This is a genomic window from Lysinibacillus sp. G1-3 (genome assembly GCF_056322905.1).
The window spans coordinates 113,098-170,768 of the sequence record NZ_JBWHYQ010000011.1; the positions used below are offsets into that span (position 1 = coordinate 113,098).

59 protein-coding genes, 3 pseudogenes and 1 riboswitch (1 of these 63 running past the window's edge) are annotated in these 57,671 nt (G+C 35.2%); of the genes and pseudogenes, 47 read left to right on the forward strand and 15 right to left on the reverse strand.

The genetic code is table 11. The annotated features are described in order from the left end of the window. Positions 1-150 precede the first annotated feature (150 nt). Positions 151-813 (forward strand): hypothetical protein, encoded by a 663-nt coding sequence (locus tag ACVYAD_RS13485; RefSeq protein ID WP_476426787.1) that lies wholly within the window; start codon positions 151-153, stop codon positions 811-813. 458 nt (positions 814-1,271) lie between these two features. Here ACVYAD_RS13485 and ACVYAD_RS13490 read toward each other — a convergent pair whose 3' ends face one another. Next, on the reverse strand, positions 1,272-1,973 hold the full coding sequence (locus tag ACVYAD_RS13490; RefSeq protein WP_476426788.1) for a YwqG family protein: 702 nt from the start codon (positions 1,971-1,973) through the stop codon (positions 1,272-1,274). Positions 1,974-2,089: 116 nt separating this feature from the next. Continuing rightward, the gene (locus ACVYAD_RS13495; protein ID WP_476426842.1) at positions 2,090-2,296 is read right to left on the reverse strand and encodes an IS66 family transposase; all 207 of its coding nucleotides are present in this window, start codon (positions 2,294-2,296) and stop codon (positions 2,090-2,092) included. A 64-nt stretch (positions 2,297-2,360) separates the two neighbouring features. On the opposite strand from ACVYAD_RS13495, the gene ACVYAD_RS13500 reads away from it, so the two are divergent. The 5 genes from ACVYAD_RS13500 to ACVYAD_RS13520 all read left to right on the forward strand — a co-directional run bounded on the left by ACVYAD_RS13500 (position 2,361) and on the right by ACVYAD_RS13520 (position 6,198). After that, positions 2,361-2,714: a hypothetical protein gene (locus ACVYAD_RS13500; RefSeq protein ID WP_476426789.1), complete on the forward strand. Its 354-nt coding sequence runs from the start codon at positions 2,361-2,363 to the stop codon at positions 2,712-2,714. A 183-nt stretch (positions 2,715-2,897) separates the two neighbouring features. Next, positions 2,898-3,758: a hypothetical protein gene (locus tag ACVYAD_RS13505; protein ID WP_476426790.1), complete on the forward strand. Its 861-nt coding sequence runs from the start codon at positions 2,898-2,900 to the stop codon at positions 3,756-3,758. A 184-nt stretch (positions 3,759-3,942) separates the two neighbouring features. Next, positions 3,943-4,386: a hypothetical protein gene (locus ACVYAD_RS13510; protein WP_476426791.1), complete on the forward strand. Its 444-nt coding sequence runs from the start codon at positions 3,943-3,945 to the stop codon at positions 4,384-4,386. A gap of 208 nt (positions 4,387-4,594) precedes the next feature. Further along, positions 4,595-4,951 (forward strand): hypothetical protein, encoded by a 357-nt coding sequence (locus ACVYAD_RS13515; protein ID WP_476426792.1) that lies wholly within the window; start codon positions 4,595-4,597, stop codon positions 4,949-4,951. A gap of 707 nt (positions 4,952-5,658) precedes the next feature. Next, a complete protein-coding gene (locus ACVYAD_RS13520; RefSeq protein ID WP_476426793.1) occupies positions 5,659-6,198 on the forward strand; it encodes a DUF2247 family protein in 540 nt (179 codons plus the stop codon). A 210-nt stretch (positions 6,199-6,408) separates the two neighbouring features. Here the strand turns inward: ACVYAD_RS13520 and ACVYAD_RS13525 are convergent, their stop codons facing one another. The 3 genes from ACVYAD_RS13525 to ACVYAD_RS13535 all read right to left on the reverse strand — a co-directional run bounded on the left by ACVYAD_RS13525 (position 6,409) and on the right by ACVYAD_RS13535 (position 9,006). Continuing rightward, the gene (locus tag ACVYAD_RS13525) at positions 6,409-7,641 is read right to left on the reverse strand and encodes a DUF418 domain-containing protein (RefSeq protein WP_476426794.1); all 1,233 of its coding nucleotides are present in this window, start codon (positions 7,639-7,641) and stop codon (positions 6,409-6,411) included. 501 nt (positions 7,642-8,142) lie between these two features. Then, positions 8,143-8,442, reverse strand: coding sequence for a hypothetical protein (locus tag ACVYAD_RS13530; RefSeq protein WP_476426795.1), 300 nt, complete (start codon positions 8,440-8,442; stop codon positions 8,143-8,145). 81 nt (positions 8,443-8,523) lie between these two features. After that, positions 8,524-9,006, reverse strand: a complete 483-nt coding sequence (locus ACVYAD_RS13535) for a hypothetical protein (protein ID WP_476426796.1) — start codon at positions 9,004-9,006, stop codon at positions 8,524-8,526. 459 nt (positions 9,007-9,465) lie between these two features. On the opposite strand from ACVYAD_RS13535, the gene comX reads away from it, so the two are divergent. The 7 genes from comX (at position 9,466) to ACVYAD_RS13570 (ending at position 21,477) form a co-directional block, all read left to right on the forward strand. After that, positions 9,466-9,627, forward strand: coding sequence for a competence pheromone ComX (gene comX / locus ACVYAD_RS13540; protein ID WP_476426797.1), 162 nt, complete (start codon positions 9,466-9,468; stop codon positions 9,625-9,627). Positions 9,628-9,719: 92 nt separating this feature from the next. Next, complete coding sequence (locus ACVYAD_RS13545; protein WP_476426798.1) at positions 9,720-11,948, forward strand: sensor histidine kinase; 2,229 nt, start codon at positions 9,720-9,722, stop codon at positions 11,946-11,948. A 456-nt stretch (positions 11,949-12,404) separates the two neighbouring features. Next, a complete protein-coding gene (locus ACVYAD_RS13550; RefSeq protein WP_476426799.1) occupies positions 12,405-15,263 on the forward strand; it encodes a hypothetical protein in 2,859 nt (952 codons plus the stop codon). A 539-nt stretch (positions 15,264-15,802) separates the two neighbouring features. Then, positions 15,803-17,107, forward strand: a complete 1,305-nt coding sequence (locus ACVYAD_RS13555) for a hypothetical protein (protein ID WP_476426800.1) — start codon at positions 15,803-15,805, stop codon at positions 17,105-17,107. 459 nt (positions 17,108-17,566) lie between these two features. Beyond that, positions 17,567-18,793: an MFS transporter gene (locus ACVYAD_RS13560; protein ID WP_476426801.1), complete on the forward strand. Its 1,227-nt coding sequence runs from the start codon at positions 17,567-17,569 to the stop codon at positions 18,791-18,793. 16 nt (positions 18,794-18,809) lie between these two features. Continuing rightward, positions 18,810-20,225 carry a M20 family metallopeptidase gene (locus ACVYAD_RS13565; protein WP_476426802.1) on the forward strand — a complete coding sequence of 472 codons (1,416 nt, stop codon included), beginning with the start codon at positions 18,810-18,812 and terminating at the stop codon, positions 20,223-20,225. Positions 20,226-20,505: 280 nt separating this feature from the next. Beyond that, positions 20,506-21,477 (forward strand): glutaminase, encoded by a 972-nt coding sequence (locus ACVYAD_RS13570; protein ID WP_476426803.1) that lies wholly within the window; start codon positions 20,506-20,508, stop codon positions 21,475-21,477. Between the two features lie 170 nt (positions 21,478-21,647). Here the strand turns inward: ACVYAD_RS13570 and ACVYAD_RS13575 are convergent, their stop codons facing one another. The 3 genes from ACVYAD_RS13575 to ACVYAD_RS13585 form a co-directional block, all read right to left on the reverse strand. Beyond that, on the reverse strand, positions 21,648-22,988 hold the full coding sequence (locus ACVYAD_RS13575; protein ID WP_476426804.1) for an amino acid permease: 1,341 nt from the start codon (positions 22,986-22,988) through the stop codon (positions 21,648-21,650). Positions 22,989-23,149: 161 nt separating this feature from the next. After that, a riboswitch (glycine riboswitch) is annotated at positions 23,150-23,226 on the reverse strand. A gap of 532 nt (positions 23,227-23,758) precedes the next feature. After that, positions 23,759-24,145 (reverse strand): rhodanese-like domain-containing protein, encoded by a 387-nt coding sequence (locus ACVYAD_RS13580; RefSeq protein WP_079562970.1) that lies wholly within the window; start codon positions 24,143-24,145, stop codon positions 23,759-23,761. A 195-nt stretch (positions 24,146-24,340) separates the two neighbouring features. After that, on the reverse strand, positions 24,341-24,619 hold the full coding sequence (locus ACVYAD_RS13585; protein WP_476426805.1) for a hypothetical protein: 279 nt from the start codon (positions 24,617-24,619) through the stop codon (positions 24,341-24,343). 331 nt (positions 24,620-24,950) lie between these two features. On the opposite strand from ACVYAD_RS13585, the gene ACVYAD_RS13590 reads away from it, so the two are divergent. The 3 genes and pseudogenes from ACVYAD_RS13590 to ACVYAD_RS13600 all read left to right on the forward strand — a co-directional run. Further along, positions 24,951-25,781, forward strand: coding sequence for a lipoate--protein ligase family protein (locus tag ACVYAD_RS13590; RefSeq protein ID WP_349662110.1), 831 nt, complete (start codon positions 24,951-24,953; stop codon positions 25,779-25,781). A 202-nt stretch (positions 25,782-25,983) separates the two neighbouring features. Continuing rightward, positions 25,984-26,775, forward strand: a pseudogene (locus ACVYAD_RS13595) (ribonucleotide reductase N-terminal alpha domain-containing protein); the annotation flags it as partial. Positions 26,776-27,126: 351 nt separating this feature from the next. Beyond that, a pseudogene (locus ACVYAD_RS13600) lies at positions 27,127-28,902 on the forward strand (vitamin B12-dependent ribonucleotide reductase); the annotation flags it as partial. A 157-nt stretch (positions 28,903-29,059) separates the two neighbouring features. On the opposite strand, the gene ACVYAD_RS13605 reads toward ACVYAD_RS13600, so the two are convergent. Continuing rightward, positions 29,060-29,971, reverse strand: coding sequence for a DNA glycosylase (locus ACVYAD_RS13605; protein ID WP_476426806.1), 912 nt, complete (start codon positions 29,969-29,971; stop codon positions 29,060-29,062). 169 nt (positions 29,972-30,140) lie between these two features. On the opposite strand from ACVYAD_RS13605, the gene ACVYAD_RS13610 reads away from it, so the two are divergent. The 10 genes from ACVYAD_RS13610 to ACVYAD_RS13655 all read left to right on the forward strand — a co-directional run bounded on the left by ACVYAD_RS13610 (position 30,141) and on the right by ACVYAD_RS13655 (position 39,743). After that, on the forward strand, positions 30,141-30,854 hold the full coding sequence (locus tag ACVYAD_RS13610) for a 2OG-Fe(II) oxygenase (protein ID WP_476426807.1): 714 nt from the start codon (positions 30,141-30,143) through the stop codon (positions 30,852-30,854). 240 nt (positions 30,855-31,094) lie between these two features. Continuing rightward, entirely contained in the window at positions 31,095-31,715 is a 621-nt protein-coding gene (locus ACVYAD_RS13615; protein ID WP_476426808.1) for a bifunctional transcriptional activator/DNA repair enzyme AdaA, read from the forward strand. Next, complete coding sequence (adaB, locus tag ACVYAD_RS13620) at positions 31,699-32,232, forward strand: methylated-DNA--[protein]-cysteine S-methyltransferase (RefSeq protein WP_476426809.1); 534 nt, start codon at positions 31,699-31,701, stop codon at positions 32,230-32,232. The genes ACVYAD_RS13615 and adaB overlap by 17 nt, the downstream gene beginning before the upstream one ends. A 31-nt stretch (positions 32,233-32,263) precedes the next feature. After that, a complete protein-coding gene (locus ACVYAD_RS13625; protein WP_476426810.1) occupies positions 32,264-33,082 on the forward strand; it encodes an SPL family radical SAM protein in 819 nt (272 codons plus the stop codon). A 151-nt stretch (positions 33,083-33,233) separates the two neighbouring features. Continuing rightward, positions 33,234-33,464, forward strand: coding sequence for a hypothetical protein (locus ACVYAD_RS13630; RefSeq protein ID WP_476426811.1), 231 nt, complete (start codon positions 33,234-33,236; stop codon positions 33,462-33,464). 388 nt (positions 33,465-33,852) lie between these two features. After that, positions 33,853-34,578, forward strand: coding sequence for an ABC transporter ATP-binding protein (locus ACVYAD_RS13635; RefSeq protein WP_349662102.1), 726 nt, complete (start codon positions 33,853-33,855; stop codon positions 34,576-34,578). Positions 34,579-34,590: 12 nt separating this feature from the next. Next, positions 34,591-35,328 carry an ABC transporter permease gene (locus ACVYAD_RS13640; RefSeq protein ID WP_476426812.1) on the forward strand — a complete coding sequence of 246 codons (738 nt, stop codon included), beginning with the start codon at positions 34,591-34,593 and terminating at the stop codon, positions 35,326-35,328. A 255-nt stretch (positions 35,329-35,583) separates the two neighbouring features. Further along, complete coding sequence (locus ACVYAD_RS13645; RefSeq protein ID WP_476426813.1) at positions 35,584-36,885, forward strand: sensor histidine kinase; 1,302 nt, start codon at positions 35,584-35,586, stop codon at positions 36,883-36,885. Between the two features lie 9 nt (positions 36,886-36,894). Beyond that, positions 36,895-37,638: a LytR/AlgR family response regulator transcription factor gene (locus ACVYAD_RS13650; RefSeq protein WP_349662099.1), complete on the forward strand. Its 744-nt coding sequence runs from the start codon at positions 36,895-36,897 to the stop codon at positions 37,636-37,638. A gap of 650 nt (positions 37,639-38,288) precedes the next feature. Next, entirely contained in the window at positions 38,289-39,743 is a 1,455-nt protein-coding gene (locus ACVYAD_RS13655) for an Msr family ABC-F type ribosomal protection protein (protein ID WP_476426814.1), read from the forward strand. Positions 39,744-39,783: 40 nt separating this feature from the next. Here ACVYAD_RS13655 and ACVYAD_RS13660 read toward each other — a convergent pair. Together ACVYAD_RS13660 and ACVYAD_RS13665 are read right to left on the reverse strand one after the other, a co-directional pair. Beyond that, positions 39,784-39,885 (reverse strand): annotated as a pseudogene (locus ACVYAD_RS13660) (ABC transporter permease); the annotation flags it as partial. 84 nt (positions 39,886-39,969) lie between these two features. Beyond that, positions 39,970-40,224 (reverse strand): ATP-binding cassette domain-containing protein, encoded by a 255-nt coding sequence (locus ACVYAD_RS13665; protein WP_476426815.1) that lies wholly within the window; start codon positions 40,222-40,224, stop codon positions 39,970-39,972. A 118-nt stretch (positions 40,225-40,342) separates the two neighbouring features. Here ACVYAD_RS13665 and ACVYAD_RS13670 point away from each other — a divergent pair, with 118 nt between their 5' ends. Next, positions 40,343-41,167, forward strand: a complete 825-nt coding sequence (locus tag ACVYAD_RS13670) for an NAD(P)H-dependent flavin oxidoreductase (RefSeq protein WP_476426843.1) — start codon at positions 40,343-40,345, stop codon at positions 41,165-41,167. A gap of 61 nt (positions 41,168-41,228) precedes the next feature. Here the strand turns inward: ACVYAD_RS13670 and ACVYAD_RS13675 are convergent, their stop codons facing one another. Next, the gene (locus tag ACVYAD_RS13675; protein ID WP_476426816.1) at positions 41,229-42,200 is read right to left on the reverse strand and encodes a DUF1385 domain-containing protein; all 972 of its coding nucleotides are present in this window, start codon (positions 42,198-42,200) and stop codon (positions 41,229-41,231) included. Positions 42,201-42,331: 131 nt separating this feature from the next. On the opposite strand from ACVYAD_RS13675, the gene ACVYAD_RS13680 reads away from it, so the two are divergent. The 15 genes from ACVYAD_RS13680 to ACVYAD_RS13750 all read left to right on the forward strand — a co-directional run bounded on the left by ACVYAD_RS13680 (position 42,332) and on the right by ACVYAD_RS13750 (position 52,002). Continuing rightward, positions 42,332-42,757 (forward strand): hypothetical protein, encoded by a 426-nt coding sequence (locus ACVYAD_RS13680; protein ID WP_349662092.1) that lies wholly within the window; start codon positions 42,332-42,334, stop codon positions 42,755-42,757. A gap of 60 nt (positions 42,758-42,817) precedes the next feature. Then, entirely contained in the window at positions 42,818-43,252 is a 435-nt protein-coding gene (gene aroQ, locus ACVYAD_RS13685) for a type II 3-dehydroquinate dehydratase (protein ID WP_323655051.1), read from the forward strand. Positions 43,253-43,254: 2 nt separating this feature from the next. After that, complete coding sequence (locus ACVYAD_RS13690; protein ID WP_349662091.1) at positions 43,255-44,316, forward strand: M24 family metallopeptidase; 1,062 nt, start codon at positions 43,255-43,257, stop codon at positions 44,314-44,316. Between the two features lie 17 nt (positions 44,317-44,333). Next, positions 44,334-44,891, forward strand: a complete 558-nt coding sequence (efp, locus tag ACVYAD_RS13695; RefSeq protein WP_197141081.1) for an elongation factor P — start codon at positions 44,334-44,336, stop codon at positions 44,889-44,891. Positions 44,892-45,058: 167 nt separating this feature from the next. After that, the gene (locus ACVYAD_RS13700) at positions 45,059-46,066 is read left to right on the forward strand and encodes an NAD(P)H-dependent flavin oxidoreductase (protein WP_476426817.1); all 1,008 of its coding nucleotides are present in this window, start codon (positions 45,059-45,061) and stop codon (positions 46,064-46,066) included. 287 nt (positions 46,067-46,353) lie between these two features. Then, positions 46,354-46,563, forward strand: a complete 210-nt coding sequence (locus ACVYAD_RS13705; protein ID WP_012295089.1) for a hypothetical protein — start codon at positions 46,354-46,356, stop codon at positions 46,561-46,563. A 4-nt stretch (positions 46,564-46,567) separates the two neighbouring features. Further along, a complete protein-coding gene (locus ACVYAD_RS13710) occupies positions 46,568-46,945 on the forward strand; it encodes a hypothetical protein (protein ID WP_079561815.1) in 378 nt (125 codons plus the stop codon). Between the two features lie 12 nt (positions 46,946-46,957). Then, positions 46,958-47,869, forward strand: coding sequence for a stage III sporulation protein AE (locus ACVYAD_RS13715; RefSeq protein ID WP_349662089.1), 912 nt, complete (start codon positions 46,958-46,960; stop codon positions 47,867-47,869). 1 nt (position 47,870) lies between these two features. After that, positions 47,871-48,014 carry a hypothetical protein gene (locus ACVYAD_RS13720; RefSeq protein ID WP_349662088.1) on the forward strand — a complete coding sequence of 48 codons (144 nt, stop codon included), beginning with the start codon at positions 47,871-47,873 and terminating at the stop codon, positions 48,012-48,014. A gap of 64 nt (positions 48,015-48,078) precedes the next feature. After that, positions 48,079-48,498, forward strand: a complete 420-nt coding sequence (locus ACVYAD_RS13725) for a hypothetical protein (RefSeq protein WP_079561813.1) — start codon at positions 48,079-48,081, stop codon at positions 48,496-48,498. Next, a complete protein-coding gene (locus tag ACVYAD_RS13730) occupies positions 48,499-49,059 on the forward strand; it encodes a SpoIIIAH-like family protein (RefSeq protein ID WP_349662087.1) in 561 nt (186 codons plus the stop codon). It abuts the gene before it with no gap. Between the two features lie 202 nt (positions 49,060-49,261). Then, complete coding sequence (gene accB, locus ACVYAD_RS13735; RefSeq protein WP_476426818.1) at positions 49,262-49,768, forward strand: acetyl-CoA carboxylase biotin carboxyl carrier protein; 507 nt, start codon at positions 49,262-49,264, stop codon at positions 49,766-49,768. Between the two features lie 12 nt (positions 49,769-49,780). After that, positions 49,781-51,139, forward strand: coding sequence for an acetyl-CoA carboxylase biotin carboxylase subunit (gene accC, locus ACVYAD_RS13740; protein WP_349662085.1), 1,359 nt, complete (start codon positions 49,781-49,783; stop codon positions 51,137-51,139). Positions 51,140-51,307: 168 nt separating this feature from the next. Then, positions 51,308-51,742: a hypothetical protein gene (locus ACVYAD_RS13745; RefSeq protein ID WP_476426819.1), complete on the forward strand. Its 435-nt coding sequence runs from the start codon at positions 51,308-51,310 to the stop codon at positions 51,740-51,742. A gap of 131 nt (positions 51,743-51,873) precedes the next feature. Further along, complete coding sequence (locus ACVYAD_RS13750) at positions 51,874-52,002, forward strand: hypothetical protein (RefSeq protein WP_476426820.1); 129 nt, start codon at positions 51,874-51,876, stop codon at positions 52,000-52,002. Between the two features lie 254 nt (positions 52,003-52,256). On the opposite strand, the gene ACVYAD_RS13755 is transcribed toward ACVYAD_RS13750, so the two are convergent. After that, complete coding sequence (locus ACVYAD_RS13755) at positions 52,257-52,592, reverse strand: hypothetical protein (protein WP_476426821.1); 336 nt, start codon at positions 52,590-52,592, stop codon at positions 52,257-52,259. 1,102 nt (positions 52,593-53,694) lie between these two features. Here ACVYAD_RS13755 and ACVYAD_RS13760 point away from each other — a divergent pair. From ACVYAD_RS13760 to ACVYAD_RS13775, 4 genes are all read left to right on the forward strand, one after another. Next, on the forward strand, positions 53,695-53,853 hold the full coding sequence (locus ACVYAD_RS13760; RefSeq protein WP_386827318.1) for a hypothetical protein: 159 nt from the start codon (positions 53,695-53,697) through the stop codon (positions 53,851-53,853). Between the two features lie 373 nt (positions 53,854-54,226). After that, a complete protein-coding gene (locus ACVYAD_RS13765; RefSeq protein ID WP_476426822.1) occupies positions 54,227-54,613 on the forward strand; it encodes a putative periplasmic lipoprotein in 387 nt (128 codons plus the stop codon). Between the two features lie 65 nt (positions 54,614-54,678). Continuing rightward, complete coding sequence (locus ACVYAD_RS13770; protein WP_476426823.1) at positions 54,679-54,879, forward strand: hypothetical protein; 201 nt, start codon at positions 54,679-54,681, stop codon at positions 54,877-54,879. A gap of 185 nt (positions 54,880-55,064) precedes the next feature. Then, the gene (locus ACVYAD_RS13775) at positions 55,065-55,475 is read left to right on the forward strand and encodes an Asp23/Gls24 family envelope stress response protein (protein WP_349662080.1); all 411 of its coding nucleotides are present in this window, start codon (positions 55,065-55,067) and stop codon (positions 55,473-55,475) included. A gap of 86 nt (positions 55,476-55,561) precedes the next feature. On the opposite strand, the gene ACVYAD_RS13780 is transcribed toward ACVYAD_RS13775, so the two are convergent. Both ACVYAD_RS13780 and ACVYAD_RS13785 read right to left on the reverse strand, forming a co-directional pair. Next, positions 55,562-56,731, reverse strand: a complete 1,170-nt coding sequence (locus ACVYAD_RS13780; RefSeq protein ID WP_476426824.1) for an MFS transporter — start codon at positions 56,729-56,731, stop codon at positions 55,562-55,564. Positions 56,732-57,003: 272 nt separating this feature from the next. Continuing rightward, entirely contained in the window at positions 57,004-57,171 is a 168-nt protein-coding gene (locus ACVYAD_RS13785; protein ID WP_476426825.1) for a DUF2197 domain-containing protein, read from the reverse strand. A gap of 241 nt (positions 57,172-57,412) precedes the next feature. Here ACVYAD_RS13785 and nusB point away from each other — a divergent pair, with 241 nt between their 5' ends. Beyond that, positions 57,413-57,671, forward strand: partial view of a transcription antitermination factor NusB gene (gene nusB / locus ACVYAD_RS13790; RefSeq protein WP_053483714.1) — the 5' portion only. It continues 122 nt past the right edge of the window; the window shows 259 of its 381 coding nt (coding positions 1-259); the start codon lies at positions 57,413-57,415; the stop codon falls past the right edge of the window.

The following is a 57,671-nucleotide window of genomic DNA, read 5'->3' on the forward strand; positions in this document are numbered from 1 at the left end:
ACATAAAAAAGATTGCAAATACGAACTATTCGATAGATTAGATAATAAAGAAAAGGTTGAAAATGAACTGAAGAACAATAAAGAAGAAACTAAATAAAGGACGGACTTGGGAAACAAAAAAATAACTAAAGAATTAGGGGAGTGTATAAGATGATAGAAAAAGATTACGAGATGATTGTAAAGATTTTCGAGCAATATAGTTCCTCATATAATATGTTGTACCATCAAGTTGAAGAAGTTGATAATGAAACCGTTATTTGGAGCGATTCATATCTCGAATTATATCCATATCAATATGAATTAAATCAATTACCAAAGCCGAAAATATTTAAAAATGAGCCGAAATGTAAGGAAGGAATTATTGTGAATAGGCTAAAAAACAATGAACTGTATTTTTCTTATCGTGCTGAAAATAAGGGCTGGGGAAGTTCTTTCATTATAAGTGAAGTTGAAAAGAAAATTTGTCTTAGATTCCTAAATAACGATGATGACGAAATGGTTTTAAGTCAAGTATATTGTGTAATATATAAAGGATCCATGATAGAAAAAGTATTATTCTATACAAGAGACGATGATTTAGGCGAAGAAACGTTTAGGACTGACAGATATTTATATAATGATAACAACACTATTCAAACTATTATTAGAAACGGTTTCTTTGAAGAAAAAATAAATGTTTTACACACAAGGACATTTAGATTTGAGTATGTAAATGGAGATGTACTTATTTACTCGAAACAATTGAAAAAAAATCTAAAAGTTGTTGAAGATCTATTGTATACCTCTAGAAAGGCAAAAAAAAATAAACAGTGAAATCAGAGACAGGTAATGCGAAACGAAAATAGGGTATTAAGATTAGAGTGTAAGGAATTGTAATTAGTGGATGAAGTACGATGTGATTCCAAAACTCCATGTAGAGAAGAATAAACTTTCTTTTCTACATGGTTTTTTTGTTAGAAATGGAACTAGTTTAATTCATGTATTTTGTGAACACCACACTATCATTCGGAGAGTAAGTATATAACCCGAATTAACGGAACTAGCGGGTGGAAATCATACGCTTGCTTTATGCTAATGTTGAAGATTCGAATAGTTTGGTTGATTCGTTATTTGAGAAAGTGATAAAAATGTATATTTTCGGTATTTGGATTGCGATAGAATAAGAGAAGTGTTGGAATACGCAGGAGGCAATGGAAATATAACCAGGTGGCGCTATTTGACTCTTACGATTGAGGCATATTTACACCACTGCCTTAGTTATACGATTTCTATTACAAACTGTAAAGATAATAATAAAGTTTAGAAAAATCCTTTGCGATTAGAGAATCTCGCTCTATAAAAAATTGTAATGTGCCAGAGTCTGCTATCATGGCATATGTCTTTTGTGCATCACCCTCCATATCTAATTGAAAAAGCAGCTCAGCCTTACCATTATTCTCATCAAAACTATTTTTATCCATAAATGCATAGCCACCTATTTTCGTGCCACTACCATCTGTTTGATCAAAATACTTTGAATATGCAGGGTTCTCCATTGGTAAGTCATAATGAACGGAGCGAGGATCGGTGTACGGTACTAACTCTTCTCGTAATGTTGCTTTAAATGCATAAGGGCCACCAAAGATAATTGGTTCACATAGCTCATACTCCATTTCCTCGTCAGAAAAAGGCTCTAAATCATGAGAGGGCTCAAAGTCCGCATAATAGCGACAATAATAACCATCCTCGTAAACACCATAATCCTCATCTGCCAACACAAAAAACTGTAGAAGCCCTTGCTGTGGATAATCTTCCAGCGAAGGTAGTTGAGAAAAATTAAGCTGTGCCAAAAACATATAAGGTGTGCCACTTCTATGTACAGGAAAGCTATCACCTAACTTACAATAAGGTCGTCCGCCTAATTTACTATCCGTATAAGTAACTGACTCCTCTACGGCTTGTAAAGCTATCGTCTGTTTTAATGATTGCTTCATTTTTTATCAATCCTTTCTTGTTACAATAAATGATCTTTCTAAATATACAAACTATGAAAATTCCTGTTAATCCCTATTAAATGGAATGAAAAGATAGTCTTGGTTGAACGTTCGCCTCAATTATTATCTAACTCCAAATGACCATCTTGTAAAAATAGGAAAAGCTTCGGCCGTTGATTCAAGCAATACTTAACCGCTTCTCCTAATTTTTTCGTTGGCGAAGAGATTGAAGATGAAGAAGAAAGTACCGGTAGATCATAGAGTATATTATAAGTGAAGAAGAGCCGTTTTACTAAAGCTTTAACAGGGTGAGAAGTACAAATGGTTTAGTTGATAGTCGTGGTAATTTAGTAACAGTGACACCTAGGTAATGAAGGGATTGAAAAAGTGAAACTAATTGGTAGTAAGACGGAACAAGATATAAGAAAGCAACTTATAGAATCTAATAAATCACTTTTCAAGAGTGAAGAGAATATAAGGTTACTTGAAGTGATCAGAAGTTTATATCCAGATTTGAAAGTAGCTTATATTATTGATTGGATACCTGAGCAAGGTGAGGATATTTATAAGTTATTAATTAATGAAAACATCATCTTGGAGATTGAATTAGATCGATATAACACAGAAATTGAATCTAAATTTATTACTCAATATCTACAAGGTCTAAGTAAGCGGAATCAAATTAAATTAGGAGTTGCCCTTGATTTAGCGAACAAAAATTTGAATACTATTAATTGTTGATCCCCTGATGGACTTAATTCCTTTAAAGGTTAAGCAGATATCGTGCAACCTTCTGCTATTGAAAGTTGTGGATTGCGAGTAAAAAAGATGAATGAATATATTATGGTCAGAAGAAGGGAGGAAATGGAGTAATAGTTGAAAGCTAAGGCATTTTAATAGGAAATGTAACAAATTATGGTCCAGATGGAGAAAGTGGTTCTACAATCTTTAATGTTAAATCCAATGACCCGGGAATACCCGTCTCACATAATTGTAAATAGAACTATTCCAACTAAAAGTGGGGGACCATGCCACCTGCTACGCAAATATTACCATGAAAATATGAAAATAAATATTAATAATATACAAATTATAAGTAATACTGATGTAAGATGGTACTTATCGAGTCAAATTATATGGATTGGTAAAGAGAAAAATTACGACGAAATTGAAGAATTAATAAATAAAAGTTATGGAAGTTATAAATGGCTGTGGTCTGATTCAGATACTATATTATTTAATAAGGAAGATTTGAATTTTATAGGAGCAGTAATAAAGTTAAACGAACCAATAATAGTAAAAAGTGGGAAAATGGATAAAGTCTTATTAGAAGAGAGAGAGGGTAACATCAAAATAAGTGAGGAAAGGAATTTCGAATGTAATTTATCGGATTTTACCGAGTACTATATTGAAGAGGATAATTTACTATCCTATTCTGAAAAATGGGACAGAGCAAACCTCTCCATTGAAGTAAAGATAACCTCAGACTTTTCTGTTCTTTTACAGAATAATGAGATGGTGGGAATTTTGATTTATAAGGCGAGTAACCATTTATTACCTGAATTAGTTTACCAAGTTGATGCAAATGAAAATATTGAATCAACCTTACGTTTAAAGTTAGGTAGATTTTTTGAATTAATTGAGAAAATTGATAACGCTGCTCAACATGAAGAATCAGATTTGAAAAACGCATTTTTTGAAATTTACGAACAAGTATTGCCCCATAATGAACTAAATTATATTGCCCTAAAAGACACTATATTAAATGTAGTTGACTATATGTAATCTTGAAAGCAGAGTAGGGGTGTACAGTAAGCATCTTATTACACTGGTGACCAATGTCAAATTTCCCTTTACAGGTAAAAACATCTTCATTAAATGTAGCTCAGCAGTATTTTTGGTAGTTTTGGTAAATCAGATAGAACCATGAACACTACTTTCAAATATTTGAGATAGGAGTTGTTAAATAGTGCGATTAGTTAATACATACCTCTCGGAACAAGAATTTAAGAAACAAGAAATTGAAGTGATTTGTAATTTATTTAAGAAGCAATATACTGAAGAAATTGAGGTGAATAGCTATAAATATGATGATCGTAAATATTATGAAACTGATTTTGATTTAATTGACATAGAATTTCATAAGGATAATATTTATAAAGAAATTGATAAGTTGATTAAAGTTCATAAAAAAACTATTCAGTCAATTAATCAAAATGTAGAAATTATTGTTGCTAATGATGACACCGATACAGAAATCCAAGTATTTAAAAATGATTGTAACGAAGTATCTGGATTTGGATTGTTTATTACTAAGAGAAAAATCCAAGAACTTGAACCCTATTATATTTCCGATATTTGCAATGCATATTTGAATTTTGACAATGTTAGTTTTGGTGTTATATACGAATAGCACTGAACTTTATGCACTTGATGATAGGGAGAGAGTGAATAAAAAAGAGGTAGGAAAAGGTATCAATTTGAGATTTAACCCTCATGTAGGTTATGCCATCATGAAGTGTTAGTGTTTTAGCGATTAGACCAAGATGACATCCCTAGTTTGGATTATTTATGTAGAAAAATCTAGATAATCGTATATCTATAAAAAGTGAGGGATTATTTTGAAAGCGCAGCATATTCAAAGTGAAATAGAAGCTATGCATTACTGGGATGCAAGGGTATTGCAAATGGACACTAATTATTTTGGTGACGAGATTACCATAATATTTGAGGACACAAATTATAATGTGAAATTACTATTCACGGGTTGTTCAAAATTTCTATTTATTACAAGTGCGGAGGATAGGTTAAAACCTCTAAAAGAATTAACTAAACTTCAGATCCCTTATTTTATTCAGGATATTGAAGTTAGTGAGCTGGAGATTAAGGATAGAAAAAACTTATTAAAGTGTAATATTTTGATGCCACCATTAAATATGGAAGTTGTCTGCTCTAGTATTTTTATTGATAAAGTATAATTAAAAGACTTTGATAGGCGATATGGCACGTATTGCCGGCATGGAAGGGGCGGCTAAGAATGATAGAAAAAAATTCCGCTATTAAAAGGGATAAAATTATGGAAAAAGAACATTGGATGAGTTTCCTAATAAAATTTGGCTAGAAAGTCTTTTGAAAGACAGGAACGGATAAAAAAACACTTTGAAAGTGAAAATGACAAAAAATTGATGTTATTTTTGGATTTACAGCTTTATCATGTAGAATGACGGATGAAGGGGATATGTTACAATCTCTTAATTATTGGTCAGGGAATATGAGATGACTTTTTTACATGTTATACATCAAATAATTCTTCATTTGTAAAATGGTTTAATGAAGAGAGCTGTGAGAAATTTGCTGATAAGCATTTAGAACATTATGTATTTATTACCGACGATGATATCCTAGAAGTAATTTCAACAACTACACCACAAATAATTATTTACTAGAAATAAACCGCTTTATTTACATAATAGAGATAACCTATAATCCAAATGATTTATTACATACAACAACCTTTACACTTTCATACAATTGAAGATGAACTTCTTTGTCATATACTTCCGATTTTTTATTAACAACAACTTTTATTTTCTCCCTGCATTATAAACTTTTTCACCATTTTCCTTCTGTAATCAAATACTATCTGTATGAGAGTGAGTCATGCTAATGGATTAAAAAAGACCAGGTGATTAATATAGATATTTTTGTAGATATTTTTAAGCAAAACAAAATAAGGCACGATTGGACAACATTATATGTAGGATTAGAACTTAATCTAATAAAACATAGTGACATAATGAATTATGCAGTTGGATTCTTGACAAACTATCCAGAAACAAGTAATCAAAATATTATTCTACTAGCTTGGGGTGGAGATGATATTGATTACAAAAGTTTACTAAAAAGCATATTAAAAGAGTCAGAGATTAATGATTTCAAGCTAGATTCTAATCTTTGGCAATTTGAAAAAAGAAAATGGAGATTTGGTATATTGGCTTATATAAGAATGAAACATCTAGATAATTATGAGGAGTTATTAAACAAGGTTACTGAAGTATATGCTGATTTTAAGTATCCAGAAGACATGGAAAGCTTTATTAATTATCTCCCTCCAAAAGACGGTCATGATTCTTCACAATACTCAAAAGATGAGAATGTAGCTAGATTAATAAACTTATTTAATGATTTTCTAAACAAGGAACACCAATATTTACAAAATCGCTAATACCTTTAGTTTGTTTTTATGTTATGGAAGAAAATTTTCAAAACTTGAAGAATGGCCTTGAATCGTAAGCATTGAAGCAAAGGTTAATATAGGCTTGGATGTTGAATATGAGGGGCAACGACAGCTAAAGGAAGAAGAGGGGCTGGCAGCCCCGTAGTTCATTTTATCAAAAAGAATCCTAAATTTATCGAAAACTCACGAGCACCTAAGCTATGCATTTTTAGATTCTTTGTTAATACCTAAATAAGTGAACGACCTCCAAACATATTCTAACGGCCCGAAGCGGAATTTGGATAACCAAAGCTTACTAAAAATCACTTGGAAAACAAAAATGACAATGGCGATGATGATAGCTGTCGTTAAGTGGAGTTTCCCATAAACGCCAAATGCAAATGGTCCAAATAAAAATGTACATATAATAGATTGGCCGATATAGTTTGTGAATGCCATTCTTCCTGGGAACGCTAACCACTGTAAAATTTTCTTTCCTTTCACCGTGTGATAAATAAAGATTAAGCTAATGGCATAAAAGATTGTTAGTAGTGGCGAGCTAATATATTGAACAATAGAAAAATTTTCTGAAAGGAAAGGTAATATCCAGCCTAATGTCCCACCAAAAATCAATGTTAGTAACCACGTGATGAAAAAGCCTTTTCGATATTCTTCAAAACGATGAAGCCATTTTTTCTTCGCGACAGCTGCTCCAAATAAGAACATTAGTAAGAATGGAAGATTTGAAAATAAATAAAATATAGGGTTACCTAGAAATAGAACATATAGCCCATTACGCATTGTATAAAAAGTTCTTTCCATAAAATTAACATCTATTAATTCTTGAATATTTCCGTTTTGATGGGCATCGATCGTAACTTGCATGAGCTGACGACTTTCCTCCGACATGGACATTGTCAATGTCGTAGTAGAATCAGAGGATAGAGCTCCAAACGTAAATGATCCCAAAAGTAAGCTATATAAAGTTAAGCTAATAATTAACATAGCTTTTGGTTTTAACTTATGCATGAGAAGGAGTAAAAATCCTAAAATAGCATAGTCAGTTAGAATATCCCCAAACCAAATGAAATAGGCGTGGATAGAACCGAAAATAAATAACGCAATTAGTCGTCTAGAATAAATTCCCCAAAAGTTTAGTTGCTTTGCGGTAGCTCGTTCCTGCATAATAACCATTCCAAAACCGAACAGCATGGAGAAGAGCATGACAAATTTTCCCTCGACAAACATAGTAAGAATAGTTTTAACTGTATAATCGGCATCATTCCAAAAAGAAGTCCATTCATTGTTAAAACTTAAATCTTCCTGCATATAGGCAGGGTAAAGGAACCAAACAATATTAGCTAATATGATTCCTAATAATGCGAACCCCCTTAATACATCGAGTGTTTCAATCCGCTCTTTGGCAGAAATGGGTAAAAGCTTTTGTTTCATATAATCATCCTTTACATTGTTGTTCTGTTCTTTCAACAAGTGGCTATTAGTTGAAAAAACTAAGTTAATGAAACTTTAAATGATAATTATCAGGATTTTATAAGGAAATAAAAGGATTGTAAATTGTGAAACGAAGAGTTAGATGGGAAGAGCGATTTATCAATAAATAAAATAAGAAGATAGAAGAGGAAAGGTTTTTGGAGAACTCTTAATTATTATTGGATTGGAGTGAAATTAAATAAGAAGAAATAGGATATTCATTTATGATAAGTGTCGAAGAGAAAGGAAAGTTTGCTGAAGTACAATAACGTATTTCGAAGTCAATCTTATTTTATTACAAGTCAAGAGATATGAGCTTGGTAATAATGTTTGATTTAATAAATTTATCTTAATATTGGACTGACAAATAAACTCATAAGATAACTTTAATCGGGATTATTGTTCCAAGCTCCATGCTATTTAAAAACTCTAAAAATCCTCTCCTTCAATTTCTGGTTAGATCTAGTCGGAATAGTTACCACTAAAATATGCTTGGGGGTCAGTTATTTTTTTACTAATAAATAGTTCTGCCCATTCTCTGATTACATCAATATAAAAATCTTCATCTTCACTAGGAGAAATCTGTAATATTTCATCCATGCTACCCACTTTTTGCACATCACCAGTGTCGGTGTTTATAGTTACAGTTAGTTTTATATCGTCTTCGTGACAAATAGTGGCTGTAACTTGATTTTTATCTAAATCAACATGTGTATAATTTATTATTATACCTGTTCTTTTGAAGTAGCTGCTACCTGTCAATTTTCATCACCTTTTTCGTATGTTTTTTTTACTATTTCAATAAGTTATTTGAAAAATACTATATAACTAAAATTTTTATTATTATTTGACTGTAAAGTAAAACGGACCATTGGCTACTACATTATATATACGATTTTTAGCGGTTGTAAAGCTTCCACTGAGCTTTACTCTATAACTTCCAGGTGCTAATCTAAAGCTTGCTTCATTTCTGATTGTTTTGGTTGGGATATTTACACTATGTTTAAAGGAAAAAGTAGAATAATCTTTCCAACCTTGAAATAGCCCATATTGTTTTTCTAGAAACACAATTACATTACTATATGTAATTACATCTCCACCAACTTCAATAGTCCATGGACAATATACATCTGAGCCCATCACCATACATGAAATGATACCTCTAGCAAAACTCAGACCACGGGGCTGGTTTTGATCATCAGCCGATTTAGGAGCAAATAAAGTAGTTACAGAATCTTGTAATGTGTTTACATCTATAGATGGATCCTTTTCTTCTGCAATAATGACTTCTGAACCTTCAACAGTAAGTGCAATTTCTTCATCCATAGATTGAGTTGGAACTACGATAAAGAATGATAATAGAAATAAAAAAACTGCATATTTTTTCTGAATTTCCCCTTCGTAGAATATTCTTTTTAAATATCTGAAAATTAAAACTTTTTATCGTATCCTATCATTTTGACGAATCCAAAACAATAGTTTTAATTGGAATTAATTAAGCTCTTTTATTTTTGAAATGATATTAAGTTATGGAAGGTTAAAATAGTATCGAAACTAAATATTTAGAAAATTAGTACATTGTGTGAAAATGATACATAATCTATCGTTTATTTAGCGAATTGTAGAAAATATTGTTGATTAAAAGTAAAGAGGTAGTATAATGGAAAAGTGGTTACATTTATGGTTATTAATTCCTTGTTAATTAATTGGTAAAACTGTTGAGCTCAAGGTGATGGATATTCCAGAAAGTGTAACTATAAAAAACTAATGAAATGAGGAGATTTTATGATTAACATGATTCAATATTTGGAGCAAAATCCGTCGATGGTAACTTTGTTGAAAGAAAAAAAAGCTTCTCTAGTTGGTGTTACAGAACTTGAACTAAATGCGATTATCGAATCCTTTGATGAAGAGGTACGTTTAGAAAGTACTGGCTTTTGGTTCTAAAAACTTTTAAAAATAACTGGCTTTGGCTTGCTATAAGTACTTATCTCATATTGGGATGCTATTTACTTTATGTTACTTATAGCACGCCTTTTTTGGGAATTAAGTTAAAAGAAGCGAATGGACAATGGTTAGTAAATGAACCATATTCTAAGGGATGGGCAGATTCGCAAGGAATTTCAACAGGGGATATTATAGTAGAAGTTGATGGCGAAAATATTGATGAAAATATAATATATGATCCTATTATTAGGGTCGCTAAAGGGTTAACGTTGGTAAATCAAGACGGGCAGTTACTCCATATACAAATAAACGCATTGGACATTCCTGAACAGGTTTTATATATATTGATTTTACCGGCATGTTTTTACGTATTAAGTCTAATTATTTCTATCTTCTTATATTATAAGCAAAAGAAATCGAGTTTGATAAATTTACTGATTTTGTTTATTCTTACAGTATCTTTGGCTTATGTTAGTATTGGTGCATCTGGAATGCTAGATAGTGCTGGAACTGTCGTAAATCGAAGTAGCATGATTCTTTGTCTTGTTCTATTAATTCACTTTTTAAGAAATTATTTTTTATTCTTACATTTAAAATGGCTATTTATTTACAACTTAAAAACAATATATTTAGTACCTTTAATGATAGCTTTTCTTAGCATTTTTAGTATTTTTTATCCCTCTATGAATCCTTTATTCTCTGAATTTACTCTGTTGTTATTTTTTATTTTATTAATTATTATTTTAGGTATTTTAGGGATAGGCTATTTAAAATATAAAACCCCTCAATTGAAAGTGTTTTTATTAAGCATTATTATCCCATTCGTACCATTTCTTTTTTTATTTGCTATACCGGAAATTATTTTCAAAATGCACATACTCCCTGGTGAAGCATGCTCTTTATTCTTAATGCTGATCCCATACGGCTTTATATGTACACAACTCACTGAACGTATATTTGATATGGAGTACTTTATTACCCGTTTACGCCATTACTTTAATTTTTCATTTGTTTTTACTAGTTGGCTGCTAATGGGTCTTTATTGGCTTACTGATTTGTCTATTTCAAGAATGACGGAAATTTTCTTTTTTACGTTCTTTTCTTTAATAGCACTTTTCTACATTAAAGAGAAAATAGATTATCATAAGCGAAAAATTCTTTTTTCAACAAAAGGGGATTATATCCATCGATTGTATACGACAGTTGATAGTATCGGAAGGGTCGTAAAGATTGAAGACTTGCTTGAGAAATTTGTTCGAGAAATTGCATTACACCTTGAGATTAAACATGTTTACATACTAACCTACAATTTGCAAACACATCAAATTACTTCCACAAGCACATCCAAAGAATATACTCAAAATCAAATGAACGAAATAGAGTTTGAGCAACTCCGCTTGGGAGAAATAAAGAAGACAGAGCATTTTTATATTGCTTTTATCCACCAAGATATGAATTATAAAAGAATACTAGTCGTAGACCACTATAAATCTATTCATCTAAAGGATGAGGAATTATTATGGCTTGAATTATTGCTTTTATATGTAAATAATTTTATTGAAAATACGAAAATGGTGGAAGATCTATTAGAGCAGTTAAAGCATATGAAAGAGGCTGATAAAAGTCAGTTACCGTGGCTTAATAAACTACTTTGGCTACGGTTTGAACAAGAAAAATATCAATTAGCACAAGAGCTTCATGATACGGTTTTACAAGAGCAACTCCATATTGCTAGGGAGATGGATGTATTTATCCACGCGAAGAAAAAGGCGGATATTCAATCGGGACTTGCTAAGATTCATGAACATATGATTACATCTTTAAATGATTTAAGAGGCTACTGTGAAAATCTGAAGCCGCCATTATTAGATACATTAGGCTTAAATGCTGCGCTTGAGAAGCTTATACAAAAAGTTCATAAGCGTGCTGATTTTGTTTTAATTTACACAATTGATCGTCTATATTTAGAGGATGAGCGTTTAAACTTAATGATTTATCGACTTTTCCAGGAATTATTAAACAATGCATTAAAACATTCTCATGCCAATACTGTAGAAATTCACCTATTAGAAACAGAAGATGGTTTTGAAATCAATTATTCTGATGATGGTGTAGGATGTAAAATAGAAGAAATCATTCTTGCTGATTCAATGGGAATTAGGGGAATGCAAGATAGAGTACAAGCATTTAATGGTCAGTTTTCTATCAATACTGATGTAGGAGAAGGAATGTCCATTCGAATTAAAGTAATTGAAGGGAATCAACCACATTCCTATGACTACGAGACTTATCATAGAAGGCCGGCTCAGAGTAGAGGATAATCGATGAATAGAAAGAAAGAGATGAACTTTTTTCATACCTCCTAATCTTTTCGTATTGTGTAGAATTCACAGTACGAAAAGATTAGGAGGTTTTTGCTTTGAGGTACAACATTTCCATTAACAAATACCCCGTTTTTTGTATGTCGTTATAGTTTGTGGAAATCTCCTCTTTGCAAGATGATAAAGCAGTCATTATTCACTTAATTCTCAGTAATATTTGATGACGTCTTTTATTTAGTCGTATTTAGCTCATGAATTCAAGTGAATGTCGTTTTGTGTAAAAATATATATAGAGCGAGATAAATAGTGTAAAAATCAATTTAAAATCAAAATAGTATTATTTTCTGTTTTGGAATAGGGAGGAAGTACACTTTTTAGAATTAATCTTTAAAATAAAGAAAATTATTAAGAATGTAGCCGATATAATCCAATAGATGATAGAGGAGGTATGGAAATTTGAATAAAAAATTACTTTTCACAGCAGCCGCTATTCCGGCAGCTCTATTTGTACCAACAGTCGCAGGGGCTGCGGGAGCTGATACAGTTACAGTCACAGGGAAGAATACAGTAAATGAAACGTTAAAAGCATCTATCGAAAACTTACCAGCAAACTCAATTGTAAAAGGTTATCAATGGTACTATGTAGATAGTTCTAAGGATTCAACGAATAAACCAATCTCAGGTGCCACAACAGCGTCATTTACAGTACCAGTAGAAGCGGCAGGCAAAGCAGTTTTCGTGGAAGCGACTACAACAAAAGACGATAAGTATAAGAGTGAACCCCTTTCGATTAATGAACTAAAACTTTCAATAACTAAACCAAGAATTGATAGTAGTTCAAATTATGCAGTACCTGGTGAATCGGTACAAGTAGGAGGAGCAATTGTAACCGATGATGCTGGGGCGAAATTACAAAGCAATCAAATTACATACAGCTATCAATGGTTTTATAAAGTTGGTGAATCCTTCACAATAATTGATGGTGCTACTAAGGACACATATAAAATTCCTAATAATGCTTTAACAGATGGCATTACAGATATCATGGTCAAAGTACAGGCAAAGGTAGGAACTTCTTTGGTAGAATCTGTTGAGTCTGATGTGATAACAATATCTAATGAACCATCCGATTCAATGATTGAAGAAATTAAAACTTTATTAATAAATGACAACAAATATAATGTAACAAGTTTAGAATCTTTTAAGGCAAAAGTAACGGAATTAGAAAGTAAATATCAGGGACTATCTGCTGCAGCAAAGGCGAATGTGAAAAATTATGATGTATTAAAGAGAGCGACTGCAGATGTAGATTTAATAAGCAAGTTAAATGAGAAAGTAGATAAGGTTAATGAAGTTAATGAAAAAGATCTGTCAAAATATTTAAAAGAAATTGAAGAGGCCTATGATAAGTTTGATTTATTACAACGTAGCTTAGATTTAAATGATGCCTTATACAATAGCATTAAAAACATTTTGAAAGATCCGACAGATATCGATGAATTTAAAGAAGTTAGAAGACTAAATCAGGCAATTGTAGCATTATTAGACTATAAAAGTTCTTTTGTTACGTATGTACCTACTAGCATAGAATCTTTACAATCAGCAATAGAAACAATTGAAAAGGATATAGCAAAATTATCTCAAAATTACCGAGCAACAGTTCAAAATCAATCGATTTTAAGTGATGCTAAGTCGGATATTAAAAAGGTTGAACAATTTATTAAACTTTTCGATAAGTTGTCAGAAAAAGATTCACCTAGCAAACAGGTGACTACAGCAAAATCTATACGTACGGCTTTTGAAAAGTTAACTTATAAACAACTTAAGCTTGTACCAGAAAAATATATGAATACATTACTTAAAGCTGAAAACGCAGAAAACAGTCAAATAGACAGCTTAAATAGAGAGATTGATAGTTATGTCGGCGATGTGGATGACAGTTACCCGATAGATCCATCAAAAGATTCTTGGCAAGGACATGTCAATAATGTAAACCGTATTATTAATGAATATAAGGGTTTAACGAAAAATTCAGCGGCTAAAATTGTCGGATATAATAGCTTGATAACTTTACAAAAGGATTTTAAAGCAGCTGAAAAAATTATTAAGGACATGGACGCTTATCAAAAGCTTTCAGAAACGCCAGGGGTTGCTGAGAGTAAGTTAAAAACGAACTACACAAATGTATTGAAAGCTTATAATAAGTTAACTAGTTTACAACAGTCACTTGTTTATAACGCAAACGATTTTTTATTAAATACACCGACTATTACAGTTGATTTAAATGGTAAGGAACCTGCTGATAAAGCGGCTGCATTGGCTTTAAAAGCCGAAGTTGAGAAGCTTGCTAATGTAACGAAATATACATTTACACAATTCGAAAGTGCTGTAAATGCAGCAACAACAAAATATAAAAACCTATCTTCAGGTGGGCGAAAGTATGTTACAAACTATTATTTATTAACAGCTGCGAGTAAAGATCTTTCTGGTGTTAAGTCATTCCATAAAAAAGTACAAACTGCACGACAAGAAACCGATGCAACGAAACAAGCAAAAAAAATTCAAACCGTACAAACTGCATATGCAAAGCTACCAGCAAATCAACAGCATTTAGCCAAACAGCAATATGAAGATTTGCTCAATAATCGTCTAGAAGACGCACCAGATGTCACATCATTAAATAATGAAATTGCAAAAATGGTCTCAAATGATTCGTATACTGTATCAATAGAAAAGATTAATGAGCTTTCAACTCAATATAAAAAGCTAAGCTCTAGTGATAAAAAACGTATTACGAATGCGTCGATTTTAACAACAGCGGTTTCCGATGTGAAAAAAGTAGAATCATTTATGAAGACGTATGAAAAATCATTTACTAGTAACCCAACAACTGTTATTAAAGCTTTTAATAAGCTAACTTCAAAACAAATGAGTTTAATTAGTCCAGAAATACGACAATCCATTATTGATAAAGATCAAGGTCAACAACAGTCTAATGAAAGTGCTTTGAAATTGGTTGAATCCATTAATTCACTGATTGTAAATGGTGAATATATTGATGAATTGGAAACGAAAGTAAAAGAAATCCGAACAGCATATGATGGTCTTAGTTCTTCTGAAAAGAGCGTCGTAAAAAATTATTCTAAGCTAACTCAGGCTGAGAGTGATTTGAAAAAGGTAGCTGATGTACATGCTCTTTATGTGCCTTCTACAGAAGAAAATGAAGCGGCTCGTAAAACTTGGCAAACTGCCTATGGTAAGCTCTCAAAAAAATTAGAAATTTTATATAAGAAAATGTATGCAAATGATTTATAAAACTGTTTAAGCCTAAACCCCGAATAACGATATTATTCGGGGTTTTCATGTTGTAGAAAACAAAATGGTCAAGGAAAACTGCAATTTAAATGAGAGGGATTTCAGTCTTGGATTACTCGCTTTAATATGAGCAGACGTCGAGTTGCTTTCTTCGACGCTTAGCTTTTATTTAGATACAATACTAAACATATAAATTAGAGTGAAATGTAAGAATATACATGCTATGTGGAGTGTTTGATTGGAGTGGAGGCCGGTCGACTCCTAGGGGATAAGCGTTTCATCGGACGCCCCCAGAAAAGCGCCCGGTCGGAACGGAAATCAACCTCTCGTTTTGCGCAAAAACTATACATTATACAAAAATAACCATTAATTTCATAGATATAATTGTTCTTCGGTAGAAAAAGGTACTGGTTAAATGTATCTTTTTTATTTGTGTAGAATATCAATTCTTAGATATACTATTTATAGTTAATCTGCATAATAATTGAGAATTTTTTGTCATAACAAAAGTAGTTTGACATAGAAGGTAGGAACTAAAGATGTATAAAATAGGTGTTGTTGGCCCAATAAAATCCGTAGAAAAAATTATCGAATTAGCACATGAAATCGAAGAGGATATGGAATTTATTCCATATATTTATTCGATTGCTACAGAAACGAAACATCTGGTGGAAACCTACAATCAAGATGTTGATTTTTGGCTATTTTCGGGATACATACCTTTTAAAATTGCTAGTCAGACAAGTGTCTCACAGGATAAGCTGGCACATATCATCTTTTCTGAGGCGGCCATTTACAAAGGCTTTTTTGAGCAGTCCTATAAAATGGGGAAGGTTATTGAGAATGTCAGTATTGATATTATCTCGTCACCTGCACAAATGGCATCAGAAGGGTTGGTGGAGATCGAGAAGAATGTAAGGAACATGTATGTAAAGGAATTTGATGTGGCTATTGATCCGAAAGAATTATTTGATTTCCATTATGACCTATGGCTGAAGGGGAATATCGATTTTGCGATCACATGTTACCCATCTGTCGATGAAGAGCTGAAAAAGAGAGGGGTTCCCTCTTATTGGGTGTCGCCTACAAAAACAGAAATTTACCATACCGTTCAGCTATTTACCGAAAAAATTAAAACTTCGTATTATAAAGAAACGCAAATTGGTGCTGTCATGCTCGAAATAAAAGAATTTGATTCATTGAAGGAAAGAATGAAACAAGGATATCGAATTCAATATTTAGAATTGCGCATGAAGGAAAACTTACTGCAATTATGTGAACAGATTGATGGCTCCTTAATAGAGGAAGGGAATGGGAGATATACTATTTTCAGTACTAGGGGAGCAATCGAAGGGCAGATTCAATTCATCAAGGAAAAAATGTACCAGTTGTCCATTGAAATGGAGGCAAAGGTTACAGCAGGAATAGGCTTTGCACAAACGGTATTTAATGCCGAATTAAATGCGCATAGGGCTTTACGTCAAACGAAAGAACATGAATCGATTGATATTGTCATGATTCAAGATGATGGTACAATGATTGAATCTGTCGGAAATAGCGAGGAGCTAACATATTCCTATCGAGCTGAGGATCCTACTATCCTTGAAAAATTAAAAAAAAGCAATGTTAGCATTAAAAACTATACAAGAATACAAGCGCTAGTTCAAAAAATGAGTTGGAAGCATTTTACGACAAAGGATTTAGCCGCACAGCTTCAAATGAGTGAAAGAAATGCACAGCGCATCGTGGCTGATTTATGTAGTGTAGGTTTAGCGGAAATTTGTGGAGAAGAATTACAGCATACACGTGGTAGACCAATAAAAATATACCAGCTTGTGATGTAGGTCAAGCATATGAAATATAAAATGTCCTAAACCAATGAATGGTTATTAGGGCATTTTTTGTTTGGCGGAAATTTTCGCAAATAGAAAAATACAGAATTTTTTTAGTTATTATTTGTTTTCGATAAATGTTTAAAAGTGTAGATAAATCAACGGTTTCCAAGTTTCTATGACGTATGTTTGACACCATTTTTTATGCGATTATCTATTAGAAATTTTCAAAATAATATTGTCAATTCATAAAAAGTCGATTATTATACGAATATATAACGAAAGTGTCGCTATATACACAAGCCGATTTTAATAAATAGGGAGAGATGAAAAATAGTATAGAAAAGTTGCAAAAGATATCGATATGGAAGAATAAGAGTTTTAGTTGTCGCAATATTCGAGTAACTGAATGTCGTTTTCCTTTAATACTATCAATTGCAGCAAATCAGTTTAAACATGGGAGGGATAGTAATGACAACGAATGCAGTAACCAAAAAATCCAGAAATTTAATCCTTGCACTTTTATTTTTAGGTTGGTCATTAGGGAATCTAGATCGTTACATCATGAACTATGCAGTAGTATCGATTACGGGTGATTTAAATTTAGATGCTTCTTCTACTGGAATTATTTTAAGCGCTTTCTTTTTAGGCTATGCAATTATGCAAATACCTGGCGGTTGGTTGGCTGATAAATTTGGCGCTAAAAAAATCTTACTTTTTTCAGTAATCATGTGGTCGATATTCACAGGTTTAACGGCAATAGCTTGGTCTTTAGTTGCGATGATTATCATTCGATTTTTATTTGGTATTGGGGAAGGTGGGTTCCAACCATCGAGCTCTAAAATTATTGCAACGATTTTTCCGAGGGAAGAACGAGGACGAGCAATGTCAATTATGCTTTCCTCTGGAGGTATTGTTTCATTAATCGTCCCTTTACTCGCAGCTTATTTATTAGGAACAATTGGCTGGCGTACGATGTTTGTTGTAATTGGTGCAATCGGAGCCATTATTGCATTTTTATATTGGAAATATATCAAACTTCCACAAGAGGAAGTAGTGGAAAGTAGTCATGGTAAAGAAAATACTTCTACGAAAGTAAACTTTAAGGAACTTTTTAAGACACCGCTTATGTGGAATTTAATGATTGCTTATTTCTGTATTTATGCGGTGAACTGGGGATTAGTTTCTTGGATTCCAACATATCTTCAAAAAAATCGAGGACTCGATTTAATGTCGATTGGTTGGGCGCAAACAATTCCAGCTATCACTACTATTATCGGTATTTATGGTAGTGGTTATCTCATTGATAAGTTACCACGAGGAATGGATAAAATCTTAGGGTCAATTTCATGTGGAGTAATTGGTATTTTATTGTACTTCATGTTTACAGCAGAGTCGGTAACGATGTTTATTGCTTATCAAACGGTCGTTACTTTATTTATTGCATTTGTTATTACATTACTACCTGCCATTGTGTTAAAGAAATTACCTTCTTCTATTACAGGTTCTGCAATGGGAGTTGCTAATACAGGCGGGCAATTAGCTGGATTTGTAACGCCAATGGCAATCGGCTTTATGGTAGATGCTTTTAACGGTTCGTTCGATGTAGCATTTTGGATGTTAATTGGATTTGCAGTTATTTGTATTATTTCGCTTCTAACGTTAAATGATCAAAAAGGAAGTCTTTTGAATTCATAATAGGGGGTATAAAAAGATGAGTGTACATGAAAAAATTTCTTCATTAATCGAGTCAAAAAGGGATGCTAGTATTCAAGTAAGTGATGCTATTTGGGCAGTACCTGAACTTCACTTTCAAGAAAAGAAATCTGTTCAATATATGAAGGCAGCTTTAGAAGAAGAGGGCTTTGCAACAGAACTTGGCATTGCAGGACTTGATACAGCACTAGTAGGAACGTATGGATCTGGAAAGCCGGTTATTGCCTTTCTCGGTGAATATGATGCACTGCCTGGATTGAGTCAAAAAGGAGGGGCTACTAATTTCGAACCATTAGAGGACGGAGGAAGTGGCCATGGTTGTGGGCATAACTTATTAGGTACAGGAGCGTTCTCCGCGGCTGTTGCGGTGAAAGATTATTTAGAGCAAAATAATCAATCGGCGACAATTCGTTTCTACGGTTGCCCAGCGGAGGAGAATGGTTCAGGGAAAGCTTATATGGCGAAGGCTGGTATTTTTGATGATGTCGATATTGCTATATCTTGGCATCCTGGTACTTTTACAACTGTAATGACTTGCAGCTCCCTAGCAAACTATGCAGTTACGTTTAAGTTTACGGGAAAAAGTGCACATGCAGCAGCAGCGCCACATTTGGGACGGAGTGCATTAGATGCAGTTGAACTTATGAATGTTGGGGTAAACTATTTACGTGAACATATCATTCCAGAAGCGCGTGTGCATTATGCGGTTACAAACACAGGAGGATCATCTCCAAATGTCGTTCAACCGTATGCAGAGGTGACATACTTAATCAGAGCACCTAAAAAGCATCAAGTACAAGAGATTTATCAACGTGTTGAAAATATTGCTAAAGGTGCAACATTGATGACTGAAACATCGTTAGAAATCGCCTTTGAGGGAGCAGCGTCCAATCTTATTCCAAATAAAACACTTTATGATGCGATGCAAAAACAAATAATTAATCTAGGAATGCCTACTTATACGAGAGAAGATGAACAGCATGCCCAAGCTATTTTTAATACATTTACGCCTGAAATTCAGGCATCAGCATTAGTAGGTCTAAAAAAAGATGATGCTGTGCAGTTACAAGGTAAAGTTATTGCTGACCACATTCCAAGTGTCCTACCTGAATTTATATTAGGTGGATCAACGGACGTTGGAGATGTAAGCTGGAATGTCCCAACTGTTCAATGTACAACTGTATGTATGGCACTAGGTACACCACTTCATACTTGGCAGGTTGTATCACAGGGTGTTATGCCAATAGCACATAAGGGGATGTTACAGGCAGCAAAAATAATGGCTTGCACTGCTGTCGATCTAATTGATAATCCATCACTTATTGAAGAAGCTAAAAAAGAATGGAAAGAACGTCTAGACGGGGAGACTTATGTGTCACTAATTCCAGAAGGTACAATGCCTCCAAAATTTTAACTTCTTTCAGCAAATGAAAGCAAAGTGTCAGCTTCAGAAGTCTCCCACCTCTATAGGTTATGAGATGAATGCGGATATAAGCTGCTTTTCAGAGGGTATCCATTCGCAAGCCGGACGCAATTATGTCGAGGCATAATTGATAAAAGTATACCAAAAAGAGTCTTCATAGGGTAAACTATGGAGGCTCTGTTTTTGCCTATTATTAAGTTTTACTTAGTTAAGTGTACTTATTGAGTAGTTATGGCGTAAAATGCCGTTTTTTTTGAAAGGAGATTACAAAATGCCGACAGAACATAACAATCATAAAAATAATCAACTTGCGGCAGAATGGGTGGAACAGTTTCGCCCTTTTGCTAAAGAGGGGCAATGCGCAAGTTATATTCCTGCTTTAGCTGAAAAAGATCCAAACCAATTAGCGATATCGATTATCGGTACTAATAATGACGAAATGAAAGCCGGAGAGACAACTGAACTATTTACGCTGCAAAGTGTTTCAAAGGTCGTTACATTTATTTTAGCGTGTATGGAACGAGGATTACCTTATGTTTTAGAACGAGTTGATGTTGAACCCACAGGTGACACCTTCAATTCAATCATTCGTCTAGAAAGCCATCAGCCTGGAAAACCTTTTAATCCAATGATTAATGCCGGAGCCATTACAGTATCCTCTATGCTTGACGGAAACTCTCCACAAGAGAAGGTTTCAAAAATCCTTTGTTTTTTAGAGCAAATGATTGGCAAGAAATTAAAGGTGAATGAGGAGGTTTATCAATCTGAGTGGCAAACGGCAAATCGAAATCGATCATTAGCCTATTATTTAATGGATTCTGGCTTTTTAGACTGTCCTGTAGAGGAAGCATTGGAAGTTTATTTAAAACAATGTGCGATTGAAGTAAATGTTTCAGATTTAGCGATGATTGGTTTAGTAATCGCCAATGATGGCTATCATCCTCTAACAAAAACACAACTTTTTCCTAAGCAAGTAGCAAAATTAGCAAAAGCATTGATGGTTACTTGTGGTATGTATAATGCTTCTGGTAAATTTGCTGCATTTATTGGGTTACCCGCTAAAAGTGGTGTTTCCGGAGCGATTTTGGCGGCTGTGCCAAGTCATGCAGGCTTAGATTCACCTTTCCCTGCTGGGTGCGGTATTGGCATATATGGACCAGCAATTGATGACATTGGGAACAGCGTAGCTGGCGTGAATTTACTTAAGCATATCGCTACCGAATGGAATATGAATATTTTTTAATCAAATAAAGAAAGATGACTTCTAATATGGAGTCATCTTTTTTTACTTCCTTCAGCGGATTTCTAAACATCCGCTCCGCCAAGAGTATACCGTTAATTTGCAATAAAAAAGCCCTGAATAGCTTCACTTTGCTTAAAGTGTCACTATCCAGGACAATATAATTTAGCGTATTACTTTCTTTTTTTCTTATAAAGAATCAGCAGCAATATAAACCAAATTGGTGTCAATAGTAATGCGGTACGAGTTGCTTCTGAAATGAACATCACTACTAATAAAAATGCAAAGAAGGCAAGTACTAAATAGTTCACGAACGGAGTGAAAGGTGCCTTGAAAATTGATGCTTCATGAAGTGCACGATTTTTACGTTTATAGATGATATGAGAGATTAATATAATACTCCATACCCAGATAAAGCAAATGGCACTAATCGTTGTCACAACACTAAAGGCGTTTTCAGGCATTAATTTACTTAGTAATGCACCAACAGATACTACAATTGCCGACACAATAAGTGCGTTGCTTGGTACACTGTTTTTATTGAGCTTTGCAAACGATGGCGAAGCTTGCTTGTTGTTTCCAAGATTAAAGAGCATGCGGCTTGTAGAAAATAAACCACTATTTCCAGCCGAAGCAGCAGATGTTAGAACGACAAAATTAATAATCCCTGCAGCAATTGGAATACCGGCTAGTGTAAATACTTGTACAAATGGACTACTAGAGGCAGACATTTCATGCCAAGGATTAATGCATAAAATAACAAATAACGCCCCTACGTAGAATAATAAAATGCGTAATGGAATTTTGTTAATGGCAGAAGGTATATTTTTTTTAGGATCGGCCGTTTCAGCAGCAGAAACCCCCACTAGCTCGACACCAACAAAAGCGAAAACTACCATTTGGAATGCCATTAAGAACCCATGTAGGCCATTCGGGAATAACCCGCCATATGCCCAAAGATTTTCAACAGAAACTGTGCCAGAGCTTGTTTGAAAGCCTGTAAATAACATGAATAGTCCGATCGCGATCAGTACCACAATAGTAATGACTTTTATTAGTGCAAACCAAAATTCTAGTTCGCCAAATAGTTTTACAGTTAATAGATTCAACATTAGCAATAGGACTAAACAGCCAATTGCAGGCACCCATTGTGGTATATCAAACCAATATTGTACATAAACGCCGACAGCGATAATATCTGCCATAGCGGTCATAATCCAGCAGAACCAGTATGTCCAGCCGGTAATGTAACCTGCCCAAGGTCCTATGTATTCGGATGCAAAATCAGTAAAGGATGTATAGCCAGCATTCGATAATAACAGTTCACCTAAAGCCCGCATGACGAAAAATAAGGCGGTTCCGACTATTAGATAGGCGAAGATGATGGAAGGTCCTGCTAAAGCAATGGCTTTTCCGGAGCCTAAAAATAAACCAGTACCGATTGTTCCGCCAATCGCAATGAGCTGCACATGGCGATTTTTTAATTCACGTTTTAATTGTTGTTGTTGTTCCACGTTGCTCCCCCTCAAAGATACGTAAAAACTATGACTGGAAATAAAAAAGAGACTAGTAGTGACACTAGTCTCGTAAACGACAGAATAACAAATACCAATCGCGAATGTTGTATGTAAAAAAGAAAACATTCGTGTGGTATAGCTTTCATGATGAAAGTTAATATTACTCCTCTGTCCTTTTGCCTGAGATAGTGAACCCTTCGGCGACGCAAAATGCGCTCTCTCCAGAACTGCTCCTGCTATAGTTTTATCCATAGCATTCATAGCTTGTATTGTATGTCTTGATGACATTATTTTAAGATATTATACATCCTATCAGTGCTACCATAATTATTCAAGGGGAAATTTCAGTCTTTTGCAGAAAAAAAGAAGATTGGAGTTCGTCTAGGTAAAAATTATACGAAAAATAGTATTTTTAGACATACGTTAAAATATGGATAATATTTAATGTTTGGTATAAAGGGTTAAAAAGGCGAGGGACGAGTGAGGGAAGCAGTTAGAATTTTGGTAAAGGAAGTTGAATGTGATGTAAGCAGTATATTGCCTCATACTCTACTTGTTTCTGTTCAAAAAGTTGTCAGACGTTAAACAATAAATATAATATAGTAGAAACTCAGAATTTTTTGCAAAAAGTAAACCATCTCATAGTCATTTGAGATGGTTTCTTTCTGTTTAAAACAAAGTGAGATAGGTATATATAAATAAATTTACTTAGATTTCGCGAGTATATTTATTTATGTAGTCACTTATGCCTTAACGATTTTTTGAAATTATTTTTTAGACTTTATTTTACCTGTCCAAGTACGGAAGCCACCTTGAAGTTGGTAAATTTGGTTGTAGCCACGTTTTTTTAGAAATAGAGCAGCACGTGCGCTACGGCCTGTATTTTGACAGTATAAATATACTGGTAAATCTGGGCGGATTTCTTTGTGACGTTGACGTAGAGTTGTTGAAGGAACATTACGTGCACCAAGAATGTGACCTGCATCAAATTCTTTTTGCTCACGTACGTCGATAAGCTGCGCTTTACGATAACCTTCAATAAATTGTTCTTGTGTTAGGTTTGTTACGGCTTTTTTTAATCGTAGGGCATTTATGCCGATATATGCAATTACGACTACTAAAATAACACCGATTGTGATAAGTATGTTTAACAAAATTTCTTACCCCTTTCTATCTTCTTTATTATTATAAAAGATGCGCTAGCGATAGTCCAATGAGTTTGATAAAATTAATTAGATTGTGGCTAGAATTAATCTATCTATATGTATGGATGTTATTAGTGAAAGGTCACGGAACCATCCTACCCAATTTTTAGATTTGGGTGGATGATACTTCAATAAAGAATAGAACTAAACGCAGAGTGTCAAAATTTTGAGAAACATTATTTTTGGCTCATCACCAGGAGTAGGATGGCATTTGCTAAAACGTATGCGATATATAGGTTGATTGGAGTGAAGGCTGGGCGACTCCTCTGGAATTACAATCGAGGAACGAAGTCTAATATCACTTCCTGTGATAACGCCTTCGTGACCAACATCGTGCTGTTGCTGTCGCTGCGCTTTCGCACAAACAAAACCAAAACCTGCTGCTGCCGCTACGTTGCACTCACGCTTTCGCGCAAAAGACATCTGTTGGCCCGAGCCCCTGGAGCGCAGTGAAGCGGCTCATCGGACGCCCCTAGGAAAGCGCCCAGCCGGAACGGAAATCAACCACTCACTATAGCGATGAGCCTTATTTTGTACACATTCGCAAATGGTTAACTTACCTTCTTTCAGCAAAGAATTTCTTACCGAAGTGTAGCGATAGGTACAGAAGTTCCCCATCTTTATAGTGGCTGAAAGAAGGTAAAGCCTCCGGCGGATGTCACGGAATCGAAAAGGATTGCTTTGTGCAAGCACAAAGCCGATTCCCGACGCATTTATGCCGAGGCATAAATGATTAATTGTAGGAGATGAAAATATGACAACTTGGTATTTTCTAAATTCAGGGAAATGTAGCCCATCTTTCAATATGGCATTAGACGAAGCATTACTTGATTGGCATAGTGAAGGTTTAATTCCACCGGTTATTCGTTTTTATGAGTGGGAGCCAGCAACTCTTTCGATTGGCTATTTTCAACAAGCGAAAAGAGATATTAATCTAGAAGCGGTGCGAGAACAAGGGTTAGGCTTTGTTCGTCGTCCAACAGGTGGTAGAGCCGTTTTACATGAACATGAATTGACATATAGTGTCATTGTTTCAGAAAGCTACCCAGATATGCCTGAATCAGTGACAGAGGCATATAGAGTGTTAAGTGAAGGGATATTGCAAGGTTTTCATAATCTAGGTATGGATGCTTATTTTAGTGTTCCTAATACTGAAGAACAAAGAGCGGACTTAAAGAAACCTAAAAGTGCAGTTTGCTTCGATGCGCCAAGCTGGTATGAGCTTGTAGTAGAAGGTAAAAAAGTGGCAGGTAGTGCACAAACTCGTCAAAAAGGTGTTATTTTACAGCACGGAGCTATTTTACTTGATTTAGATCAAGAAAAATTATTATCTGTCTTCAATTTTTCAAGTGAAGAGGCGAAGGCACGTATGCGTAGAAAGATGCCTGAAAAAGCGGTTGCTATCAATAATCTTGTTAAAGAACCTGTGACTATTGAACAATGTGTGACAGCTTTTAGAGATGGTTTTGCAAAATCGTTGCAAATTGATTTAAAACCATTTACACTTTCTGAGGAGCAATTAGAATATGTACATGCACTAGAAGAAAAAAAATATGCATGTGATGATTGGAACTTCAAAAAATAAAAAATGGTATAAGAAAAATATTTTTTTAGCGTTCAACCCTTGTAGTAACAAGTAGTTAGCATTACGTTCGAAATTGCAAGAGTTGAAATAAAAAACTATATATAGTATCTTTTTTTAAGACATATACACAATATGTAGTGTTTAACGACACATGATATTGTGTATTTATATTTGTAAAGCAGAAAATAAGGGAGGCAAAACGATGGTACTCACAAATCATCAACCCGAAGTAAACAAATTTGAACAGTTAAACAAAGATATTGAACAATTTCCACAGGTTCATCCTGTAACACCTGATATGCATATTACGCATAAAGGTGTATCTAGACTTGTAATGATCGATCGCTACTCGTTTAAAGATACGGAAAAGAAAACGTTAAAAGCCGGTGATTTCGTCGTATTAACAGTAAAGGCAGATCCAAAATTCCCTGCACGCGGTTTAGGGACAATCCAAAAGCTTGATATGTCTACAAAAACAGCAGAAATTTTGATTGAGGAAGATTACCGTAGTGCTATAGATGATCCGAAAGAGCAAGAAACGGGTGTGATTACGCGTTCAATTGACGTGCTAGAAAAGCCTCTTGAAATATTTTATGAACAAATCGCAAAACGAAATGCAACAGGGCTTGCTTCTGTTGAAAAAACACAAGAGAAACGCCAAGAATGGTTTGAGAAGTTTTATGAGCAGCTAGTTTCATTAAAATTCATTCCAGCTGGACGAGTTATTTATGGAGCAGGATCTGAAACGGATGTAACTTTCTTCAACTGTTACGTAATGCCATTTGTAGCAGATTCACGTGAAGGAATAAGTGATCACCGTAAGCAAGTGATGGAAATTATGAGCCGCGGTGGTGGTGTAGGAACAAATGGTTCAACATTGCGTCCACGTAACACTTTAGCACGTGGTGTAAATGGTAAATCATCTGGCTCTGTATCATGGTTAGATGATATTGCGAAACTGACTCATCTTGTTGAACAAGGTGGCTCGCGTCGTTAAGACTCGGCGACGTAATCTCGTGAATTGCTGGAACACCCTTAGAGCTTTTTTTGCTACAACGTAAGCTGCAAAGCTAGGCGTGAATGCTTGAAAAAAGAAAAGATTGGGCAATCAGCAGCGAAGCATCTATGGAAACGTAGATGAACGTTCAACGACTATTGAAACTTTCTAAGCTTGTCAAAGTATGAAAGAAGTAAATCATATGAGGCGGTGACGCTCTTATGAGGCACGAGACAAAGAACAGTATTCTTTGATGATATAGTCTGATCTTATGTGAAAGCATAAGAGTATGGCAGAAATGACCATGCCAGAAAAATTAAATTCAATATTTTTCTGTAACAAAAAATGGGAGCACAAATGATTATGCTGGCAGATTGGCATCCTGATATCGTGGAATTTATTATTTCGAAAATGCAAAATCCACGTATTCTACGATACCTAATCGAAAATACAACGGATAAAACAATTATTCGTCTAGCAAAAGAAAAATTAAACTTTAAACCTCTTTCAACTCAAGAGGAAGCTATGTACCAAGGTATTGTTAACTATAAAGGTATCGAAGGTTTAGGTGGTTTTGATACGGCTATTATTCGTGAAGCGGAAAACAAGCTTCGTGATGGTGGTACTTATACTGTTCACAATCAAGAGTTTTTAACGGGTGCAAATATTTCTGTAACATTAACAAAAGAATTTATGCAAGCTGTAGAAAATGACGCTGACTTTGAGCTTCGTTTCCCAGCTGTTGAAGAATATACAAAAGAAGAGATGGCTATTTACAACAGTGAATGGCATAAAGTTGGAGATGTGCGTGAATGGGAGAAAATGGGCTATAAAGTACGCACTTACCGCACGATTAAAGCGAAGGAATTATGGAATTTAATCAACGTTTGTGCAACGTACTCTGCAGAGCCAGGTATTTTCTTCATCGACAACGCCAATGAAATGACAAACGCAAAAGCTTATGGTCAAAGCGTTGTAGCGACAAATCCATGTGGGGAACAACCACTTGCACCATATTCTGTGTGTAACTTAGCAGCTGTGAACTTAGCGCAGTTTGCAAATAAAGAAGATCAAACAATTGATTACGAAGCACTACGTGAAACAGTTCGTGTTGGTGTTCGTATGCAAGATAATGTTATTGATGCTACACCATACTTCTTAGAAGAAAACCGTGTACAAGCTCTTGGAGAGCGCCGTGTTGGCTTAGGCGTAATGGGCTTAGCGGACTTACTAATTTATTGTGAGAAAGAATATGGCTCAGAAGCTGGTAATGAGCTAGTCGATGAAATCTTTAAGACGATTGCTGAAACTGCGTATGAGACGTCAACAGAACTTGCAAAAGAACGCGGCAGCTTCCCATTCCTTGTAGGAGCAACTGAGGAAGAAACAGCCCGTTTACGTAAAGCATTCACTGAAACTGGCTTTATGCAAAAAATGCCTGCGCATATTAAAGAGCAAATTTTAGCAACAGGTATTCGCAACTCACATTTACTAACAGTAGCTCCAACTGGTTCGACTGGTACGATGGTTGGCGTGGCAACGGGTCTTGAGCCATACTTCTCATTCACATATTACCGTTCTGGTCGCCTAGGTAAATTCATTGAGGTAAAAGCAGAAATCGTACAAGAATATTTAGAACGTCATCCGGAAGTAGATGAGAATAATCTTCCTGATTGGTTCGTTACAGCGATGGAGTTAAAACCAGAAGCACATGCTGATGTACAATGTATCATCCAAAAATGGATTGATTCATCTATTTCAAAAACTGTAAACGCACCAAAAGGTTATACAGTACAACAAGTTGAAAAAGTATACGAGCGTTTATATAAAGGTGGCGCTAAAGGTGGTACGGTCTATGTAGATGGTAGCCGTGATTCACAAGTACTGACACTAAAGGCTGAAGAAAATGATATGGATCAACTATCATTTGAAGAAGAATTAGTAGAAGTACCAACGAAGCGTCCAGTTGTATTAGTAGATACGATTCAAGCATTAGAATCGACAACAGTTATTGGTTCGGATGTAGGGAATACTTGTCCTGTATGCCGTAAAGGAACTGTAGAAGAAATCGGTGGCTGTAATACATGTACAAACTGTGCAGCACAGTTAAAATGTGGCCTATAAACCGTTTATAAAAAAGATGCGTGTTTAAAATAAACTCGCGAAGCTTTGCCCCTTTGGATATGATTATCTAAAGGGGTGTTTTTGTGTTGAGGTGGATTAAAGAGGGTCAAGGAACTTGCGGTGGGGCAGATTATCCGCCTTGGTTTAAAATTAAAGATCAGTAAAGGACACGCCATAAATAAAAGGTAGCGTATGATTCCCAGTTTTCCCATGGAAGCGATAATTCTAAGATTTCATCTTTCGAAGGCTTTCGATCCATATTACGTACTATTTTTATTGAATTAATAAGACCTACATCATCAATTGGAAAAGCTGTCTGGAACCTGAGGCAGCGCATTAAAACATAATTGGCTGTCCAAGGACCGATTCCCCTTATGTTAATTAAGTTTTTTTCAGCATCTTTAAAGTTCATTTTCATTAATTTTTCCCTCGATAATTCTCCACTTGCCATTAATTTAGCAATTCCAATAATATATTCACTTTTTTTTACCGTCATTTTAATATCTGCTAGGTCGGTAGGTGTTAACTGTGCAATTCGTTCGTACGGTGGGAACACCCAATACTTTTTACCATTCCATTCGATTGAATCGCCAAATCTTTCTACAAATTGCTTCTTTAAGGAGTACGCGAAGGCTAAGTTAATTTGTTGCCCTAACACTCCCCAACATAAAGCTTCAAATAAATCGGGAATGCCGATAACTCGCAATCCATAAAATTTTTGGGCAGGTATTTTAAGTAATGGGTCTGCATTTGCCATTTCATAAAATGGCGTTAAATCTTTATCAAGATCAAACCATTCATAAATGTATTTTACAATCTCTTCCCGTTTCCACTTTTCAATAGGACGCGTATTATTTAGGAATTGAACAACCATTTGTTTATTATTGAGTACACTTACCTGTACTAAGGACCGAAGTTCCCCAATGGCTATAACTTTTGTAATGATATCGTTCTCTATTTCATACATGCATTCATTTTTTTCCCTTGTTAGATAGCCTAGGTTAGCATTCATATCGAAATTTTCAGGTAATGTCATTACAATCACATCATTGACTTCATGCCATGTCACTTTTTCATTCTCCTTATCTTATTACGATTTTCTTTTGCCATTTTACTTTATCACATAATAATTGTACCTAATTTTGTTATCTTGCTATTACATTCTAAACACCTTATTTTTTTTTATTTATGAGGTTATAGTGTTAGTTATCAAGAATGCAAAATAGGAGTTGATAAAAATGATTCAAAATATAAAAACACGTGTCGAGAGCTTAAATTGGGATTCGATTCAACATGAATTAGATGAGCAAGGATTCGCAAAGTTACCAGTGATTTTAACAAAAGAGGAATGTGAATTCTTCAAAAAATTGTATTGTGAAGAAGAGCCATACAGAACGACAATCAATATGACGAGATATCGCTTTGGGAATGGGGAGTACAAATATTTTTCCTATCCATTACCTGAAATCATCCAAAGTTTAAGAGAGTCTTTTTATGTAGAGTTGGCCAAAACAGCTAATCGATGGTTAGGTTATTTAAAGAAAACAGAACAGTTTCCAGATCATCTTCAAGATTTTTTGAACACCTGTGTAGAATATGAACAAACTAGACCGACACCTTTACTATTAAAGTATGAAAAAGGCGGATTTAATTGTTTGCATCGAGATTTATATGGCGACATATTTTTCCCGTTTCAAGTAGTATTTGTATTAAATCAACGTGAAAAAGACTTTTGCGGTGGAGAATCTCTATTAGTGGAACAAATTCCTCGTGCTCAGAGTAGGGGACATGTCATTACTTTAGAACAAGGCAGTGCGCTGATTTTTCCTACTAACTATAGACCTGTTCAAGGTAAAAAAGGATATTATAAAAATACGGTTCGTCATGGAGTAAGCACGGTTACTGCTGGAGAACGATACGGTCTTGGAATTATTTTTCACGATTCTAAATAAAGTGAAACGTTGATCAATCGGGTATGCTTCATCCCCCACTGATCATTAGTTAAATCAATTGGGCTTTTAAGGGGCTGTTCATCTCCCACCTAAACCTCTCCGTTTCTCAAAGTTTTGAGGTTGGAGTCCTATAGCCCGTTAATGCAGGATAAAAAATAAACTTCAATATATTGCTGTTTCATTCCCAGAACTATACATTCTGAAATTATAGGGAGTATATTGTAAGGAGAGGTGAGGTCAATGCCGGATAGTATTAATAACGGACATAGAATTTTAAATGATGTAGAAATGATAACAAATGAAAAGTGGCAAGCAATTATAAATAATGATGCAGCGTTCAATAATCAATTTTTCTACGCTGTAAAGTCGACGGGGATATTTTGTAAACCATCCTGTAAATCTCGCGTTCCGAAAAAAGAAAATGTATGCATTTTTCCAAACGCAGAACAAGCTCTCCGCGCAAATTTTCGTCCTTGTAAACGTTGCAAGCCAACTAATGAAAATCTGCCAGATAACGAGTGGGTTGATTTAATTACTGAATACATTGATAAAAATTTTACAGAAAAATTAACGCTAGAATGGTTAGCAAATATATGTCACGGGAGTCCATATCATATGCATCGAACATTTAAAAAGATTAAAGGCATTACGCCGATTGAGTATATACAACAAGTTAGAGTACATGCGGCTAAAAAGTATTTGATTCAAACACATAAAGCGATTGGAGATATCGCTTTATGTGTAGGTATGGCAAACACACCTTATTTTATTACTTTGTTTAAAAAGAAAACGGGACAGACGCCAGCGCAATTTCGTCAAATGAGTAAAATGGAGGAAAAGTACAATGGGAACAAAGAATAAACCAACCCTTTTTTGGTCTTTACTAAAGTTTAAGGATTGGAATTTTTATATTGCTTCAACTTCTAAGGGGCTTGTGTTTGTAGGCTCACAGAACAAACCATTCGAGGAATTGTTCGAATGGGCTAAGAAATGCTTTCCAGGAAGTCCTCTTGTTGAAGATGATGAAAAGCTTGAACCCTATGTCGTTGAAATCACTCAGTATTTAGAAGGAAAGCGGAAAACCTTTACTGTTCCATTTGAGTACGTAGGTACACAATTTCAGCTAGCAGTCTGGAATGCACTTTGTGGAATTCCTTATGGACAGACGAAATCCTATTCCGACATTGCAAATGATATAAATAAACCAGCAGCTGTTCGTGCTATAGGAGTGGCTATTGGGGCTAATCCGATATTAATTACTGTACCGTGCCATCGTGTAATAGGGAAGAATGGCTCATTAACTGGCTATCGGGGTGGATTAGAAATGAAGACATTGCTACTGGATCTAGAAAAGCAAGTTTCATCTAGCTGTGAGTAATTATTGCCGTACAATGAATGGAGGTTCCATCATGAAAAGTGAATTATTTTATAAAAATCCGAAAACCATTCTGAATAAAGGGACTGGCTTCCTTTCGGGATATACGCATTCACTAAATCCTTATACAGGCTGTTCATTTGGGTGTTCCTATTGTTATGTACGCGAAATGCCTGTATCTCTTTTTCGAGAAGGGCAATGGGGAAATTGGGTCGATGTTAAAAACGGAGCTGCGAATTTATTAAAAAAGGAGCTTCGTCGCGCCAAAGCCAAAGGGAATGTAACCATTTTTATGTCATCAAGTACAGACCCGTATCAACCAATAGAGCATAAGGAAAAGGTGACGCGATCTTTACTAGAAGTGATGGTAGAAGATCCTCCTGACTTCCTATTAGTACAAACTAGAAGCCCACTTGTAAGTCGAGATATCGATTTGCTGCAACTTTTTAAAGATAAAGTTCGAGTAAGTATGACTATTGAGACAGATTCGGAAACAATCCGTAAACATTTTACGCCAAAGGCACCTCCGATCCAGGCGCGCTTTAAGACATTGGAAAAACTAGCGGCTGCTGAAATACCCACCCAAGTTGCTATAGCCCCTATCTTACCGAGTGGGGAATATTTTCCTATAAAATTGAAACCATTTGTCGATCGGATTTGTATGGATGACTACTTCATGGGCGATGGCAGTGGTGGAAAACGCACAAGAAAACTAGGTATTGAGAAAAAATATGCCCAACTTGGTTTAGAAGAATGGTATGGACCACATGTAATTAATAAAGTATATAAGCGATTCATTGAAACCTTTCCGGAAAATCACGTTTATGTGAGCCAGGCAGGGTTTGAGCCGTAAAAAAATTTGTTTTCGAATTATATTTTCCATTCGAGCTCTCAATATGACAAATCCCTACTTTCATAATCAGGCACAATTTTAAAGTGGATACTGATTATATGCCGTAGTTAAACTTCCGGATGTTTCATAGTTAGGAAGGTCCGCTCGTTAAATGATTTTAAAACAGATAGACAGCATGAATTTCTATCAATTTAATAAAAAACATTTGATTATGCATTTAACAGACCTAAAGTATCAGCATCTTGCTGGTGCTTTTTTTAGTGGTGTGGGTAGCTTGCGCATGAACTCTAGGGTGCAGGTTCCAATCTCTGAAGGAAGAAATACACCTGCCCAAGGAAAATTACTACATCTAAAGCTAGATCCGATTGAGTTTGCGCAATAAAACAAAGTGCTTTCTTTTGAAGACCGTATCGGATAAATAAGGTGGATAGGTGGTGTGAAAGTGTATGTGCTTAGCTGGGGAGGTCTGACAGAAACGTGAAGTATCCCTTCATAACGTGCTTGTTGAAAAGGAGGGGTATATTAGAGTTTCATAGAACACCTAAAGGAGAAGGTAATTTGCTAATCATGAAGCGGTCTGCCTGGTACATCAGCTGAACTTGTATAACAAGTGCTGACACAGGGAATCTTGTTGACAGTTAGGAATAAAAATAGAACACCTAAATCAAATACTTCGGACATCTAAGTATAGAGGAGCATTTTGTATGCATGGAATGAAAAACAGTAGAGTTCTCGAGTTATAGTATGTATGTAAATAAGGAGGGTGAACCATGCAGGATTACAATGTAAAGGTAGAAAAATTAACAAAGAACTATGGGAAAAAAGCTGTTCTGAAAGGAATAGACTTTACTGCTAAAAAAGGAGAAATTATTGGTGTTATCGGTAAAAATGGCGCTGGGAAATCGACATTCTTGGAAATATTAATGACGATCAAAGATTATAATGACGGCAAGGTAGCTGTTTTTGGTAATAACTTGAAGGAAGTTGATCAAGCTAATCTGGAAGAAATCAAAAGTAATATATCTGCTGTACTTCAGCCTACACAGTTTTATAAAAAATTAAAAGTAAAAGAATTATTAGATCTTTTTCGTGCCTATTATGGTAGCAAAGTAGATTTAAATGAAATTATCGAAGAGTTTGAATTGCAGGAGCATCTAAATACATTTTTTGATAATTTATCTGGAGGCTGGAAGCAAAAGGTTAGCCTAGCCATTGCATTTTCTTCAAAACCGCGTTTGATTATTTTGGATGAACCGACTACCGGTCTGGATCCTCATATGCGGAACGTATTATGGGAAAGTATCACAGGATATATAAAAAAAAATGACAGTACAGTGATTTTATCGACTCATTACATGGATGAAATAGAACTCTACTGTGATAGAGTTCTATTCATTAACGACGGTGTAACCGAAGTATATGATACGCCAGAAAATATACTGAAATCAGGTTATAAGTCTATTAATAGCTTTTATCTAGATAAAATTTCTAAATAAGGGGGCGAAAAGATGTTATTAACACAAATTAAATATGACTTAATCATGTTTTTTAGAGAGTTATTTTATTTAGTTTTCACAGTTGTTGTACCGCCAGTAACATATATTTTAATGGGACAAATGTTCAGTAATGCAACCTATAGTGGAGGAATGAACTATGTTCAAATGTATACACCATCGTTTATTGTCTTAATTAGTTTTTCAGTAGTATTTTTTGCCTTTGGTTTTGATCAGGTAATGAATCGCGCAGAAGGCATTGAAAAAAGACTTTTCATTACGCCTATAACGGATAAAATTTTGCTGATGTCCAGTATAGCCAAGTCATTTATTATTGCAACTGCAGGATTTGTCTTAATAACATTGATTGGCATACTTATTTATGATTTGCAACTTTCTATTGTTAATTTCTTAGTTTCGTATTTAAGTTTGTTACTTATTAATGCGATAATGTTAGTTTATTCTCATGCGATTTATTCAAACTTCAAGGAAGTAAAAACAGCACTAATTATGTCTATTGTTTTGTTTCAAATTGTTATGTTCACTGGCGGCTTTTCTGTACCTGTGGAGAGTCTTCCGAATTTTGTGAAATATGTATCCTATGTGAATCCGTTCTATCATTTAAATAACATGTATATTTCATTTTGGAATCAGACATTTGAATTCAATCAAGATATGCTGATTTCAATCGGGTACACATCGTTTCTTCTAATTATTTCATTAGTTGTTATTAAGCTCAAAAAAAGATTTTAATGAGTTCCAGAGATTTGGTGAGAATCGTTATAAGTAGACATTGTCTGCAACGCCATTTTGATAATGAGCTGTTGTTTTAAATGAATTTTTTGAAAGAGCTTTATAAGAGCTGGAATATAAGCTTGAATTTTGGTCTGGTTTTGTCTTTCTTTTTATTACCTATCTTCCGCTAACAGGCCTTCTCTGATTCCTTTTATTTACTTATCTATAGTATACTATACAGTGGAGTTACTATATAGAAATGAGGGTCAGTGAGTGGCTATATTAGCATTCATTCAGGTTTTATTTTATTGTATTTTGGTAAGTTTCATTATAGGTAAACGTTTTTTTCGAAAGGAATATATTATTGCGGCCATATTGTTTAGTTTAATTATGGCATGGCTATATTCGTATTTAGATATTTTTGGTTCGTTATTTATATTTGCGTTTGTTCTTGCTATGTTTAAGTGTACATATCTAAAGTGGATACCTGCATTGTACTACGCATCAACAATAATGATTGCTATGATTCTTATTGATCATATAACATCTTTCATTATGGTAAAAATCTTTGGGATTAGTACTACCTTTATAGAAACGAACGGAATCATTTTTTCAGCGACATTACTTCATCACTTTATTACACTGATTATTGGTTTTATATTTATAGCCTTTTGGAAAAAAGTAATTATCCGAATTTTTGAGAAGGATGCAGATGATAAGAAATTAACGCGAATTGCGGCTTTCCTAGGTCTTTTCACATATGCGATTTATTTTACAATGATTGTTTATGTACGGTTAACAGGAAATCAAAATAAGCTTGTATTGATGAATACGATGTACTTATTAATCTATTTTATTATTTTTGCTGTTAGTTTGTCGTTCCTAGTATATACCTTTAGAAAGCAGTTTGAGATGAGGGAAAAGGAAATTGAGCTAAACAGTCTACAAATGTATACCGAACAGCTGGAAAAAAACTATAATGAAATGCGAACTTTCCGCCATGATTACATCAATATTCTGTCTTCTATGTCAGAATATATCACCAATCGTGATATGACTGCTTTAGAAAGCTATTTTAATGACAATATTATGCGCGTCAGTCAAAAGATTCGTGACAATGATTTTAAAATGAGGGGATTGTCCCAAATTAAAATTCCAGAAGTAAAAGGTTTGGTATCCTCCAAACTGATTACAGCACAGGAAAAGGGGATAGATGTGGTTTTTGAATGTCCTAACGAAATTCATTATCTGAATATGGATAGTGTACTGTTGTGCCGCTGTATTGGAATTATTTTAGACAATGCCATTGAAGCAGCAGAAGAAGTAGAAAAAGGTACGGTTCGAGTGGGGTTTGTGGAGTTTGAACAATCCGTGTCCTTTATCGTTTGGAATACGTTCAGAGATACTGGACATAAGCTCTTTCAATATTTCGAAAAAGGTTTCTCAACAAAAGGAGAAAATCGAGGATTGGGGCTGACTAGCCTGAAGAAAATGGTTGATCAAGAAAATAACACACAGTTGGATACAGTTATAGAGGATGAATTTTTTAAGCAGGAAATTGTAATTTTAAAGTGAGGGATTGAGATGATTGATGTTTTTATTTGTGAAGATCAAAAGGAACAAAGAGAAAAGATAGCCAGGTATGTTTCAAATTACATAATGATTGAAAACCTTGATATGCAACTGGTACTAACTACTGCAGATCCAGAAGAAATATTAGCCTATATAAAGGAGAGTAATCGACCTGGTTTATATTTTCTTGATATCGACTTGAATCATGAGATGAATGGTATCACACTTGGCGCAGAAATCAGAAAAATTGATCCAATAGGTGATATTGTTTTTATCACAACCCACTCAGAACTTACATATTTAAATTTCATTTATAAAGTAGCTGCGATGGATTTTATTATTAAAGATGATGTCGATTCTGTACAGAGCAAGATTGTTAGCTGTTTGAAGGTGACAAATGAAAGAAAGCAAGTAATGAACAAGACCTCCAATAAAAAATTCGTTCAAAGAGTTGCAGATAAAATTATTAGTGTCAACTATGATGATATCATGTTTTTTGAATCCTCCCCATTACATAAAGTTGTTTTACATTTGGATAATCGTCAAGTGGAGTTTTATGGGAAGCTGAAAGACATAGAAAAAGAGTATGAAGGCTTCATTCGTTGCCATAATTCTTACGTAGTAAATATCGACAATATTCAAGAACTGGACTTAAAAAAGAAAGAAATTCTAATGGAAAATGGAGAAACTTGCTATGGATCTGCTCGAATGATTAAAGCTGTACAGAAAAAATTAGAAATGAATGTTATCGAATAAGAGTATGATCTTCCTACTATTTCTAAGTGTTAAAAATGTATCGAAAAAGGAAATTGGAAGATTAGTATGAACTATAAATAAAAGAAAGCTATCGTTTTGATCAATCTTTATTCAAAACGATAGCTTTTTAAATGCGGTACAATCAAACTTTAAATGAATGTGGGTAAGTCTAATTTCCCGTTGACTTTTTCTCAAAGTCTCTATACGATAAATATCGTACCTTTAGAAATGTAAGGAGGATTATTAAAAATGATACCTAGACTATGGTCCCTAACTTTGAACCAGTAATTCAATACGGTCAAAGACTCTGTTTGTATAACACAGAGTAAACGGGATAAGTCTGTCCTTTTTTAGTAATCTTCATATTAAATATAATTATCTAATTTGAAGAAAGTGATTATTCTGCCTTTCTTTATCTTTGTGTAATTTTCTTTTACTAAGAGAAGGCTCATGCCTCTACTTTAATGAAGATGGGCAATTCCATTTACTCTAAATCACAGACAGGACATCTGTGATTTTTTATTTTATTTAAAAGTAGGAGGGATTTTGAATGGGTATGTTACTTTTTTATTGATACGAGCTTAGTTTAGAAGCTCGTATCGATCCTTGCTATCGATACGAAATGATAAAAATTTCGGGAGGTAGCGAATATGGAAAAAATCTGTTTTGAATTAGAAAATGTTGAAGTAGCCTATTTAAATAAGGAAATCTTAAAGATCGACCGGTTAGCCATTCACCAATTTGACCGTATTGGGATTGTTGGTAGTAATGGTGCAGGAAAAAGTACACTATTAAATTTATTGTCAGGTAAGGTTCAACCAACTAAAGGGAAAGTGTATCGTCATGTTGAGTCCGGATGTTTTGAACAACTTGAAGCACCAACATCACTTGGAGCCGATCCAGTATTACTTGGAAAATTAGATATACCAAAAGATTCGGTTCATTTAAGTGGCGGCGAGCAGACAAGGATGAAGCTTGCTCAGTTGTTTACCAACTATTACGATGCATTACTAATTGATGAGCCGACAACGCATTTGGATCAAGAGGGGATTTCCTTTTTATTAGAGGAACTTCGGTATTATTATGGAGCGCTAATATTAACTAGTCATGACCGTGCTGTACTAGACGAACTAGTCACGACAATTTGGGAAATTCATGAAGGCAAGGTCCTAGTTTATTTAGGGAATTATAGTGAATATGTGGTTCAAAAGCAGTTAGAACGTGAGCAACAACAGCAAGCCCATGAACAGTTCGTGAAAGAAAAGAGCCGGCTCGAAAAAGCAGCACAAGAAAAAATGAAAAAAGCTCAAAAGGTTGCTCAAGCTGGGCGGATGTCTAAAAGGGAAGCCAATGCCTTACCGAACAAGTCGTTTATGACGAAGTCCAAAGGTACGAGTGCAAAAGCGATGCAACGTGCAGCTAAAGCTATTGAAAGTCGAATGGAAAAACTTCAGGAAGTCGAAGCTGTAAGAGAAAATAGACCTATTGATTTCCGCCAATCTAAAGCTACAGAATTGTATAACAAGTTCCCGATTATGGTTGAGCGATTGACACTTCAAGTTGAAAATAAAATATTATTAGAAGATGTTAGTTTCCAACTGCCACTTGGTAAAAAAATTGCGATTACAGGTAGCAATGGCAGTGGGAAAAGTACATTGCTAGACTATATAGCAAAGAAGGATGATAACCTAATAATTTCTCCAAAAGCAAAAATAGGATACTTCAAGCAAATGAGTTACCATTTCGCAAATGATGCAACAGTTATGCAATTCGTAAAAAATCGCTCAGGATACGATGAACCATTTGTACGAAGTGTTTTACATTTAATGCAGTTTGTTGGTACAGATTTACAAAAAAGTGTAAAGTCTTTAAGTGGCGGAGAAGCTATTCGACTCCAACTATGTCTGCTATTTTTAGGTGAATATAATATTTTATTGTTAGATGAACCAACTAATTTCTTAGATATTGATGCTATAGAAGCATTAGAAACTTTTATTACTGGATATGAAGGCACTATTCTTTTTGTTTCACATGATCAACAATTTATAAAAAATGTAGCAGATTTACAATTGAGTATTCATGAGAAAAAATTGATACAAAATTGAGTGATAAATAAGCCGCCGGATTTTCGGCGGCTTTTTAATTATTGACAAATATCGCAAAGATCCCTCCTACCTGTTTGTCCGTAAAAATTGTGCCAAGTAATAAACCAAAACCAATATACAATAAGGAAATGACAATAAGTACGCCTACCATTAAAAGGACAGATTTATAAGAAGCATTGGTAAGCCCATGCCAAAGATGAGCGTTACCGGATCGCGTACTATTTCCTTATGATTTCTTGTCGCAAATACACTTGCTTTCATAGGGACTCCTCCTCTGTAATAGCAGATTCTCTACTACTGTTAAATTCGGTGCAATCGCTGTTTCCTGCGGAGAAATATTTAATTTCTTTTTAGCAGCGACTTGTTGATGAACAATACTTTCACCATCTAAAAGGGCATCACCAGCTGTTGGTGGCAAAAGTCCACAAAGCATTTTAATCGTTGTCGTCTTCCCGGCTGGCCCCTGCTCTACTAGCCTCAATAACCATCTTAGGATTAGAAACTAAAAACATCGGAGCAACTATAATTGGTAAACTAGACATACACCCTCCCCCTTTATACTTATAACATTTCGAGAGATTTCCTGAAAATCCTACTAAATCGGTTCATTTCCGTTATTAAATGCAAGACCGGCTTCAACTTGTGCAGAATGGCTTGAAGAAATAAAAAAGGCGCTACCTACTGAGCAATGGGCAGTCAATTTTATTTGCCATCCTGTAGCAAATACACGGTTTGAAGAAGATTTACAGTTAATTGAACAATTTCAGCCACCAATCGTCATTACTTCGCTCGGTAATCCAAAGAGAGTAATGGACATTGTGCACAGCTATGGTGGGGAGGTCTATGCAGATGTTGCGAACGTCAAGCATGCCGAAAAATCTGCTGCACTAGGTGTAGACGGACTTATTCTTGTGTGTGCAGGTGCGGGTGGGCACGGCGGGCAATTGAACCCATTTGGCTTTGTATCTGCGGTTAAGAAATTCTTTACGGGAACGATTATTTTATCTGGCTCTATCTCTAGCGGTGCGGACGTCCTAGCTGCTCAAATAATGGGAGCAGACTATGCCTATATGGGTACTCGATTTTTAGCTTGTGATGAAGGAGATGCACCTGAAGCGTATAAAAGCATGGTAATTGAAAGTGACGCTTCAGATATTTTATATACCGATGCTTTTAGCGGTGTCCATGTCAATGTGTTAATTCCATCCTTATTAAAAGAGGGGATTGATCCTGCGACATTGAAGCCAAGAGAAGATGTTGATTTAACACATCTTGTTAATGTCAAGGCATGGCGAGATATTTGGTCAGCTGGACATGGCATTACCAATATTGACAAACGAGAGTCCGTTCATGAAATACTCATAACATTGGAGGCGGAGTACGAGAAAGCAAAGCAACAAATAATTTCTGTACAGCCATTATAATAACGAATCTCTAACATAAAAGGGCAAGTCCAACAAAAAGTTGGTCTTGCCCTTAAATTTATTAATCATGATTCAAAGTAGCTGCGATTTCGGGTTGTTGCTCAACTTGAAGCAGCATATTGAATGATGCGATGGCTACTTCTACTTGGTCGTCTTTTGGCTCACGTGTTGTCAGTAATTGTAGCCATAAGCCTGGATAGCCAAGGTAGCGTAACACGGGAATATTACGGCATGCATTTGTAGCTTGAAGTACTTCAAATGAAATTCCAAGAACAACTGGAATTAATAGAATACGGTCCAAAATGCGTAACCAAAGTGGATCAGTTGGCACGAAGAAATATAAAAACATGCCGACAAACACAGTAAATAGCATAAAACTACTACCGCAACGATAGTGTAAGCGTGATTGTGCTTGCACATTTTCCACTGTTATTTCCATACCAGCTTCATGGCAGTTAATCACTTTATGTTCTGCACCATGATATTGGAATACGCGTTTAATAAGTGGTGTTAAAGATATAAAATATAAATAGGTAAGTAGTAAAAGTAGCTTTATGCCACTTTCAAGTAAAATTTGGCCAGTTTTGCCCTCAATCCATTTAGAGAAAAAATCCGCAATAAATACTGGAATTAAAGTAAAGGCAAATTTACCAAATAAAAAGGAAAGGATACCTACAACCGCAACCCCTAAAATCATTTGCAGTCTTGAGCCTTCCTCTTTATGCTCTTCCTCTTCGCCAGGTGTAACGTCGTAACGATCACCTGAAAATTGCATATGACGAGAGCCTAAACCAGCTGATTCAATCAGCGCTACTACGCCTCGTACCAATGGAATTTTTTTAAGCTTTTGTAAAATAGGGTTTTGAACTTTTTTAAAATGATAATAATCGATGGAATCATCGTTACGGCGAATGGCAGTAATCGTATGTTCCTTTCCTCCGAACATTACACCCTCTAATTGTGCTTGTCCCCCGTATACAGGTGAATTGCTCAAGGCTAACACCACTCTCTTTATATATTTCAACTGTACCATTGTACTAAATTTAGTGAAAAACCTCTAGAGTTACGCATAGTAAAATTTCTATATGGATACACTAATCGTACAGTTTAGGAAATGATTAACGTTTGAAAATTAACTCGTAGTACAAGTTAGGAGGATTTTACTTGAGAGTAGCTAGTATAACATCGCTAGTCGGTGCGCTTGTTTTAGCATTGTGTTTAAAGGGGCTTCATTACTTTCATCTTATTAAATGGAATCCAATAGGTTTTTATAAGAAGTGGGATTTATTCGAAGACAGTTCAAAACTATTTCAATGGAGCTTTTTCATTTTAGTCTTATTCATGATTGGGTTTCTATTATACATTACGTTGAGATATGTTTATATTATCCCAGCTGTGCTTTCATCTTTTTTGCTCGGCCTTATTGTGTCAATCACATTAGAATGGATTGTTCTTGATTTGCCTTTACAATCTTCTTCCTTTAAAAAATTATCGATTCCTTTTATGGTCATTGTTATTTGTCTATTACGTTTCTTGCTTGAAACTGCAAATTTTCATCAGAAGGAGCATACAGCACAAAAAGGAAATTAGTTGCTGTATGCTCCTTGTATGATAAAATAATGGCAAGTACATAGAAAGAGGCGAATATGCGTGAAGTTATTATGTTTGAATGGACCTAACTTAAATCGACTAGGAAAAAGAGAGCCCCATATTTATGGTTATGAGACATTGGAAGATGTGAAAAAAAATGTTCAGAATCTTGCGGCGTCTTTAGGTGCAACTGTCGAGTTTCGTCAATCTAATCATGAAGGGGTACTTGTTGATTGGGTGCATGAGGCGGAGGACGAAAAATATGATGGTATTATCTTTAATCCCGGTGCATATACCCATACAAGCATAGCTTTACATGATGCAATTGCAGGGATTTCTGTGCCGGTCATAGAAGTACATATTTCAAATATCCATAAACGTGAGGCTTTCCGTCATCATTCTTATCTCGCTCCGGCATGCCTTGGTCAAATCTCTGGACTAGGTACGAAAGGCTATGAACTGGCACTACGCACATTTATTGAGAGGGAGAATTGATTATGTTGAAATTGCAAAAGCTACGTAAGACACTTCAAGAACAAAATCTCGATGGCATTTTAATTACGAACGGATACAACCGTCGTTATATGACTGGTTTTACAGGGACAGCGGGCGTAGCAATCGTGTCTCAAAATGATGCTGTGTTTATCACGGATTTTCGTTACACAGAGCAAGCAGCCGCGCAAATACAAGATTTCCGTATTGTTAAGCATGAGGCGACGATCATTGAAGAAATTGCAACGCAAGTAAAAAACATGGGTATCAAATTATTGGGCTTTGAGAAAGATACTGTTAGCTATGGCACATATGAGCTATATAAAAATATAATTCAAGCTGATTTAGTACCGATTTCTGGGCTAATTGAAAAAATTCGCTTGATTAAGACGCAACAAGAGATTAATATTATTAAGGTTGCGTGTGAAATTGCTGATCACGCATTTACACATATCTTAAACTTCATCAAGCCAGGTAAAACAGAGCTTGAAGTTTCGAATGAATTAGAATTTTTCATGCGTAAACAAGGAGCAATTCAGTCTTCGTTTGATACAATTGTTGCGTCTGGTCTTCGCTCAGCTTTACCACATGGTGTAGCAACGAATAAAGTGATTGAAAAAGGCGACTTTGTCACATTAGACTATGGAGCACTGTACAATGGCTATATCTCGGATATTACACGTACTGTTGCAGTAGGCGAGCCATCTGAAAAATTAGTGGATATGTACAACGCAGTACTTGCTTCCCAGCTTTTAGCACTTGAAAAGGTTGGCCCTGGCTTAACAGGGATCCAAGCAGATGCGATTGCACGTAACTACTTAAAAGAAAAGGGCTATGGCGAGGCATTTGGTCATTCATTAGGACATGGGATTGGTCTTGAAGTACATGAAGGCCCTGGCTTATCGATGCGTTCAGAAGCAATTCTAGAGCCAGGTATGGCCGTAACGATTGAACCAGGAGTGTATTTACCAGGAATCGGTGGTGTTCGTATCGAGGACGATATTTTAATCACAGAGACAGGTAATGAACTGCTAACTCATTCGTCAAAAGAACTTATTATTTTATAAACTATGGAGGAACACAAATGATTTCAGTAAACGATTTCCGTACAGGTCTAACAATTGTTGTAGATGGCCAATTATACCGCGTGTTAGATTTCCAACACGTTAAACCAGGTAAAGGTGCTGCGTTCGTACGTTCTAAATTACGTAACCTACGTAACGGTTCAGTAAATGAAAAAACTTTCCGTGCTGGTGAGAAAGTTGAAAAAGCACAAATTGATAACCGTAAAATGCAATACCTTTATGCACAAGGTGATGAGCATGTTTTCATGGACTTAGAATCATATGAGCAAACTGAACTTTCTTCAGCTGCTATTGAATATGAATTAAAATTCCTAAAAGAAAACATGGAAGTGCATATCCAATCATACCAAGGTGAAATGTTAGGTGTTGAATTACCAAACACTGTAACACTAGAAGTAACAGAAACTGAGCCTGGTATTAAAGGTGATACAGCTTCAGGTGGTACAAAACCTGCAACTCTTGAAACAGGTCTTATTGTACAAGTGCCATTCTTCGTAAACCAAGGTGACATGTTAGTAATCAATACTGAAGAAGGTTCTTACGTTTCTCGTGGGTAATGAATAAAAATATCCGACCTACTCTTTTTTTAAAGGGTAGGTTTTTTTATTATACATATAAAGGTAGAGAGAGCTTCTTTTTTATAAATAGAAAAATTTGTTTCTATTATTTAATATGTGGTCATAATTGGAAGATTTGTTTACAATAATAGTAAGGAGTGAATGCTATGCTACAAACAACTTTTGAAATTCCATATCCAATAATACAGGCGCCAATGGCTGGTGTAACTACGCCAAAATTTGTGGCTGCCTGTGCAGAACAAGGTGTTTTAGGCTCGATTGGAGCGGGCTATTTAGATGGTGAGCAAACAAAAAGCTTTATTCAGGAAGTTAAAAAGCTAACGAAAAAGCCATTTGCGATTAATTTATTTGTACAAGAAGAACCACGTATTGATATAGATGTTCTTCAAAAAGCTCGAATGGCTTTACAACCGTTTTATGATGAACTTGGACTATCACCTGTACAAAGTGTCATGTCCAAGGAAGTATTTGAAGAACAAGTACAAGCTGTTCTTGAAGAAAATGTAGCCATTTGTTCCTTTACATTTGGTATTCCTTCAGCAGATGTTATTCATCGTTTAAAGGACAACGAAGTTTATGTAATTGGTACAGCTACTACACTAGAGGAAGCAAAGCGTGTAGAACAAGCAGGTATGCAAGCTGTTGTTCTTCAAGGTGGCGAAGCTGGTGGTCATCGTGGTTCCTTCACTGAACCTATGCAATTAATTGATTTGCATGATTTACTGCAACAAGTGGTAGGACAAATTTCCATACCGATTATTGCTGCTGGAGGCATTGTTACAAAGGAAGAGGTAAGCAAAGCACTAGCAATGGGTGCACAAGCGGTTCAAATTGGTACAGCCTTACTTGTAGCAGATGAGTGTGAAATTTCACCTCTTTATAAAAATGCCTTGCTTCAATCGGAAGCACAGCAAACGACGATTACACGTGCTTTTTCTGGGAAACCAGCAAGAGGCTTAGCAAATGGTTTTACTGAACGTATGAAGGATGCTACTGTAGCCCCTTATCCATTGCAAAATGATCTAACTACAACGATTCGTAAAGAAGGCGCAAAACAGGGTAAGGCTGACTATTTATCGATGTGGATGGGCGAAAAAAGCTATTTAGTGAAACAACCGGGTACTGTGAAAAGCATAATTGAAAAGTTACTTTAACTTTTTTCAGTAAGAGTTTTCTTAACGGAAGCGAAGCGTCAGCTATAAAACGTTCTTCCTCTATGGGTGGTGGCGAATTTAAGTACTCATCAAGATGTCTAACATCCACTGAAACCCGGCGTTACGCAAGCGGGAAGGGGTCTTTGGGTTGCGCAAAGCCAATCTAGAACGCAAGGATGACGAGGCGTCATTAATTTCATAAAAATACTAAGATCTCTATACGTAAGTATGGAGGTCTTTTTTTTGTGGTAGCGACATATATTGCTGTACACGAGGGGGCGTATGAAATGGAATTACAAGACGTATTAAGAGTCGCGGGAGTGGGACTAGTAGTTGCGCTTCTTCATGTCTTCTTTGATCAAACAGGAAAGAAAGAATTTTCATTTTTCCTATTTTTCATTGCCTATTTATATATGACAGCGGAATTACTGCGATTTTTACGTCTATTTTTTAATGAGATCCTTACATTCTTTCAATGGCTGACCTCATCAGGGTAGGTAAATGGAAATTGTCATCGTTGCTGTTGTCATGCTGCTTTTATTATTGCTTATAAAAGAAGTCATACAGCCACTCCATGCGCTAATTAGTGTAATGTTTTCGTTTTTACTTTTCGGTATGTTGTTTTCGACACTCTTATTGCCTTTCATCAAGCAATTACTTGAGACATTAGCATTTTTGCCTTATGCAAAAGCCATTGTGGTAAGTGCTAGCCTTTTTTATATCGGGCAATGGGTGTCGATGTTGCTGGTAGAACAAAACTATAAAGTACTCGGGCACATCGTCTATGATGGGGTCAAAATAGTTATTTTGTTGTACTGGTTTAAGGAGTTTTTGGCTGTTTTACAGGAGGTGTCGGCCATTTTACAACGGCTAAACTAAGGGGCGAAGACATTGCTAGAGCAAATATTTTCGTTTTTAACGGATCCATTCTTTCTATTGCTGAAGATGACGCTTATTTTATGTGGCTACGTCATTATTATTTTGATAATCAATATGATTTTACCAGAATTTGAAAAAGGGACAAGGATACTTTTTTTTCTTATAGTCCTTGCAACAATAGGACCTGTCGTTGTGAATTCATTTACATTAATAGACGAAATCGCAAAGGGACTTGCTCATATTTTTACAGCATTTTATCCCATCCTTACTTCAAGTTTTCTTTTATCAAGCAGCATTACAGCGATTGCTTCTTGGCAGCCTTTTTTACTTTTTTTTGTACAAGTATTAACGATTATTAGTAGTAAATGGCTTATTCCGGGAGTTCTTCTTGCCATTGTTTTTGATGTTTGCAGTGTCATCGTTAAAGAAATTTCGTTTACGAGAATTGCTGAATTGATTCGTTTTACCATTATGAGCATCGTCTCTGCATCAGTTATTTGTTACATCATTTTAATGTCGGCGAGTGGTGTTGCAGCTTTTAGTGTCAACGCAGCTGTTGCAGAGCCTGTGAAAAAATTAATAGAGGAAAATATTCCAGTTGTCGGTTCCTTTATAGTAGATAGTTTTTCAATGTTCCAGCATATGACACAATTCTCTTCTTCTATTAGTAGTATTACTGCGTTTATAGCGGTTATTACCGTGTCGTTCATTCCTACAGTGCAGCTTGTTGTTGCTGCCTATTCGTTGAAAATGTTAGCTGCTATTTTAGAGCCAATCGCCTTTGATGATATTTGTAGACTTCTAGATCATGTTAGTAAATCTCTATTTACATTATGTGCTGTATCATTTCTAATTGCTTTTTCGTTTATGTTTTCTTGTTTATTCCTCATCGTTTTTGTGCAAGTTATGGCTGGAGGGAGATAAATTGATTCTTTTATTAGCAATTCTCTTTATCTGTCAGATATTCGTGTTTCTAACGGACGATAAAGAAATAATTTCACTTACAAAGCTTGTCATTACGTTAGTATTTTTGCAATTGCTATTAAAGATTCCATTTATCAATTCATAGGAGGAAACAAGCGTACATACACTTGAAAAAGAGAAGAGATGAAAGGAGGCAATGTACAAGTGATGTGGAAAAGAAACCAAAAAAAACAACGTCATTTTTAGTCTTAATGCTGATCGCTGCCTCCGTGGGAATTTTCATCATTTTACCAATGTATCAAACGAATACAACGAATGGGCAAGTATCACCGAAAACCAATGAAGAAAAACTTGAACAGACATTGAAGGCTATGAAAGGTGTTGGGGAGGTAAAAGTCTATTTTTATTACGGAGATATGACAGATGAGAAGGATGACAATCAATTATTCAGTCAATATTTTCGAGGAACTGAACAAGGCACGAAAGAAGTAACGGGGATACTAATTGTTTCAAAAGGAGCATCAGATATCTTTGTTAAAAATGAAATTCGTGCGGTTGTTAGTCAAGTAATGCAATTACCGATTCATCGAATTATTATCGTTCCAATGGAAAATAAGGAGGAAAAGTAAATGCGCGTACGTAGAAGAACAGTTTGGTTTATGACATTATTAAGTCTAGTAGCGGTTATTTCAGTGTATTATTTGGTTGATCCAGCAAAACAATTTAATGGACTAACTATTTTCACAGATGACGCATTACAGCAAACTGCAGTAACAGGTGTGACTGATCAAGAAGCAACGAAAGAGGGAGAGACGAAGGAAGTATCTTCTCCAAGCCATTTATTTGAAGAGATGCGCATGCAAGTTAGTGATGAAAGAAGCCAGCTTCGTTCGCAATTAGAGCAGAAAATCGGTTCACAAGATTATTCAGCAGAAGATAAAAGTAAAGCTTATAATGAGATGGATAGCCTTATAAAACAAGAATCCTCTGAAGCAATGTTAGAAATGCTTATTAAATCTTTAGGTTATTCCGATGCATTTGTACGAGCAGACGGTGATAAAGTACAGGTAACTGTTATGGCGGAGGAGCTATCAAAAGCGCAAGCGAATGAAATTATTTATTTAGTGAGAACAGAAATGGAAGGCGCAAATGACGTCCTAGTAAAATTCAGTGCAAATAGTAACAATTAAAAATAACAAGAAAAATACTAATATTCTGTTTATTTGAAATCATTGTTATATATCAGTATCATGAAAAGGCTTTCGTTTAGTAAAAGAAAGCCTTTTGTTTTGTTCATATTTACTTAATTTGCATTAAAGTATTTCAAATTGTTCGAAAAAAATATAGAATAGTGCTTGTAGTAGATTTTATTTCATAAGGAGAGTTAGGAAAATGTTCAAAATTCAAGAAATTCGTGAAATCATTAAATTGGTAGATTCTTCTTCAATTGACGAGTTCGTTTATGAAGCAGATGGGGCAAAAGTTAAATTAAAAAAGAATGGTGTTGTTGTTACTGAAACTGTAGCACCTAAAAAAGAAGTAGTGGCACCTGTTGTACAACAATCTGCACCAGCAGCGGCTCCTGTAGCACCAGCTACTCCTGCTCCAGCAAAAGCTGAAGAAGCACCAGCTGCAGCACCAGTAAATAACGACCCATCGTTACATAAAATTGTATCTCCGATGGTCGGTACTTTTTATCAATCTCCAAACCCGGATTCACCAGCTTACGTTAAAGTGGGGGACAAAGTTGGTAATGAAACAATCGTATGTATCGTAGAAGCTATGAAACTATTCAACGAAATTGAAGCAGAAGTTCAAGGGGAAATCGTTGAAGTACTTGTTAAAGACGGTGAATTAGTAGAATACGGACAACCATTATTCCTTGTAAAAGCTGAGTAAGGAGTGCACAATATGAAAAAAGTTTTAATTGCAAACCGCGGCGAAATCGCTGTGCGTATCATTCGTGCTTGTAAAGAGTTAGGCATTCAATCTGTTGCCGTATATTCAGAAGCAGACGCAGACGCATTACATGTGAAATTAGCAGACGAAGCATATTGCATCGGACCAAAGCTATCAAAAGATTCATATCTTAGCTTCCCGGCTTTACTGAGCGTAGCAGAAAAAACAGGTGCAGACGGTATCCATCCAGGTTACGGTTTCGTATCTGAAAACGCTGACTTCGCTGAAGCTTGTGAAAACGCAGGCATTAAGTTCATTGGACCTTCATCAGATTCAATTAAAATTATGGGTATTAAAGATGTTGCACGTACAACAATGGAAGCAGCAGGTGTTCCGCTTGTTCCGGGTACTGGTATTGTTCCAGATATCGAAACAGGTAAAGAATGGGCTGCTAAAATTGGGTACCCAGTTATCATTAAAGCAACTGCTGGTGGTGGCGGTAAAGGTATCCGTGTAGCACGTACAGAAGAAGACCTTGTAAAAGGCATTGAAATTACGCAAAAAGAGGCTGCTGCAGCATTCGGTAACCCTGGCGTTTATTTAGAAAAATTCATCGAGTACTTCCGTCACTGTGAAATCCAAGTATTAGCGGATGGCTATGGTAACGTTGTACATTTAGGTGAACGTGACTGTACAGTTCAACGTCGTATGCAGAAATTAGTAGAGGAAGCTCCGTCTCCAGCGCTATCTTCAGAGCGTCGTGCTGAGATGGGTGCGGCTGCCGTTAAAGCTGCACAAGCTTGTAACTATGAAGGTGCTGGAACTATCGAGTTTATTTATGACTATAGAGAAGATAAATTCTACTTCATGGAAATGAATACTCGTATCCAAGTAGAACACCCAGTAACTGAAATGATTTCTGGTGTTGATCTTGTACAACAACAATTAAAAATTGCATCTGGTGAAAAACTTCCTTTCACTCAAGATGATATTCAATTAAATGGATGGGCAATTGAATGCCGTATTAACGCAGAAAATGCTTATAAAAACTTCATGCCATCAGCTGGTACTGTAGATACTTATGTAACTCCAGGTGGCTACGGTGTACGTATTGACTCTGCAGTATATGCTGGTTATACAATTCCACCTTACTATGATTCTATGGTTGCAAAACTAATTGTTCATGCAGATACACGTGAAGAAGCGATTGCGAAAATGAATCGTGCGCTTAGCGAATTCGAAGTATCTGGTCCTGGGATCAATACAACAATTCCATTCCACCAAGCATTGATGAACAATGACGTTTTCAAATCAGCGCAATTCAATACGAAGTTCCTAGAAGAGAATGATGTTTTGGGGACAAGCAAGTAAGCCGTATCAACGGTTTAACCATCTCGGCTAATAATCGGGAAGCTTGCGAAATAGTTGTGCGATATTTGCCAGCGGAATAGTTGGCGGAATAGAATTAGGAATAAAACAAAACGGAATATCCGATTTTTAGACCCTTTAACGAAACCGATTCGTTAGGGGGTCTTTTTTGTGCGTAAAAATAGTCAACGTACAGGGATTTTTGACTTAGAAAATATGAATTCGATTGAACTAAAAACGATTAATCCTAAAAACGAAAATAATGAGCTGCTAATATCAGCGCCGACAATTATGATTGATGTTAATCCAGTTAGTTTAAAAGGTAATCGTATTAGTGCGTATTCGGCGCTAATCATCGTTAAAGAACAAATGCGCTTATCGGGCATACGCGAATACGACTACAATTTTAGGCGGTTATTAACGAATATGAATGTCGAATATTTAGATGAAATTACAGTGGAAATACTATTCGGATTTATCTTATCATTAGGCGATGTAAAAGACATTACAAAGCAAAGTAAATTACGTGTGATAAAAGCGATATTAAATCGTATATTCGATAACGGTTGGATTGAAAGGCGTTTTTGGAAGGATATAAAAATTTAAGTCGACGGGAAAATCAAACCACCAGCTAATGAGAATAAATTTAGCGATACGTCTTTCGTTATTAAATATGAGTAACTTTATTCTTTGAAAGATGCAGTAGCTATTTATCAATATATAAATGTGGTTTACGTATGAGTATGTTAATTCAATTAGAAGAAAAAAATGTATACTTTGATGATCGGATGTTAATTATCGAGGGAGACATTATGAAAGGGAGGGACGTTTTAAAACTACCATTCGATGATGAATTAGAAATGTAGTTGAAAAGGTTCCTAATGTCTTATGAGATCCATTGCCCAGAGTTAAACGCTCAACAAGCGTCAATTAGTATAGTCATATATAACACTGAAATCTGCGCCAACAGACTTCGGCAAATATTCGCTAGAGCTCGCGCCAACTTGCGACTAGTATCATAATCGTAGCGCCAACAGTGGTTGACGAAAACTAGGTGCGCCAACACCTAGTTTTTCTATTTTTATAACCAGAATGTCCGTTAATGGGCTAGAAAAATCCGTCAGAAATATTGCAGAATTAACTGATATATTGCTATGGAAAGACCTAGAATACTAGCTTTCATTTTAGCTGGATGATTTCTTTCACTACGAAACAAGTAAAAGAATACTACTATAAATCCCAAAGGAACCCATAGCTGAAAGACACCTTCTTTTGTGTTGAGAGAAAAAATTGGAGTAATATATGTACTACTAATTAGAAAGTAAAAGAAAATCGTAAAACGTCTTGTTTCTAATTGCTTGCTCCATCTTACTAAAAGGAAAATAATGGTTATTGCTATAATCGTAATGTGTAAAGGGGGTAGAAAAAGAGAACCGTCCCCAAATTTAAATTCCACTTCGTATTCCCTCCTTTATTATAGTATAACACCATTTATAGTAAGAATTGTGCTTTTGCGGAAATCATATCTGAAATGGTGTTTGAGTTCTTAGGAAGAATGAGGCCTTCATTTCGCCTTTATAAACGTGGCTAGAAATAGCTTTAGATCGCAAGTAGGCGTATTTATCATACAAAGGTTAGAACGCATAAAACAAAGGAGGGATGAACGTTTAAGTAAATAGGAATAAATTTTTCCGAAAAGTTGTCCCAAAATAGGACGTTTTAGTGTGAGGTATATAGTAGATGAAAGTTTTATTGGAAAACGGTATATCGAAAGAGGATTGACGCTTAGAGCTGAACGGTATTTTGGTGGTGATTAGGGTATCAGGGTAGATACGCTTTAGCAATACCAAACGGGATACACGAACTATACTACTTTCTTTTTATCTAAACTACTATCTTTAAAATATTACGTCATGTAAACGGCTATCGACTCCGTAACTACCGACAATACATACGTATTGACTATAAGAAGAACTATATCTAACGAGAACTAACGTTTAAAGCAATTAATGTGGCTAAATACATGTGGGGAAGAAAGGTGTTGAGTTAATTGTGAAAGAGTAAATGTGTCTGTCAGGCGTTCGTAAGGTGACAATAGGGGGTGTGAAACATCACAATAGGACTGGTATATAATGAGTAGTCGTCATTAGTACAAGCCCTTAGAGTGATGTTTGTGTGCTAATGTTTGGATTGACGAAAAGTTATCATAACCGCCTACTTAAATCGCTATTATAAAATGAAAAAACTATACGTGGAAATGATATCATAGGAAAGTATTGTGATAGATGGTTTTAAAGAGATCGACCGTTACTTCGAAGCGAGTCAATTTCGTCTAAAGTTACTTTAATAATCATTTTTCTTTTGTAAAAAAGAAACCTTTTCCATTTTCTTATGTTACAAATCCTTCTTTAACAACGGATATTTTTTCCACCATTTTTTGTTCCTCTGCTGTGATTACAGTGGTTTTGAAGCATATTATTTGTATATGTTATAATCAAATTTATGGAGAAAGTGTATACTATCGGTGCTATATCGTTAAAAGAGATAGGAGGCAGATGATGAATAACGAATATTTCGTAGGTTGGGGTACATTGGCGTTGATAAATGCTGCACTTGCACAAGGGAAGAATAGAACAGGGCTAAATTGGTTTTTACTTTCTCTTGTATTAGGTCCGATTGCAACACTAATTTTGTTATTTGTTGAAAAGAGACAGTAACACTACATATTCATAATTGATTAAATAATAAAGCGAGAAGCGTTGAAATATAGACTTTCGCATATTCAATTATTTGGGTTTTTAATAAATGTAAGTCGATTTTAAATCGGCTTATTTAATAGTGTCATAACTTAAACCTTCTAACTTTTATTAGTTAGGAGGTTTTTATGTCCAAAAAACGGAGAACAGAAAAAAGTCTTTTCTAAGAGCTTGCTACCGTTGTTATAACCCTAAGCTTATCGTATTGCCTGTAGCCAAACGTCAATCTCATTTGTTGCGCAATTCCTATTCCTTTACCAATTCATGATTTTCTATGTTACAATGTTTTGTAGATGGAATTTTCAGTTATTTAAGAGGGGTGGGTTAAACGGCAATGAAAAAATTGTTATTTTTAGCACTTTTGTCAGTGTTTCTTTTAACAGCGTGTAATTCACCAACGTTAAGTATTAGTGAAATTGAGATTGTTCCAGATAAAGTGCAAGAGGTAATTGATGAAAAATATACACTTCAAAAAATCAATGTAGTAGATAAGGATATTTCTTATGTCGTTTTTCGGTCAAAAGGAACGGTTACATCAGACCTTGAAACGCAGGGGAATACATTAATAATAAAGTTAGACATTACGAATCAACAGGATAATGCACTAAAACAACATGTTTATAAATTAACATTGGATCCGAACCTTGATACGATTGATATTCACATCAATGGTAAATCTACTTCTATTGATAATGTAGCAGGGATAAAAGAAGGCAATTAATGACTTTTCAACAGCCATCACAAAAAAATAAAGAGCCGTTTACAAATAATGAATAGGATGATTGTATGGAGGGTTTTGAACTTTCGTTTAAAAATAAAGCAGTACGAGTTTGGTTTTGTACGATGCTACCTGCAATTATTTTAACTATTGTCCTTACTATTGTTTTGCCCAATGAGCAAAGTAGATATGTTTCATTAGGTTTATCACTAGTTACAATCTTATACTTTGTCTGGTTTGTGATTTATTCTAAAAAGAAACGCAAATAAAATGGCGAAGAAATCTTCATCGTCTTCGCTTTTTATTTTTATCGATAAACTTTGTTAATTTATCGACATAAACATGATCCAAATAAATTAAAGCGTCTTTACGAAGCCAAACTTTCCTTTTTATAGTATAATAAGCGTAAGTACAGCATTTGTTTGTGATGTGTAAGGGAAAGGATGATATTTGTATGGCAGAGAAAGTAGGACAATCTTTCGTACAACCAACACCTTCTGGTAAAGAAGAACTTGGGAAAATTGAAGTAGCAGCGGAAGTAATCGAGGTTGTTGCTGGAATCGCAGTGAATGAGGTAGAAGGGGTCGCTGCAACTCGTGGTAATATTGCTACGGGCGTAGTTGAACGCTTCGGTAAAAAAGTTCACAATAAAGGCATTAAATCGGGTGTTACTGAAACTGGTGAGATTGCCATTGATGTATTTTGCTCTGTAAAATACGGCTATACAATCCCGAAAGTGGCGAAGGAAGTTCAAACTCAAATTCGCCAAGCGATTTTTAATATGACTGCACTTGATACAGCTGAAGTGAATGTCCATATTACTGGCATTCTCTTTGAAAAAGAAGAAGTAGCTGTGCAAGAATAAAAAGAAGGGTTGCCTTTTGCAGGGCAATCCTTCTTTTTCACGTTTTTCACGGAAATTGTTCAGCAGTGATTAGTATAGCTACTTTATTATATTTCTATATGCTTTGGCTTTCTCCAGAACAAAGCAAGGATAACGCCGAGTGTTAAAACAATTGTTGCAAAGTAATACGGATAGTTCAAATTGATATCGAATAGTACCCCACCTAAAATAGGGCCGAATATATTTCCTAGACTTGTAAACATAGAGTTCATGCCACCAACGAATCCTTGTTCATTACCAGCAATTTTAGATAAATAAGAGGTAACGGCAGGACGAATTAAATCGAAGCCGACGAAAATAAAGAATGTGACAAATAATATTGCGAAATAGTGGCTTACGAATGTCATAGCAAATGTTAAAACAGCAGATAGGACAAGTGAATAACGGATAAGATTAATCTCGCCCATTTTCTTTGTCAGCCAATCGAATAATACTAGCTGAGCAAGAGCCCCAACTACTCCGCTTCCCGTAATAATAATCGCAATATCTGAAGGCGTAAATGCGAATTTATGATCCACAAATAGACTAAATAACGATTCAAATGCAGCTAAACCAAATGATAATACGAAAATAAGCACGAATGGAATAAGGTATAATGGGCTGAAAATACGCTTCACACTGCCTAAAATTGATGGTGCAGACTGTTCATCATCATCAGCACGAGTCGGTTCTTTTAGTAAAATAAATGACAAGAGCGCTGCTATAAATCCAAGTATACCAGCAGCATAAAATGGTATGCGCGTTCCGAATTCAGCCAAAAATCCACCGATACCAGGACCGATAATGAAGCCAGTACTAATCGCTGCACTCATATAACCCAAAGCCTTTGGACGTTGTGACAAGGTTGTAATATCGGCGATATATGCAGTTACCGCAGGCATGATGAAAGCAGCACTGATACCACCTAACATACGAGAGATAAAGAGTATTTCAACTGAGCGTCCAAGACCAAATAACAGCTCTGAAAAACCGAATATAAATAGACCTGCAACGATCATAATTTTACGGCCAATGTTATCCACCATTTTACCAGAAATTGGTGATACGATAAGTTGAGTGATAGCAAATGCGGCCACCATATAACCAACGACAGAGCCTGAAATTTTCAGCTCATTCATGAGTGTTGGTAGCACAGGTATTACTAAACCAATACCTAAAAAGGCAATGAATAAATTCGATAATAAAATACTTAAGGTTAAAAGTTGTTTCTTATTCATACTGTTCTCCTTCAATCTTTCACGATACATGAATCAAAATCTACTAGAATATTTCCACGTAATACAATAAACCCTATAGTAACTATAGGGTCAAAAGATTTGTTTTAACTTCTTTCAGCCGGTTCCGGACGCAATTACCTATACTTAATTAATTTTTATAGTGTGGAAGTATTCGTTCGCGGTTATACAAAGTGTTTTATATTTCTTTCATGCTCCGATGTTAATGAAGCCTGCATAGTTATTTCTCTAAGTTTATTCATAAAATGCCTTTACTAGTAAGAGCTAAAGAAGTTTCTTATCGCATCAAAACGAATTTTATGTTTACAATTATCGCAGTAAAATAGATGCGATTTGCGTTCTTTGAATTGTTTATACTGTTCCTCGCCTTCATATAACTTGAAATTTCTTTTGCAACTTGTACATGTAACTTCATATTGCATAATGAACACCTCAAAAGATGATAATTAATTTCCTTAATTATAACATTCTTGGTATATAAATAATAAAGGTTGATTTTAAATTTCAATATATTTCTTAGTAAAGTTAATTGCAGGGTGTTAAAATAAGCAAAAACTTGCTTGAAAAAGGTATCAGATTATTTAAAACTTGCTTGAATTCGTGTTTCTCTTACGAATTTATGCTATTATAAACCTTAATGCCACTTAAGAAGGAGAGCTTTACATGAAACGACATGAAGCACGCGAAAAAGCGTTGCAAGTTTTGTTTCAGCTAGACAATACCGATCTAACAGTAGAAGAAGCAATGGGTCATATTAAAGGCCAACCAACAAACGTCTTCTATGAAAAGATTGTTACTGGAACAGTTGAACATTTGGAGGAAATCGATGCTGCTTTAGAACAGCATCTTGAAAAGTGGTCGCTTGCCCGTTTACCTAAAATTGAAAGAACGGTTTTACGTCTAGCTGTATATGAGATTTTAT

Excerpts from the sequence above, each read along its gene's own strand:
- ACVYAD_RS13630 (WP_476426811.1), top strand. The coding sequence starts at position 33,234 with ATGATTTTAAAACAGATAGACAGCATGAATTTCTATCAATTTAATAAA.
- ACVYAD_RS13700 (WP_476426817.1), top strand. The coding sequence starts at position 45,059 with ATGCTACAAACAACTTTTGAAATTCCATATCCAATAATACAGGCGCCA.
- ACVYAD_RS13780 (WP_476426824.1), bottom strand. The coding sequence starts at position 56,731 with ATGAATAAGAAACAACTTTTAACCTTAAGTATTTTATTATCGAATTTA.
- ACVYAD_RS13760 (WP_386827318.1), top strand. The coding sequence starts at position 53,695 with ATGAATAACGAATATTTCGTAGGTTGGGGTACATTGGCGTTGATAAAT.
- ACVYAD_RS13490 (WP_476426788.1), bottom strand. The coding sequence starts at position 1,973 with ATGAAGCAATCATTAAAACAGACGATAGCTTTACAAGCCGTAGAGGAG.
- ACVYAD_RS13555 (WP_476426800.1), top strand. The coding sequence starts at position 15,803 with ATGTATAAAATAGGTGTTGTTGGCCCAATAAAATCCGTAGAAAAAATT.
- ACVYAD_RS13590 (WP_349662110.1), top strand. The coding sequence starts at position 24,951 with ATGACAACTTGGTATTTTCTAAATTCAGGGAAATGTAGCCCATCTTTC.
- ACVYAD_RS13785 (WP_476426825.1), bottom strand. The coding sequence starts at position 57,171 with ATGCAATATGAAGTTACATGTACAAGTTGCAAAAGAAATTTCAAGTTA.
- ACVYAD_RS13655 (WP_476426814.1), top strand. The coding sequence starts at position 38,289 with ATGGAAAAAATCTGTTTTGAATTAGAAAATGTTGAAGTAGCCTATTTA.
- ACVYAD_RS13770 (WP_476426823.1), top strand. The coding sequence starts at position 54,679 with ATGGAGGGTTTTGAACTTTCGTTTAAAAATAAAGCAGTACGAGTTTGG.
- ACVYAD_RS13675 (WP_476426816.1), bottom strand. The coding sequence starts at position 42,200 with ATGGTACAGTTGAAATATATAAAGAGAGTGGTGTTAGCCTTGAGCAAT.
- ACVYAD_RS13730 (WP_349662087.1), top strand. The coding sequence starts at position 48,499 with ATGCGCGTACGTAGAAGAACAGTTTGGTTTATGACATTATTAAGTCTA.
- ACVYAD_RS13650 (WP_349662099.1), top strand. The coding sequence starts at position 36,895 with ATGATTGATGTTTTTATTTGTGAAGATCAAAAGGAACAAAGAGAAAAG.
- ACVYAD_RS13585 (WP_476426805.1), bottom strand. The coding sequence starts at position 24,619 with ATGTCTTTTGCGCGAAAGCGTGAGTGCAACGTAGCGGCAGCAGCAGGT.
- ACVYAD_RS13610 (WP_476426807.1), top strand. The coding sequence starts at position 30,141 with ATGATTCAAAATATAAAAACACGTGTCGAGAGCTTAAATTGGGATTCG.
- ACVYAD_RS13615 (WP_476426808.1), top strand. The coding sequence starts at position 31,095 with ATGCCGGATAGTATTAATAACGGACATAGAATTTTAAATGATGTAGAA.
- ACVYAD_RS13505 (WP_476426790.1), top strand. The coding sequence starts at position 2,898 with ATGGAGAAAGTGGTTCTACAATCTTTAATGTTAAATCCAATGACCCGG.
- ACVYAD_RS13625 (WP_476426810.1), top strand. The coding sequence starts at position 32,264 with ATGAAAAGTGAATTATTTTATAAAAATCCGAAAACCATTCTGAATAAA.
- ACVYAD_RS13635 (WP_349662102.1), top strand. The coding sequence starts at position 33,853 with ATGCAGGATTACAATGTAAAGGTAGAAAAATTAACAAAGAACTATGGG.
- ACVYAD_RS13535 (WP_476426796.1), bottom strand. The coding sequence starts at position 9,006 with ATGGATGAAGAAATTGCACTTACTGTTGAAGGTTCAGAAGTCATTATT.
- efp (WP_197141081.1), top strand. The coding sequence starts at position 44,334 with ATGATTTCAGTAAACGATTTCCGTACAGGTCTAACAATTGTTGTAGAT.
- ACVYAD_RS13640 (WP_476426812.1), top strand. The coding sequence starts at position 34,591 with ATGTTATTAACACAAATTAAATATGACTTAATCATGTTTTTTAGAGAG.
- ACVYAD_RS13775 (WP_349662080.1), top strand. The coding sequence starts at position 55,065 with ATGGCAGAGAAAGTAGGACAATCTTTCGTACAACCAACACCTTCTGGT.
- accC (WP_349662085.1), top strand. The coding sequence starts at position 49,781 with ATGAAAAAAGTTTTAATTGCAAACCGCGGCGAAATCGCTGTGCGTATC.
- ACVYAD_RS13565 (WP_476426802.1), top strand. The coding sequence starts at position 18,810 with ATGAGTGTACATGAAAAAATTTCTTCATTAATCGAGTCAAAAAGGGAT.
- ACVYAD_RS13750 (WP_476426820.1), top strand. The coding sequence starts at position 51,874 with ATGAGTATGTTAATTCAATTAGAAGAAAAAAATGTATACTTTGATGAT.
- ACVYAD_RS13705 (WP_012295089.1), top strand. The coding sequence starts at position 46,354 with ATGGAATTACAAGACGTATTAAGAGTCGCGGGAGTGGGACTAGTAGTT.
- ACVYAD_RS13570 (WP_476426803.1), top strand. The coding sequence starts at position 20,506 with ATGCCGACAGAACATAACAATCATAAAAATAATCAACTTGCGGCAGAA.
- ACVYAD_RS13485 (WP_476426787.1), top strand. The coding sequence starts at position 151 with ATGATAGAAAAAGATTACGAGATGATTGTAAAGATTTTCGAGCAATAT.
- ACVYAD_RS13765 (WP_476426822.1), top strand. The coding sequence starts at position 54,227 with ATGAAAAAATTGTTATTTTTAGCACTTTTGTCAGTGTTTCTTTTAACA.
- comX (WP_476426797.1), top strand. The coding sequence starts at position 9,466 with ATGATTAACATGATTCAATATTTGGAGCAAAATCCGTCGATGGTAACT.
- ACVYAD_RS13560 (WP_476426801.1), top strand. The coding sequence starts at position 17,567 with ATGACAACGAATGCAGTAACCAAAAAATCCAGAAATTTAATCCTTGCA.
- accB (WP_476426818.1), top strand. The coding sequence starts at position 49,262 with ATGTTCAAAATTCAAGAAATTCGTGAAATCATTAAATTGGTAGATTCT.
- adaB (WP_476426809.1), top strand. The coding sequence starts at position 31,699 with ATGGGAACAAAGAATAAACCAACCCTTTTTTGGTCTTTACTAAAGTTT.
- ACVYAD_RS13710 (WP_079561815.1), top strand. The coding sequence starts at position 46,568 with ATGGAAATTGTCATCGTTGCTGTTGTCATGCTGCTTTTATTATTGCTT.
- ACVYAD_RS13690 (WP_349662091.1), top strand. The coding sequence starts at position 43,255 with ATGTTGAAATTGCAAAAGCTACGTAAGACACTTCAAGAACAAAATCTC.
- ACVYAD_RS13525 (WP_476426794.1), bottom strand. The coding sequence starts at position 7,641 with ATGAAACAAAAGCTTTTACCCATTTCTGCCAAAGAGCGGATTGAAACA.